This window comes from Micromonospora sp. CA-240977 (genome assembly GCF_050942285.1).
GTDB lineage: Bacteria > Actinomycetota > Actinomycetes > Mycobacteriales > Micromonosporaceae > Micromonospora.
This window is the reverse complement of sequence record NZ_CP192055.1, coordinates 279,706-335,252: the sequence shown is the minus strand read 5'-3', so window position 1 is coordinate 335,252 and position 55,547 is coordinate 279,706. Positions and strand designations below refer to the sequence as shown.

At 72.0% G+C, this 55,547-nt stretch carries 54 protein-coding genes (2 of these 54 only partly in view); 22 read left to right on the top strand and 32 right to left on the bottom strand.

The window, feature by feature from the left end; all coding sequences use genetic code 11:
- The 3 genes from ACQPWW_RS01670 to ACQPWW_RS01660 form a co-directional block, all read left to right on the top strand.
- Window positions 1-1,579: the 3' portion of a hypothetical protein gene (locus ACQPWW_RS01670; RefSeq protein ID WP_433128425.1), read on the top strand. The gene continues 167 nt to the left of window position 1, outside the view; 1,579 of the gene's 1,746 nt are visible here — the last part of the coding sequence; its start codon lies off the left edge, out of view; the stop codon is at window positions 1,577-1,579.
- A gap of 196 nt (window positions 1,580-1,775) precedes the next feature.
- Entirely contained in the window at window positions 1,776-3,791 is a 2,016-nt protein-coding gene (locus ACQPWW_RS01665) for a DEAD/DEAH box helicase (RefSeq protein ID WP_433128423.1), read from the top strand.
- 106 nt (window positions 3,792-3,897) lie between these two features.
- Window positions 3,898-4,518, top strand: a complete 621-nt coding sequence (locus tag ACQPWW_RS01660) for a putative glycolipid-binding domain-containing protein (RefSeq protein WP_433134068.1) — start codon at window positions 3,898-3,900, stop codon at window positions 4,516-4,518.
- Window positions 4,519-4,528: 10 nt separating this feature from the next.
- Here the strand turns inward: ACQPWW_RS01660 and ACQPWW_RS01655 are convergent, their stop codons facing one another.
- From ACQPWW_RS01655 to ACQPWW_RS01645, 3 genes are read right to left on the bottom strand one after another with little or no spacing between them, the layout of a single operon-like run.
- Window positions 4,529-5,620 carry a PLP-dependent cysteine synthase family protein gene (locus tag ACQPWW_RS01655; RefSeq protein WP_433128421.1) on the bottom strand — a complete coding sequence of 364 codons (1,092 nt, stop codon included), beginning with the start codon at window positions 5,618-5,620 and terminating at the stop codon, window positions 4,529-4,531.
- A gap of 32 nt (window positions 5,621-5,652) precedes the next feature.
- Window positions 5,653-6,483, bottom strand: a complete 831-nt coding sequence (locus tag ACQPWW_RS01650; RefSeq protein WP_433128419.1) for an SDR family oxidoreductase — start codon at window positions 6,481-6,483, stop codon at window positions 5,653-5,655.
- Window positions 6,484-6,533: 50 nt separating this feature from the next.
- Window positions 6,534-6,992: an Lrp/AsnC family transcriptional regulator gene (locus tag ACQPWW_RS01645; RefSeq protein ID WP_433128417.1), complete on the bottom strand. Its 459-nt coding sequence runs from the start codon at window positions 6,990-6,992 to the stop codon at window positions 6,534-6,536.
- Window positions 6,993-7,261: 269 nt separating this feature from the next.
- Here ACQPWW_RS01645 and ACQPWW_RS01640 point away from each other — a divergent pair, with 269 nt between their 5' ends.
- The gene (locus tag ACQPWW_RS01640; RefSeq protein WP_007454516.1) at window positions 7,262-7,528 is read left to right on the top strand and encodes a BldC family transcriptional regulator; all 267 of its coding nucleotides are present in this window, start codon (window positions 7,262-7,264) and stop codon (window positions 7,526-7,528) included.
- A 103-nt stretch (window positions 7,529-7,631) separates the two neighbouring features.
- On the opposite strand, the gene ACQPWW_RS01635 is transcribed toward ACQPWW_RS01640, so the two are convergent.
- Complete coding sequence (locus tag ACQPWW_RS01635; RefSeq protein ID WP_433128415.1) at window positions 7,632-8,261, bottom strand: UbiX family flavin prenyltransferase; 630 nt, start codon at window positions 8,259-8,261, stop codon at window positions 7,632-7,634.
- A 150-nt stretch (window positions 8,262-8,411) separates the two neighbouring features.
- Between ACQPWW_RS01635 and ACQPWW_RS01630 the strand changes: the two genes are divergently transcribed.
- On the top strand, window positions 8,412-9,395 hold the full coding sequence (locus ACQPWW_RS01630) for a terpene synthase family protein (protein WP_433128413.1): 984 nt from the start codon (window positions 8,412-8,414) through the stop codon (window positions 9,393-9,395).
- Here ACQPWW_RS01630 and mqnP read toward each other — a convergent pair.
- Both mqnP and ACQPWW_RS01620 read right to left on the bottom strand, forming a co-directional pair.
- On the bottom strand, window positions 9,384-10,295 hold the full coding sequence (mqnP, locus tag ACQPWW_RS01625; RefSeq protein ID WP_433128411.1) for a menaquinone biosynthesis prenyltransferase MqnP: 912 nt from the start codon (window positions 10,293-10,295) through the stop codon (window positions 9,384-9,386). The two genes, ACQPWW_RS01630 and mqnP, sit on opposite strands and share 12 nt — an antisense overlap.
- The gene (locus ACQPWW_RS01620; RefSeq protein WP_433128409.1) at window positions 10,295-11,755 is read right to left on the bottom strand and encodes a menaquinone biosynthesis decarboxylase; all 1,461 of its coding nucleotides are present in this window, start codon (window positions 11,753-11,755) and stop codon (window positions 10,295-10,297) included. The genes mqnP and ACQPWW_RS01620 overlap by 1 nt, the downstream gene beginning before the upstream one ends.
- A gap of 287 nt (window positions 11,756-12,042) precedes the next feature.
- Between ACQPWW_RS01620 and ACQPWW_RS01615 the strand changes: the two genes are divergently transcribed.
- Complete coding sequence (locus ACQPWW_RS01615; protein ID WP_433128407.1) at window positions 12,043-12,918, top strand: alpha/beta fold hydrolase; 876 nt, start codon at window positions 12,043-12,045, stop codon at window positions 12,916-12,918.
- A gap of 34 nt (window positions 12,919-12,952) precedes the next feature.
- Here the strand turns inward: ACQPWW_RS01615 and ACQPWW_RS01610 are convergent, their stop codons facing one another.
- Window positions 12,953-13,507 carry a carboxymuconolactone decarboxylase family protein gene (locus tag ACQPWW_RS01610; protein ID WP_433128405.1) on the bottom strand — a complete coding sequence of 185 codons (555 nt, stop codon included), beginning with the start codon at window positions 13,505-13,507 and terminating at the stop codon, window positions 12,953-12,955.
- Between the two features lie 103 nt (window positions 13,508-13,610).
- On the opposite strand from ACQPWW_RS01610, the gene ACQPWW_RS01605 reads away from it, so the two are divergent.
- Both ACQPWW_RS01605 and ACQPWW_RS01600 read left to right on the top strand, forming a co-directional pair.
- Complete coding sequence (locus tag ACQPWW_RS01605; RefSeq protein ID WP_433128403.1) at window positions 13,611-14,087, top strand: MarR family winged helix-turn-helix transcriptional regulator; 477 nt, start codon at window positions 13,611-13,613, stop codon at window positions 14,085-14,087.
- A gap of 165 nt (window positions 14,088-14,252) precedes the next feature.
- Complete coding sequence (locus ACQPWW_RS01600; RefSeq protein WP_433128401.1) at window positions 14,253-14,468, top strand: hypothetical protein; 216 nt, start codon at window positions 14,253-14,255, stop codon at window positions 14,466-14,468.
- 29 nt (window positions 14,469-14,497) lie between these two features.
- Here ACQPWW_RS01600 and ccsB read toward each other — a convergent pair whose 3' ends face one another.
- The 6 genes from ccsB to hemL are packed head-to-tail and all read right to left on the bottom strand — an operon-like array spanning window position 14,498 to window position 20,481.
- A complete protein-coding gene (gene ccsB, locus ACQPWW_RS01595; protein ID WP_433128399.1) occupies window positions 14,498-15,469 on the bottom strand; it encodes a c-type cytochrome biogenesis protein CcsB in 972 nt (323 codons plus the stop codon).
- The gene (gene resB, locus ACQPWW_RS01590; RefSeq protein WP_433128397.1) at window positions 15,469-17,106 is read right to left on the bottom strand and encodes a cytochrome c biogenesis protein ResB; all 1,638 of its coding nucleotides are present in this window, start codon (window positions 17,104-17,106) and stop codon (window positions 15,469-15,471) included. Before resB ends, ccsB begins: the two co-directional genes overlap by 1 nt.
- Window positions 17,106-17,924 carry a cytochrome c biogenesis CcdA family protein gene (locus ACQPWW_RS01585; RefSeq protein ID WP_433128395.1) on the bottom strand — a complete coding sequence of 273 codons (819 nt, stop codon included), beginning with the start codon at window positions 17,922-17,924 and terminating at the stop codon, window positions 17,106-17,108. The genes resB and ACQPWW_RS01585 overlap by 1 nt, the downstream gene beginning before the upstream one ends.
- On the bottom strand, window positions 17,924-18,490 hold the full coding sequence (locus tag ACQPWW_RS01580) for a TlpA family protein disulfide reductase (protein ID WP_433128393.1): 567 nt from the start codon (window positions 18,488-18,490) through the stop codon (window positions 17,924-17,926). The genes ACQPWW_RS01585 and ACQPWW_RS01580 overlap by 1 nt, the downstream gene beginning before the upstream one ends.
- Entirely contained in the window at window positions 18,490-19,137 is a 648-nt protein-coding gene (locus tag ACQPWW_RS01575) for a histidine phosphatase family protein (RefSeq protein WP_433128391.1), read from the bottom strand. The genes ACQPWW_RS01580 and ACQPWW_RS01575 overlap by 1 nt, the downstream gene beginning before the upstream one ends.
- 6 nt (window positions 19,138-19,143) lie before the next feature.
- A complete protein-coding gene (gene hemL / locus ACQPWW_RS01570) occupies window positions 19,144-20,481 on the bottom strand; it encodes a glutamate-1-semialdehyde 2,1-aminomutase (protein WP_433128389.1) in 1,338 nt (445 codons plus the stop codon).
- Window positions 20,482-20,670: 189 nt separating this feature from the next.
- Here hemL and ACQPWW_RS01565 point away from each other — a divergent pair, with 189 nt between their 5' ends.
- On the top strand, window positions 20,671-21,006 hold the full coding sequence (locus tag ACQPWW_RS01565; RefSeq protein ID WP_007454492.1) for an STAS domain-containing protein: 336 nt from the start codon (window positions 20,671-20,673) through the stop codon (window positions 21,004-21,006).
- Window positions 21,007-21,108: 102 nt separating this feature from the next.
- On the opposite strand, the gene ACQPWW_RS01560 is transcribed toward ACQPWW_RS01565, so the two are convergent.
- Window positions 21,109-22,722, bottom strand: a complete 1,614-nt coding sequence (locus tag ACQPWW_RS01560) for an ABC transporter permease (protein ID WP_433128386.1) — start codon at window positions 22,720-22,722, stop codon at window positions 21,109-21,111.
- The gene (locus tag ACQPWW_RS01555) at window positions 22,719-23,615 is read right to left on the bottom strand and encodes an ABC transporter ATP-binding protein (protein WP_433128384.1); all 897 of its coding nucleotides are present in this window, start codon (window positions 23,613-23,615) and stop codon (window positions 22,719-22,721) included. The genes ACQPWW_RS01560 and ACQPWW_RS01555 overlap by 4 nt, the downstream gene beginning before the upstream one ends.
- A gap of 92 nt (window positions 23,616-23,707) precedes the next feature.
- Between ACQPWW_RS01555 and ACQPWW_RS01550 the strand changes: the two genes are divergently transcribed.
- A complete protein-coding gene (locus ACQPWW_RS01550; RefSeq protein ID WP_433128382.1) occupies window positions 23,708-24,205 on the top strand; it encodes a GbsR/MarR family transcriptional regulator in 498 nt (165 codons plus the stop codon).
- A gap of 3 nt (window positions 24,206-24,208) precedes the next feature.
- On the opposite strand, the gene ACQPWW_RS01545 is transcribed toward ACQPWW_RS01550, so the two are convergent.
- Window positions 24,209-24,763, bottom strand: a complete 555-nt coding sequence (locus ACQPWW_RS01545) for a response regulator (RefSeq protein ID WP_433128380.1) — start codon at window positions 24,761-24,763, stop codon at window positions 24,209-24,211.
- Window positions 24,760-29,127 carry a HAMP domain-containing protein gene (locus ACQPWW_RS01540; protein WP_433128378.1) on the bottom strand — a complete coding sequence of 1,456 codons (4,368 nt, stop codon included), beginning with the start codon at window positions 29,125-29,127 and terminating at the stop codon, window positions 24,760-24,762. The genes ACQPWW_RS01545 and ACQPWW_RS01540 overlap by 4 nt, the downstream gene beginning before the upstream one ends.
- Before the next feature lie 298 nt (window positions 29,128-29,425).
- Here ACQPWW_RS01540 and ACQPWW_RS01535 point away from each other — a divergent pair, with 298 nt between their 5' ends.
- Window positions 29,426-31,480 carry a SpoIIE family protein phosphatase gene (locus ACQPWW_RS01535; RefSeq protein WP_433128376.1) on the top strand — a complete coding sequence of 685 codons (2,055 nt, stop codon included), beginning with the start codon at window positions 29,426-29,428 and terminating at the stop codon, window positions 31,478-31,480.
- Between the two features lie 90 nt (window positions 31,481-31,570).
- Here ACQPWW_RS01535 and ACQPWW_RS01530 read toward each other — a convergent pair whose 3' ends face one another.
- Window positions 31,571-32,929 (bottom strand): FAD-binding oxidoreductase, encoded by a 1,359-nt coding sequence (locus tag ACQPWW_RS01530; RefSeq protein WP_433128374.1) that lies wholly within the window; start codon window positions 32,927-32,929, stop codon window positions 31,571-31,573.
- A 96-nt stretch (window positions 32,930-33,025) separates the two neighbouring features.
- Between ACQPWW_RS01530 and ACQPWW_RS01525 the strand changes: the two genes are divergently transcribed.
- Together ACQPWW_RS01525 and ACQPWW_RS01520 are read left to right on the top strand one after the other, a co-directional pair.
- Window positions 33,026-35,122, top strand: coding sequence for a S9 family peptidase (locus ACQPWW_RS01525; protein ID WP_433128372.1), 2,097 nt, complete (start codon window positions 33,026-33,028; stop codon window positions 35,120-35,122).
- 17 nt (window positions 35,123-35,139) lie between these two features.
- The gene (locus ACQPWW_RS01520) at window positions 35,140-35,295 is read left to right on the top strand and encodes a hypothetical protein (protein WP_433128370.1); all 156 of its coding nucleotides are present in this window, start codon (window positions 35,140-35,142) and stop codon (window positions 35,293-35,295) included.
- Between the two features lie 28 nt (window positions 35,296-35,323).
- Here ACQPWW_RS01520 and ACQPWW_RS01515 read toward each other — a convergent pair whose 3' ends face one another.
- The 6 genes from ACQPWW_RS01515 to ACQPWW_RS01490 all read right to left on the bottom strand — a co-directional run bounded on the left by ACQPWW_RS01515 (window position 35,324) and on the right by ACQPWW_RS01490 (window position 41,449).
- Window positions 35,324-37,441, bottom strand: coding sequence for a bifunctional polysaccharide deacetylase/glycosyltransferase family 2 protein (locus ACQPWW_RS01515; protein WP_433134065.1), 2,118 nt, complete (start codon window positions 37,439-37,441; stop codon window positions 35,324-35,326).
- Window positions 37,442-37,443: 2 nt separating this feature from the next.
- Entirely contained in the window at window positions 37,444-37,872 is a 429-nt protein-coding gene (locus ACQPWW_RS01510; RefSeq protein ID WP_433128368.1) for a hypothetical protein, read from the bottom strand.
- A gap of 113 nt (window positions 37,873-37,985) precedes the next feature.
- A complete protein-coding gene (locus ACQPWW_RS01505; RefSeq protein WP_433128366.1) occupies window positions 37,986-39,518 on the bottom strand; it encodes an FtsX-like permease family protein in 1,533 nt (510 codons plus the stop codon).
- Window positions 39,515-40,216 carry an ABC transporter ATP-binding protein gene (locus tag ACQPWW_RS01500; protein ID WP_433128364.1) on the bottom strand — a complete coding sequence of 234 codons (702 nt, stop codon included), beginning with the start codon at window positions 40,214-40,216 and terminating at the stop codon, window positions 39,515-39,517. Before ACQPWW_RS01500 ends, ACQPWW_RS01505 begins: the two co-directional genes overlap by 4 nt.
- Window positions 40,213-40,749: a PadR family transcriptional regulator gene (locus ACQPWW_RS01495; RefSeq protein ID WP_433128362.1), complete on the bottom strand. Its 537-nt coding sequence runs from the start codon at window positions 40,747-40,749 to the stop codon at window positions 40,213-40,215. The genes ACQPWW_RS01500 and ACQPWW_RS01495 overlap by 4 nt, the downstream gene beginning before the upstream one ends.
- Window positions 40,750-40,867: 118 nt before the next feature.
- Window positions 40,868-41,449, bottom strand: coding sequence for a TIGR03086 family metal-binding protein (locus ACQPWW_RS01490; RefSeq protein ID WP_433128360.1), 582 nt, complete (start codon window positions 41,447-41,449; stop codon window positions 40,868-40,870).
- A gap of 31 nt (window positions 41,450-41,480) precedes the next feature.
- Here ACQPWW_RS01490 and ACQPWW_RS01485 point away from each other — a divergent pair, with 31 nt between their 5' ends.
- Window positions 41,481-42,278, top strand: a complete 798-nt coding sequence (locus ACQPWW_RS01485) for an AraC family transcriptional regulator (RefSeq protein ID WP_433128358.1) — start codon at window positions 41,481-41,483, stop codon at window positions 42,276-42,278.
- Between the two features lie 12 nt (window positions 42,279-42,290).
- Here ACQPWW_RS01485 and ACQPWW_RS01480 read toward each other — a convergent pair whose 3' ends face one another.
- The 6 genes from ACQPWW_RS01480 to ACQPWW_RS01455 are packed head-to-tail and all read right to left on the bottom strand — an operon-like array spanning window position 42,291 to window position 47,888.
- Window positions 42,291-43,829, bottom strand: coding sequence for a SpoIIE family protein phosphatase (locus ACQPWW_RS01480; protein WP_433128356.1), 1,539 nt, complete (start codon window positions 43,827-43,829; stop codon window positions 42,291-42,293).
- Between the two features lie 4 nt (window positions 43,830-43,833).
- The gene (locus tag ACQPWW_RS01475) at window positions 43,834-45,159 is read right to left on the bottom strand and encodes an ATP-binding protein (RefSeq protein WP_433134063.1); all 1,326 of its coding nucleotides are present in this window, start codon (window positions 45,157-45,159) and stop codon (window positions 43,834-43,836) included.
- Between the two features lie 32 nt (window positions 45,160-45,191).
- On the bottom strand, window positions 45,192-46,205 hold the full coding sequence (locus ACQPWW_RS01470) for a SpoIIE family protein phosphatase (protein WP_433128354.1): 1,014 nt from the start codon (window positions 46,203-46,205) through the stop codon (window positions 45,192-45,194).
- Window positions 46,202-46,621: an anti-sigma regulatory factor gene (locus tag ACQPWW_RS01465; protein WP_433128352.1), complete on the bottom strand. Its 420-nt coding sequence runs from the start codon at window positions 46,619-46,621 to the stop codon at window positions 46,202-46,204. The genes ACQPWW_RS01470 and ACQPWW_RS01465 overlap by 4 nt, the downstream gene beginning before the upstream one ends.
- Entirely contained in the window at window positions 46,618-47,028 is a 411-nt protein-coding gene (locus tag ACQPWW_RS01460; RefSeq protein WP_433128350.1) for an STAS domain-containing protein, read from the bottom strand. The genes ACQPWW_RS01465 and ACQPWW_RS01460 overlap by 4 nt, the downstream gene beginning before the upstream one ends.
- Window positions 47,028-47,888: an STAS domain-containing protein gene (locus ACQPWW_RS01455; protein ID WP_433128348.1), complete on the bottom strand. Its 861-nt coding sequence runs from the start codon at window positions 47,886-47,888 to the stop codon at window positions 47,028-47,030. The genes ACQPWW_RS01460 and ACQPWW_RS01455 overlap by 1 nt, the downstream gene beginning before the upstream one ends.
- Before the next feature lie 163 nt (window positions 47,889-48,051).
- Between ACQPWW_RS01455 and ACQPWW_RS01450 the strand changes: the two genes are divergently transcribed.
- Window positions 48,052-48,408 (top strand): STAS domain-containing protein, encoded by a 357-nt coding sequence (locus ACQPWW_RS01450; protein WP_281585526.1) that lies wholly within the window; start codon window positions 48,052-48,054, stop codon window positions 48,406-48,408.
- A gap of 13 nt (window positions 48,409-48,421) precedes the next feature.
- On the opposite strand, the gene ACQPWW_RS01445 is transcribed toward ACQPWW_RS01450, so the two are convergent.
- Window positions 48,422-49,702 (bottom strand): MFS transporter, encoded by a 1,281-nt coding sequence (locus ACQPWW_RS01445; protein WP_433128346.1) that lies wholly within the window; start codon window positions 49,700-49,702, stop codon window positions 48,422-48,424.
- Between the two features lie 50 nt (window positions 49,703-49,752).
- On the opposite strand from ACQPWW_RS01445, the gene ACQPWW_RS01440 reads away from it, so the two are divergent.
- From ACQPWW_RS01440 to ACQPWW_RS01425, 4 genes are all read left to right on the top strand, one after another.
- Window positions 49,753-50,445: a FadR/GntR family transcriptional regulator gene (locus ACQPWW_RS01440; RefSeq protein WP_433128344.1), complete on the top strand. Its 693-nt coding sequence runs from the start codon at window positions 49,753-49,755 to the stop codon at window positions 50,443-50,445.
- Between the two features lie 39 nt (window positions 50,446-50,484).
- On the top strand, window positions 50,485-50,943 hold the full coding sequence (mscL, locus tag ACQPWW_RS01435) for a large conductance mechanosensitive channel protein MscL (protein WP_433128342.1): 459 nt from the start codon (window positions 50,485-50,487) through the stop codon (window positions 50,941-50,943).
- Between the two features lie 82 nt (window positions 50,944-51,025).
- Window positions 51,026-51,277, top strand: coding sequence for a hypothetical protein (locus ACQPWW_RS01430; protein ID WP_238678688.1), 252 nt, complete (start codon window positions 51,026-51,028; stop codon window positions 51,275-51,277).
- Between the two features lie 58 nt (window positions 51,278-51,335).
- Entirely contained in the window at window positions 51,336-51,695 is a 360-nt protein-coding gene (locus ACQPWW_RS01425; protein ID WP_433128340.1) for a hypothetical protein, read from the top strand.
- Window positions 51,696-51,720: 25 nt separating this feature from the next.
- On the opposite strand, the gene ACQPWW_RS01420 is transcribed toward ACQPWW_RS01425, so the two are convergent.
- Entirely contained in the window at window positions 51,721-52,953 is a 1,233-nt protein-coding gene (locus ACQPWW_RS01420; RefSeq protein ID WP_433128338.1) for a benzoate/H(+) symporter BenE family transporter, read from the bottom strand.
- Window positions 52,954-53,014: 61 nt separating this feature from the next.
- Here ACQPWW_RS01420 and ACQPWW_RS01415 point away from each other — a divergent pair, with 61 nt between their 5' ends.
- The 3 genes from ACQPWW_RS01415 to ACQPWW_RS01405 all read left to right on the top strand — a co-directional run.
- Entirely contained in the window at window positions 53,015-53,575 is a 561-nt protein-coding gene (locus ACQPWW_RS01415) for a helix-turn-helix domain-containing protein (RefSeq protein WP_433128336.1), read from the top strand.
- 115 nt (window positions 53,576-53,690) lie between these two features.
- A complete protein-coding gene (locus ACQPWW_RS01410) occupies window positions 53,691-54,410 on the top strand; it encodes a PP2C family protein-serine/threonine phosphatase (protein WP_433128334.1) in 720 nt (239 codons plus the stop codon).
- A gap of 88 nt (window positions 54,411-54,498) precedes the next feature.
- Window positions 54,499-55,547: the 5' portion of a GNAT family N-acetyltransferase gene (locus tag ACQPWW_RS01405; protein ID WP_433128332.1), read on the top strand. Its footprint extends 142 nt past the window's final position; only the first 1,049 of its 1,191 coding nucleotides appear in the window; its start codon is at window positions 54,499-54,501; the stop codon falls past the right edge of the window.

Below are 55,547 nucleotides of genomic sequence, written 5' to 3'. Positions count from 1 at the left end.
GGCCACCGACACCGACCGGGCCACCGACACCGGCCCGGCCACCACCACGAGCCCGGCGGCCTCTGACAACGACCGGGCCACCGACACCGGCCCGGCCGCCACCGCCAGCCCGGCGGCGTCTGACATCGGCCCGGTTTCCGGCGTCGCCGGTGACGACGCCTCCGTCGACGCCGACCCCTCCGTCGACGCCGACGCTGCTCCCGGCGGGAGCGGCGTCGCCGCGGACGTTCCCGACCCGGACGGCGGGCCGCCGGCAGTCGCCCACGCCGGCGCCGACCAGCCCGCGCCCGCCGACGATCAGCCGGACCAGGCCGCCGCACCGGTGCGAGCCCGCGCCAGCGTCGCGACCGCCGGGGCTCTCCGCGGTGACCTGCCGGCCAGCGCCCCGGTCACCGCAACCACCTACCGCGCGACCGGTTCAGCCGGCGTCGCCGACGTCTCGCTGCCGGGGCAACGAAGCGGCTCTTCCGCGCCGGCTCGCGCGAGCGCCACGGTTCCCGGCAGCAGTCGGGCCACGCCCGGCGCCCTCGGCACTCCGGACGCCCGCGGCAGCGCGCCCGCCGTGTACCGGTCCGGGCCGGCGGGTCCCGAGCCAGCCGACCCGGAGCAGGCACCCGAGCCCGCCCAACCGTCGGCACCGGAGCCGGAGCCGACCCCCACGCCACCCGGCCCCGGGCCGACCCACCCGTCGCCAGCGGAACCGGAGCCCGCGCCAACCCCGGTGCCGTACCCTCCCGACCCGTCGCCGACGCCCCGACCCACGCCGCCACCCAGTCCGGTTCCACCCGTTCCGGGTCCACCCATCCCGCCGCCCCCGCCGATGCCGCCCATTCCGGGTCCGCCGGCACCGCCCATTCCGAGCCCGCCCGTGCCGCCACCCGCGCCGCCAGTGCCCGCGCCGCCAGGTCCGCCCGGACCGATGCCGGCGCCGCCGTTCCCGCCGCCGCCGGCGATGATCGACACGCCCGGCGTACGGGCCAGCGCGGCGGATTCCGCACCGCCAGCCGGGTGGTCGTCCGCCGCCGGAACGGCACGCTCGGCATCCGCCGACGGGTGGGCCGGTGCACCCGTCTCCGCGCCGCCGGTGGTGCCCGCGCCCGCCTTGCCGAGTTGGCCGCCGTCCACCGCCGGCGCTTCCCGATCGACCGGAAATGGCAGCGAGAGTTCGCGCGGGACCGCCGGCGCTTCCCGGTCGGCCAGGGATGGCAGCGGAAACTCGCGCGGGGCCGCGTCGACGGGCAAGCCTTCGGGTGGCTCGGCCGCCCAGGGCGCGGCCGGTGCCGGCGGAGGTCGGCAGGACGGCGGCTCTGACCTGGCCGGCACCGTCTACGGCAGCGGCGACGGGCCGGGCTTCACCACGATCGCGATCCGTGCCAACGCGGTGGAGAATTCCGGGTCGCTGACCGGGCACATCCTGGCCCAGGGCTGGTCGGACACGCCGGCCGAACGATCCCGGAACACCCGGGTGATGATCGTCCTGGCCGCCGCTCTGGGGCTGCTGGTGGCGATCAGCGTCATGGTCGTACTCCTCGCCGGTGACGCGCTGGACGGCCTGGTCGGCAACGTACTGAACGGGTGAGCCGCCGAGCGGGACGAGGGTGAGTCCGCCCACTACCGTCCGGCAACCGGCTGGCGGCTTCGCCGGATCGCCGTACACTGGCTGAGATCACTGACCCGGCGCGCGTGGTGTGCGCCCCTGGGCGATCTTGCGGGCGATCCGGCGGCACAGCCGCGGCAGGCCATCGCGAAGATGCGCCCCGCTCGAAAGGTTTTTGTTGACCACCTCTGCTGACCCCAGCACTGTTTCGTCCGTTTCCAACACCGCTCCGACCACCGACACCGCCCGGGAGCAGCTCGACGCCTCCCCGAGCGAGGTCGGCACCGCGCCGGCCGAGCCCGCCGCGACGGCGACCGCCGAACCGATCAGCTTCGCCTCCCTCGGCCTGCCCGAGCCGCTGGTGCGCGCGCTGGCCCAGCAGGGCATCACCAGCCCGTTCGAGATCCAGCGGGCCACCGTTCCGGACGCCCTGGCCGGCCGTGACGTGCTGGGCCGCGGGCAGACCGGTTCGGGCAAGACGCTGGCCTTCGGTCTGCCGATGATCGCCCGGCTGGCCAACCGCAACCGGGCCCGGCCGATGCGCCCGCGCGCCCTGGTCCTGGTCCCCACCCGCGAGCTGGCCATGCAGGTCAACGACGCGCTGGTGCCGCTGGGCAAGTCCGTCGGCATCTTCCTCAAGACCGCCGTCGGTGGTGTCCCGTACGACCGTCAGATCGACGCGCTGCGGCGCGGCGTGGAGATCATCGTGGCCACCCCGGGCCGGCTCGGCGACCTGATCGAGCGGGGCATCTGCCAGCTCGACGACGTCGAGGTCACGGTGCTCGACGAGGCCGACCAGATGGCCGACATGGGCTTCCTGCCCGAGGTGACCGACCTGCTGTCGAAGACGCCCGCGAACGGTCAGCGGCTGCTCTTCTCGGCCACTCTCGACGGTGACGTCGACGCGCTCGTCAAGCGGTTCATGACCGATCCGGTGACGCACTCCACGGCGCCGTCCACCGCGTCGGTATCCACAATGGATCACCACATGCTGTTGATTCCGCCGCACGAGAAGTTCCCGGTGGCGGCCTCGATCGCCGCCCGCGACGGCCGGACGATGGTCTTCGCCCGCACCCAGCTCGGTGTGGACCGGCTGGTCGAGCAACTCGCGGCGGTCGGCGTACGCGCCGGTGGGCTGCACGGCGGCAAGACCCAGCGGATGCGTACCAAGACGTTGGCCGAGTTCCGTGAGGGCCGGATGAACGTGCTGGTCGCCACGGATGTGGCGGCTCGGGGCATCCACGTCGACGGTGTCACCCTGGTGCTGCACGTCGATCCGCCGAAGGACCCCAAGGACTACCTGCACCGCGCGGGACGCACGGCCCGGGCGGGCGAGTCGGGCGCGGTCGCCACCCTGGTGCTGCCCAAGCAGCGCCGCACCACGCTGGCGATGATGGAGAAGGCCGGCGTCGCGCCGGCCGAGACCCGGGTGCGGGTCGGCGACGCGGCACTGGCCGAGCTGGTCGGCGCCCGCGAGCCCAGCGGGGTCCCGGTGCGCGTCGAGGCGGAGCCCCGGGGTTACGGCGACCGCTCCGGCGGCCCGCGCCGCTTCGACGACCGCTCCGGCGGCCCGCGTCGGTTCGGTGACCGCACGGGCGGCGAGCGCCGCTACGGCGACCGACCCACCGGCGAGCGCCGCTACGGCGACCGTCCGCAGGGCGACCGGCCGACCGGTGAGCGTCGCTTCGGCGACCGTCCGCAGGGTGACCGCCAGTACAGCGACCGGCCCACCGGCGAGCGCCGCTACGGCGACCGCTCGCAGGGTGACCGCCAGTACGGCGACCGGCAGCACAGCGACCGCCCGCAGGGCGAGCGGCGTTACGGCGACCGGCCCACCGGCGAGCGGGGTTTCGGCGACCGGCCGACCGGTGAACGGCGCTACGCCGATCGGGACGCCCGGGGTTACGGCGACCGGCCGCAGGGCGAGCGCCGCTTCGGTGACCGGCCGCAGTTCGGCGACCGCGACGGTCGTCCGACCGGTGAGCGGCGCTACGGCGACCGGCCGCAGGGTGACCGCCAGTACGGCGACCGGCCCACCGGTGAGCGTCGCTTCGGTGACCGCGACACTCGGGGTGGCTTCCGCCCCGAGAGCCGGGTTCGGGACGATCGTCCCCGCGACGACCGGCCGCGCGACGACCGCCCGCGTGACGACCGGCGCGGTTTCGGCGGGCGACCGCCGGCGCGTACCCACTGATCTGACTGTCCATCGAACGCCGCCGCGAAGCCCAGCCTTCGCGGCGGCGTTCGCGCATGCCCTGCCGATGTCGGCGCTGTCGCGTAACGTCCGGCTCATGCCGACCATGCCGAAGTCGATCTTCTGGTCCCGGACGGACACCGCCGGCAGCGAGCAGGTGCTGCTCGACGACGGTCGCGGGTTGACGGCCCGGGGCACCCTGCTCGCCGTGGACCCGATCCCCTGGACCGCCCGTTACCAGCTGACCACCGCACCGGACTGGACCACCACCCGGGTCGAGGTCGAGGCCGAAGGGTTGGGCTGGCTGCGCAGGGTGACCCTGGATCGGACCACGGACCGGTGGCGGGTGACCACCGCCGAGCAGGGCGATCTGGACAGGGCGCTTGTCGCGGCCGGTCACCCCCGGGCCGGTCTGCCGGGCACTGATGACCCCGATCGGCTGGCCGACGCGCTCGACGTCGACCTGAGTGGCTCGCCGCTGTTCAACACCCTGCCGGTTCACCGGCTCGGGTTGGCCAACGAGCCGGCCGACCGGGCACACCGGATCACCGTCGCGTGGGTGTTGCTGCCCGGCCTGGAGGTGGTGTCTGCCGAGCAGATCTACACCGGGCTCGGGCCGGGTCGGGTGCGCTTCGCCAGCGGCACCTTCACCGCCGAGATCGATCTGGACGACAGCGGCTACGTGGTGCGGTACCCGGGACTGGCCGAACGGATCGACCCGCGCTGACCGGCCCGGCTCAGACGGGCCAGGTGCCGCCGGTCAGGAAGTGTTCGATGGTGGCCAGGTGCGGCGTCAGGTCGAGGCCCTGGGCGGTCACCCAGTCGTCGGAGTAGTAGGTGTCGGCGTACCGGTCGCCCGGATCGCAGATCAGGGTGACCACCGAGCCGGTCCGGCCCTCGGCGAGCATGCCGGCGATCAGCCCGAACGCGCCCCACAGGTTGGTGCCGGTGGAGCCGCCCACCCGGCGGCCGAGGAGCGCCGATCCGGCGCGCATCGCGGCCAGCGACGCCGCGTCCGGCACCTGGACCATCCGGTCCACCACCGAGGGCAGGAAGGACGCCTCCACCGTGGGGCGGCCGATCCCCTCGATCCGGGAGCCCTTTCCGGTCCGTACCGACCAGTCGGCGGCCAACCACGCCGGGTAGAACGCCGAGTTCTCCGGGTCGACAACGCAGAGTTTGGTGGCGAGCCGGCGGTACCGGGCGTACCGGCCGATTGTCGCGCTGGTGCCCCCGGTGCCCGCGCCCACCACCACCCAGGTGGGGATCGGGTGCCGCTCCAGCTCCAACTGCGCGTAGATCGACTCGGCGATGTTGTTGTTGCCCCGCCAGTCGGTCGCCCGCTCGGCGTAGGTGAACTGGTCCATGAAGTGCCCGCCGGAGTCCTCGGCGAGCCAGCGTGCCTCGACCACCACTGTCGCGGGGTCGTCCACCAGGTGACACCGGCCGCCCTGGAACTCGATCTGCGCGATCTTCTCGGGTGAGGTGGAGGCGGGCATCACCGCGATGAACGGCAGACCCAACATCCGGGCGAAGTACGCCTCGGAGACCGCCGTGGAGCCCGACGACGCTTCGACGATCGTGGTGCGCGGCCCGATCCAGCCGTTGCAGAGGCCGTAGAGGAACAGCGAGCGGGCCAGTCGGTGCTTCAGTGAGCCGGTGGGGTGGGACGACTCATCCTTGAGATAGAGGTCGATCCCCCAGGCCCGGGGCAGGGGGAACGGCAGCAGGTGGGTGTCGGCCGAGCGGTTCGCGTCGGCCTCGACGGTGGCGATCGCCTCCGTCACCCAGGTCCGGCTGGCCTCGTCGCACCGGTCGAGATGAGTCACGCTCGGAAACGTAGCAAGCAGGCCAGGGGTGGTCAGCGCCGGTCCGGGGAGGCGGTCCGGCGGCGTTGCCGACGTTGACCGGCCCGGCCGGCGGCCTGGACGAGCGGGGTGAGCGCGACGGCCAGCCGGGGCAGCGCGTCCAGCAGGCGCACCTGTGCTCCCCGCCAGCGGGGCAGGCTGACCACCGGGCGTGGCCGGCGGGCCAGCCGGACCGCCCGGGCGGCCACCCGCTGCGCGGTAAGCATCGACCCGGTGAACGAGGCCACCGCCCCCGGGTCGTCCAGCCGGTCGTGCAGCATCGGGGTCCAGATGCCGTCCGGGCAGAGACAGGAGACGTGTATCCGCCGGTAGCCGGCCATCCGCAGGTCGGACAGCGTGCCGAGGCTGAACGCCAGCAGGGCGTGCTTGCTGGCCGCGTACACCGTCTCGCCGGGCGCGGCGACCAGCCCGGCCAGCGAGACGACATTGATCACGTGGCCGTGGCCCTGCCCGCGCATGATCGCCAGCGCGGCGAGGGTGCCGTTCATGGCGCCGTGGGCGTTCACGTCGAGCACCCGGCGGCGGGTCGCGCCGTCGTGCTCCCACGACGGCCCGGTGCGCAGGATGCCGGCGTTGTTGACCCAGAGAGCGAGGTCGCCTTGGCCGGCCGCGGTGGCGGCGATGCCGGCGCAGGCGTCCTCGTCCCGGACGTCCAGGACGGCCGACCACCCGCCGAGCGGCGCCGCGGCGGCATCCACCGCCCGGGCGTCGAGGTCGGTGAGCAGCACCGACCAGCCGTCGGCGTGCAAGGCGGCGGCGATCGCGCGGCCCAGACCGCCGGCCGCGCCGGTCACCACTGCCACTCGGCGTCCCTGCGGGGTCATCGGCGCACGCTACCGCCGGCCGATCCGGCGATACCAGGGGTACGCGACGGTCAGGCCGGGGACGGGCCGACCGGCTGGGGGCGGTTCTCCCACTTGGTGGAGAGCGCGATGGCGGTGCGGGTGGAGGCGACCCCGGGGGTCCGGTTCAACCGCACGATCAACTGCTCCAACTCGGCGATCGTGCCGACCCGCGCCTTCAGCAGGAACGACTCCACCCCGGCCATGAAGTAGCAGGACTCGATCTCGGGCAGCACCCGCAGCGACTCGAGCATGTCGTCGCTGTCGGCGCCGGAGTCCTCGACGATGCCGATCAGCGCGGTGACTCCCAGCCCGATCGCCTCCGGGGCCACGTCGGCGCGGTAGGCGCGGAGCACGCCGCTGCTCTCCAGCTTGCCGACCCGCTCGTGCACGGCCGGGGCCGAGAGGCCCACCTGCCGGGCCAACTCGGCGTACGACAGGCGGGCGTTGCCGCGCAGCAGGTCGACGAGGCTCAGGTCGATGGCGTCCACGGAGAGTGACCTTAGCCGGTTACGCGTAACGCGACGCCTTCAGCATCCGTTGGACCAAACAGTGAGTAACTGTTCACGAACCGACAGTCAAGGCAGGGGTTGCGCCAGTACCATTTACTAACTTCCCACTCAGTGCATTTTTCGCGTTTGGCGGACAGGCCAGGTCCCTGGTGCTGTAATTGCCATACGTCCCTCATGACGGCTCTGGGCTCGCACCAGCCGGGGGCAGTGTGTTCAGCCAGGGGCTTCGTCGACGCGAGGAGGGGGCTGTGGACACTGGAGATCGCCTGCTGACACCGGGTGAGGTCGCCGCGCTGTTTCGGGTGGACCCGAAGACTGTGACGAGATGGGCGGCGGCCGGCCGGATAGGAAGCATCCGGACTCCAGGCGGGCATCGCCGGTTTCGGGAATCCGAGGTGCGAGCCCTGCTTGAGGGGGAGGGCATGCTGGACGAAGTGGACGAGGTCGGTAAGCCACGCAATGTGGGACCGGCCGCATCCACGGGGCCGGGTCCGGCCAACGCCGGCATGTACTGAACTGGTGCGGACAACGCCACGCGGACCGGACGCCAGTCCGGTCCGCGTACCGCTTCGACCGAATCGGGCCGGGCGGCACGACGACCCGCGCTGAGCCGACAGCTCAGCCCCGGGCCGCGCCGAGCTGGCCGGACCACCTCCGGAACAGGGTGTGCGGGACGCCGAGCGCGTCGAGCACCTTGCCGGCCACGAAGTCGACCAACTGCTGGGCGCTGGCCGCCGCGCCGGCCCCGTAGAAGCCAGGGCTGGCCGGCAGCACCACCGCGCCGGCGTCGTGCAGCGCGATCAGGTGCTCCAGGTGGCTGCGGGTCACCGGTGTCTCCCGGGGGACCACCACCACGGGCCGCCGTTCCTTGAGGTTGACCTCGGCGGCGCGCTGCAACAGATCCTTTGACAGCCCTATCGCGATGCCCGCGCAGGCCGCCGTGCTGGCCGGGACCACGGCCATGCCGCGTACCCGGTAGGAGCCGCTGCTCGGCCCGGCGGCGAGGTCACCGGCCGGCCAGTACCGCACGTCCGCTCCGGTCAGGTCCCGGTCGAGCCAACCGGCGAGGTCCTCGGCCCAGTGCCCGTCACGGAACGGTCGGCCGGTCTCGTCGAGCACTGTGAGTCGGGCCGCCCGGGACACGATCAGGTCCACCGGCTCGCCCGCGTCGAGCAGTCCGCCGATGACGGCCGCCGCGTACGGCGTGCCGGAGGCCCCGGAGACCCCGACCACCCATGGTTCCCGCATGCCCCCAGCCTGCCTGGTCCGGCTGGTCCGCTGGTGCGCACCCCCTGGGATCCCGCGTCCGACATGTCCGACGGGTGGTTGGGCATCCCGCCGACCTGACATGCTGCCGCTGGCGATTCGCACCGGACCCATCTCGCACAGGAGGCATCGGTGACGACCGGCGAGATCCTCTGGGCGCTACGCGCCGACTGTCCGATCCCCTCGCGGCTCTCCCCCCACGCCGACCAGGTGCAGGAGTGGCTGCTCGGCCTGCTGCCCACGCTCGACCTCCCGCTGGACGACACCGCGCTGCGCCGACTGTCCCGGGGAGCTTTCGCCAGGTACGCGGGGCGGCTCTACCCGGCGGCGACCGAAGCCGACCTGCGGGTGCTGACCGCCCTGTTCACCTGGTTCTTCCTCGTCGATGACGCCTGCGACGGGCCGGACCGACTCACGCCGGAGCAGATCCGGGCACTGCGCGACGGCACGCTGGCGCTGCTGCACGACGGGCCGCGGTCGCGGCACGCCGGGCTGACCGGCCCGCTACGCCAACTGCTGGTGCTGGCCTGGCGGGAGCCGCACCAGCGGATGCCGGCCCGGTGGCGGCTGCGCTTCGCCGACGCGGTGGCCCGGCATCTCGACGGCACCTGGCAGGAGGCGGTCAACAAGGAGACCGGCCACCGACCCGGCGTCAGCGAGTACGTCGAACTGCGGCGGGCGACGTCGGCGGCGGAGGTGTCGTACCCGCTCGTGGAGTTCGCCGGCGGCCGACCGTTGCCCGACCCGGTCTACCAGAACCCGCTGCTGCGGGAGATCGCCCACGTCGGCAACGACCTGCTCTCCTGGTACAACGACCTGGCCTCGCTGGAGCGGGACCGGGCCACCGCGGGCGGGCACAACCTGGTCCTGGCCATCGAGGACGAGTTTGCCGTGTCGTCGGCGGAGGCGGTCGAGCGGGCGGCCGGGCGCTGGCGGGAGTCGATGCGGCGCTTCGTCGCGCTGCGGGCCGGGGTGCCGTCGTTCGGCCCGGCGTTGGACGAGGCGGTCACCAACCATCTCGACGGGGTCGCGTACGCCGTCCGGGGCACGATCGACTGGACCGTGGAGAGCGCCCGCTACCCCGCCGCCACCGTCCAGCGCGCCTCAGGGCCGTAGGTCGAGCCGGATCACCAGGTCGAGCAGGGCGAAGACGAACAGCGCGATGCCGACGAACCCGTTGGCGGTGAAGAACGCGCGGTTGACCTTGCTGAGGTCGGTAGGGGTCACCACCAGGTGCTGGTAGCCGAACGCCACAGCGGTCAGGGCGAGCCCGATCCACCAGAGCCAGCCCAGGCCGATCAGCCCGCCGAACCAGATGAACAGCGCGAAGGTCACAACGTGCGCGACCGTGGAGGCGTGCAGCGCGAAGCGTCGACCGTAGCGGGCCGGCACGCTGTGCACGCCGATCTCGTTGTCGATCTCGGAATCCTGGCAGGCGTAGATCAGGTCGAAGCCGCCGATCCACAGCCCGACCGCGGCGCCGAGCAGCCAGGCCGGCCCGGAGCCGTCCAGGGTGCCGGTGACCGCCAGCCACGCGCCGACCGGGCCGACCGCCTGGGCGATCCCGAGGATGGCGTGCGGCCAGTTGGTGAACCGCTTGGCGTAGGGGTAGACGACAAGCGGCACCACGGCGAGCGGCGCGAGCACCAGGCAGAGCGGGTTGAGCAGGGCCGCGGCGGCGAGGAAGACCACAAGCGCGACGGCCGCGCCGGTCCAGGCCGTCCGCACGCTCACCGCGCCGGTGACCAGTTCCCGGCCGGCGGTACGCGGGTTCCGCGCGTCGATCCGCCGGTCGAGGATCCGGTTGGCGGCCATCGCGAACGTCCGCGCGCCGACCATCGCCACGGTGATCAGCAGCAGGTCGAGCCAGCGCACGTGCCCGCCGTTGACCTGCATGGCGGTCAGCGCCGACAGGTACGCGAACGGCAGCGCGAACACCGAGTGCTCGATCGCGACGAGCTTGAGGAAGGACTTGACCCGGCCCGGCTTCTCGGCCGGTGCGTCGAGGACGACCATCAGATCCCGTACTCCTTCCAGCGCTTGTCGACAAGGGCCGTGACTTCCGGGGCCATGGTCATCTCCTCCGGCCAGCCGCGGGTGTAGCCCTCGGTGGGTAGTTTGCGGGTCGCGTCGACGCCCGCCTTGCCGCCCCAGAACTGCTGGTACGACGAGTGGTCGAGGTGGTCCACCGGGCCCTCGGTGAGCAGCAGGTCGCGCGCGTAGTCGACGTTGCCGAAGGCACGGAAGGCGACCTCGTTGTAGTCGTGCACGTCGCAGTCCTCGTCGACGATCACGATCAGCTTGGTCAGCGACATCAGGTGGGCGCCCCAGATCGCGTTCATCACCTTCTGCGCGTGCTTCGGGTAGCGCTTGCGGATCGAGACGATCGCGCAGTTGTGGAAGACGCCGGCGGCCGGCAGGTCGTAGTCGACGATGTCCGGGATCATGAGCTTGAGCAGCGGCTGGAAGATCCGCTCGGTGGCCTTACCGAGGCCGTGGTCCTCCTGCGGCGGCTTCGAGGTGACGATCGAGTGGTAGACCGGCTTGCGCTGCATGGTCATGGCCTCGATGTGCAGCACCGGGAACGGCTCGACCGGGGTGTAGTAGCCGGTGTGGTCGCCGAACGGGCCCTCGGGCAGCCGCTCACCGGGCTCCAGGTAGCCCTCCAGCACGATCTGCGCGTGCGCCGGCACCTGCAACGGCACGGTGAGGCAGTCGACCATCTCCACCCGTTCGCCGCGCAGGAACCCGGCGAACAGGTATTCGTCGATGTCGCCGGGCAGCGGGGCGCTCGCCGCGTACGAGACGACCGGGTCGCAACCGATCGCGACCGCGACCGGCAGGCGCTGCCCGAGCCGCTCGGCGACCGCGTGGTGGGCGGTCGAGTCCTTGTGGATCTGCCAGTGCATGCCGAGGGTGTTGCGGCCGTGCTGCTGGAGTCGGTACAGGCCCAGGTTGCGCTTGCCGGTCTCCGGGTGCTTGGTGTGGGTCAGCCCGTAGTTGTGGAAGATCCCGCCGTCACCGGGCCACACCTGGAGCCCCGGCAGCCGGTTCAGGTCGACGTCCTCACCCCGGTAGACGACTTCCTGGCAGGGCGCGGTCTTGACCTTGCGCGGCGGCACCGACTTGAGCTGCATGACCTTGCCGAGGCCCTCCCGGATGCCGGACCAGCCGACCGGCAGCTCCGGCTTGACCAGCGCGCCGATCCGGGCGCCGATCTCGTCCAGCGACTCGACGCCGAGCGCCATCGCCATCCGCTTCTCGGTGCCGAACAGGTTGATCGCCAACGGCATCTCGCCCCGGGTCGGGCGCTCGAAGAGCAGCGCCGGGCCGCCGGCCCGCACCGTGCGGGTGACCACCTCGCTGATCTCCAGGGTGGGGTCGACCGGGACGTCGACCCGGCGCAGCTCCCCCGCGCGCTCAAGCGCCGCGAGGAAGTCCTTGAGATCGGTGTACGGGAAGCCACGAGCCGCCATGTCGCCCAGTCTCCCGCACCGAGTGCCGCACGGCCCACGCCGGGTGCTGTGACGCTCCCGATGGCCCAACCAACCCGCACGCCCAGCGCCCAGCGGCCAGCGCGCGGCCCAGCGGTTGATCAACTCGGGTTTCATGAAGTCGGCTTGTCCTGGGCCCCGAGACACCGCGATTTCATGAAACCCGAGTCGATCCGCGGCTGGGCGGCCGGCCTCGCGGCATGGCGGGCGGTTGAGCGGGTAGCCGGGCAGGCAGCGGGCGGCAGGCAGGCGGCAGGGTGGAGGCGGCGATGGGTGGGGACCGGGTTCCGGCGGGGTTCACCGAGCAGCGGGCGCGGGTCGGCCAGATCACCATGAACTACGTCCGTGGCGGTACCGGCCCGCCACTGGTGCTGCTGCACGGGTACCCGCAGTGCTGGTACATGTGGCGGCACCTGCTGCCCGAGTTGGGGCGTTCCTTCGACGTGGTCGCGCCCGACCTGCGCGGCTTCGGGGACAGCGACGCCCCGGCCGGCGGGTACGACAAGAAGACCGTCGCCGCCGACCTGCACGGGCTGCTCGACCAACTCGGCCTGACCAGCGATCTCCGGCTGGTCGGGCACGACCTGGGCACCATGGTGGCGTACGCGTACACCGCCGCCCACCCACAGCGGGTGAGTCGGCTGGTGCTCAGCGAGGCGCCGGTCCCCGACGAGAGCATCTACACGTTTCCCGCGCTCACCTCGGCCGGGCCGGGGGTGTGGAACTTCGGCTTCTTCTCCCTCGGCAACGGACTTCCGGAGGCGTTGGTAAGCGGGCGGGAGTCACTCTGGGTGGACCGGTTCACCGACGCGCTGATGGTGCGCAAGGGCAGCATCAGCGCGCCGGACATCGAGGAGTTCGCGAGTCACCTGCGCGACCCGGCGAAGCTGCGGGCCAGCTTCGCCTACTTCCGGGCGTTCGAGCAGGACATCGCGGACAACGCGACGTACCGGGCCACGAAGCTGACAATGCCGGTGCTTGCCGTCGGCGCGGCGGCCAGCCTCGGTGGGCAGGTCGCCGAGCAGGTTCGCCGGTACGCCGACACGGTCCGCGGCGAGGTGATCGAGGACTGCGGGCACTGGCTGTACGAGGAGCACCCGGACGAGATGCTCGCCCTGCTGCGCGACTTCCTCGAAGCGTCCTGAGCAGCAACCCACCACCGCCCGCGCCCGGCACCGGTCAGACCGCGGGCGTCCAGGCGTGGGCGGCCAGGGGCGGGTCGAGCGGGGCGCGGACGAGCCGGTTGGCGACTGTCGAGATGGTGTACGCGCCGATGCCGAGCACCACGTCCAGCGCGTGTCGGGGCTGGTAGCCGGCGGCCAGGAAGTCGTCCAGCTCGCTGTCGGGCACCGCGCCCCGGTGTGCCAACACCGCCAGCGTGAACCGGCGGAGCGCCTCCAGCCGTGGCTCGGGCAGCGGGGTGCCGGCGCGTAGCGCGGTGATCAGCTCGGGGCTCGCATCGAGTCGGCCGAGGGTGGCGGTGTGCAGAGCGACGGTGACGTGACACTCGTTCGTGGTGGCCACGGCGAAGGCGACCACCTCCCGTTGCAGCGGCGTGAGATCGGTCTGCTCGAACCCCGCGTTGGCGGTCAGGAAGCCGTCGAGCAGTTGTGGCGACTCGGCCATCAGCGCGACCGGAGTCGGCAGCCAGCCGAACCGGCCCTGCACTCCCTCGATGGTCTGGCGGGCGGCGGCGGGTGCGGTTTCGGCGGTGTGCTCGGTGAAGACGGACACGGTTACGGTTACCTGCTTTCGACAGCGTCGGTCGGGAGGGTCGTCGCCGACTCCCGTAGGATGGTCAACGTGGTTGACGAAATAGTAAACGTGGTTGTCGAACATGGCAACCGCTGACCCCGCGCGGCCCGGCTTCGCGCTGCCGCTGCTGCTGCTTGCCGGCTTCCGGACGCTGATCGACGACCTGCACGCCGAGCTGGCCCGGGAGGGGCACCCCGAGCTGCGACCGCTGCACGGGTTCGTGCTCCAGGCCGTCGGTGCGGACGGCACCACCGCGACCGAGCTGGGCCAACGGCTGGGCATCTCCAAACAGGCCGCCGGCAAGACTGTCGACCGGCTGGTCGCCGTCGGCTACCTGGAGCGGGCCGACGATCCCTCCGACGCCCGACGCCGGCTGGTCCGGGTGACACCGCGCGGCGCCGACGGGTTACGTCGCTCGGCCGAGATCTTCGATCGGCTGCGCGAGCGGTGGGTCGACACCCTCGGCCCGGACCGGGTCGACGCCATGGAGGACGACCTGCGCACGATGGCCTCGGCAAACTGGTTCCGGCTCGACGTGCCCGGCTGGTTCGGCGGCTGAACCGACAGCAGCACGGCAAGCCCACGCGGAACGGCACGACCGCCCAGAAGGCAGAGGCCGCGACAGGTGACGCTAACGGGGGGCGCGTCTGGTTCGGGTCAAGTCCGGCGGAGACATCTCACCGTTCCTGGCGGATCGGCGGTACACGGGGGCAGGGTGGAGGCCATGTCGGACGCCTTCGTCGTCGGCGACCCGGACGGGTTGTCTCCCCTGCTTGTCACGATTCGCGACGCCATCGCCCGGGAGCTGCACGCCCAACTGGCGCTGCGTGGCGAACAGATCGAGCTGGCCGACCTGCCGGAGGTGTCCTACCAGGTCACGCTGCGCGTGGACGAGACCCTGCGCGGCAGGGCCGCGCTGTCACAGCGCCACCGGAGGTAGGAACTACGCCCACAAGAAAGTGCTGTGCTTCAGTCCAGCCCGCCGTACGAGTGCAGGCCGGTGAAGAAGATGTTCACGCCGAACAGGTTCATCAGCATGGTGAGGAAGCCGAGCACCGCCAGCCAGGTGGCCACGTTGCGCTTGACGCTGGGCGTGGCCCGGGCGTGCAGGTAACCGGCGTACACGACCCAGGAGATGAAGGCCCAGGTCTCCTTCGGGTCCCAGCCCCACGGCCGACCCCACGCCGCCTCGGCCCAGATAGCCCCGGCGATCACCGCGAAGGTGAAGATCGGGAAGGCGAAGGCGTGCAGCGCGAAGGTCAACCGCTCCAGGCCCACCGCGCTGGGCAGGCGCTTGGCCAGGGTGTACGGGAAGCTCCGCTTGCCCCGCTCGTAGCCGTTGCGCATCAGGAAGCCGACCGCCGGCACCACACCGAGCAGGAAGATGCCCGACGCGAAGACGATTGTCGAGACGTGGATGACGAACCAGTACGAGTTGAGGGCCGGCACCAGCGGAACGATCGGCACGTACAGCACCAGCTCGGCGGTGGCGACCAGCAGCACCATCACCAGGGTCAGGAACAGCCCGAGTTTGCGCAGCGACGGCCGCTGCCAGAGCACCACCAGCCAGGCGGTGACACCGATGAACGTCACGGTGAGCACGAACTCGTACATGTTGCCCCACGGCATCCGGTCCGCGGCGAGGCCGCGCGTGACCAGCGCCGCGAGGTGCAGCGCGGCGGCGACCGCGGTGGCGCCCACCGCGATCAGGCCGGCGAGGCGGGCACGTCGCGCCGACCGGTCGGCGGGGGCCGCCGACGGGACCGGCGCGGGCGGCGGTGGCAGGGCGCCGCCGCCGGCACCCACCAGCTCGCGGACCGGAGCCGCCGCCGCGATTCGGGTACGCGCGTTGCCCAGCGCGTACTCCACGGCGTGGCCGATCATCGCGACCAGGTACGCGAGGATCGCGAAGGTCACCAGATTGTCGGAGAGTGCGGACATCACTCGGCTCCTTCTCGCACGCCGGCCCGGTCGGTGGCGTCAGCCTCGGGCCGATCGGCACCGTTGACCGCGGCGACGAGCTGGGTGAACTCGTCGGCGAATCCTGGGTAGTCGGTACGCGGCAACCCACCGACCTCCATCAAGCTACTACCGCCCGTCGGAGATCCTTCCCCCGGGTCGGCCGGCACCACCCGGAAGAACACCCGGCGACGCCGCCCGAACAGCGAGCCCATCAACCCGACGAGCAGCACACCGCAGCTGATCAGCAGCGGCGTCGCGCCGGGATCGTGCCGGACGGAGAGGGTGACGTACCGCTCGGTGTCCAGGAACTCGACAGTTGAGCCGTCGTCCAACGTCCAGGTCTCGCCCTTGCGGAGCAGTTTGGTGCCGACCTCCTTGACCTTGCCGGTCCGCACCTGCCGCTGGTCGAGTTGGTAGATCGAACCGGGGATGCCGGCGTCCTGGCCGAGGTTGCCCCGGTAGGCGACCAGGTTCAGCACCGGGTTGCGTTCGTCCGGGTACTGCGAGCGCACGAACGGCCCCTGCTCGGGTGCCGTGGGCAGGTAGATGCCGGTGAACGCCATCTGCTGATCCGGTACGCGCTGACCGGTGGCCGGGTCGACGTTCGCGTCCGGGAAGGCCGCCAGCCCCTCGCTGGTCAGGCCCATGTCGCCGGTGGTGAGGAACGGGTCGTCACTGAGCTGGCTGTTGCCGAACCGGTCGGTGTAGCGGATCACCGGGGCGTACCCGTGGCCGAGCAGGTAGACGCTCGCGTCCTTCAACCGCAGCGGCGAGTTCACCGAGAAGTCCGCGCTGCGGGTGGGCTCGTCCGGGCCGTCGACGGTGACAGTGGCGTTGAAGAACTCCGGCTGGCCGGACGGCAGGAAGCGGGCCTGGAAGTTGTCCAGTCGCAGGCAGAAGCGGGGCAGGTCCCCGCTGTCCACCCGGGGGCCGAGCTTGGCCTCGGCGAACTGCTGGCGGGTGTTGCAGAACGTGTTGTCCGCGCCGGCCACCAGCAGCCGGTTGCCGCTCCAGCCGTACCACGAGCCGAGCGCGACGCCGATCAATACCGCGATCAGGGACATGTGGAACAGCAGGTTGCCGGTCTCCTTGAGGTAGCCCTTCTCGGCGGAGACCTCGTCGCCGCGCACCTCGACGCGCCAGCGGCGCTTGCGTAGCACCTCGGCGATGGCCGCGGTGCCACCGGCCGGTGCGGGCAGCACCGTGTGCTGCGGCAGCCGGGACATCCGCTTCGGCGCGGCCGGCGGCCGGGCCCGCAACGCCCGGAAGTGGTCACGCAACCGGGGCGTGATGCAGCCGATCAGGGAGGTGAACAGCAGCAGGTAGATCGCGGAGAACCAGACCGACCCGAAGACCTCGAACGCGCCGATCCGATCCAGTCGGGGCGCCCAGTCCGGGTGGTCGACGAAGTACTCGTTGACCTTCTCCGGGCTGATCCCGCGCTGCGGCAGCACCGAGCCGGGGATGGCCGCGATCGCGAGCAGGAAGAGCAGGATCAGCGCCGTACGCATGCTGGTGAGCTGCCGCCACGAGTTGCGCAGCAGGGCCAGCAGCCGGTTGGGCCGACGCCGTGGCGCCGGGGCCACGGTCTCCGGCCGGTCGTCGACGACCGTCATCAGATGCTCACCTCGCCCACCCCGACGGTGGTCTGCAACCAGATCACGAAGCTCTGCCATCCGCCGGTGACAAGCGCCAGGCCGATCAGGATGAGCAGAGCGCCGCCGACCCGGGTGACCCAGCGGCTGTTGCGCCGGACGGCGCGGAATACCCCGAGCAGGCGTTCGAAGCCCAGCCCGAAGACGACGAACGGTATCCCCAACCCGAGGCAGTACGCCACGGCGAGCACCACGGCGCGGTCGCTCTGGCCGCTGGCGGTGGCCATGCCCATCACCGCGCCGAGCGTGGGGCCGGTGCAGGGCACCCAACTGAGCGCGAAGACCGCCCCGAAGACCGGTGCACCGAGCAGCCCGGCCGACGGCAACCGGGAGATCCGGAACTCCCGTTGCAGGGCCGGGATCATCCCGAGGTAGCTCAACCCCGCCACGATGATCAGCACGCCGACGCCGACCTGCAACTCGCGCTTGTAGTCGAAGAACACCCGGCCGATGCTGGCGAAGAGGATCGCGGTGGCCACGAAGACGACAGTGAAGCCGCCGATGAAGAGCAGCGTCCCGGCGAGCACCCGGCCCTTGACCGCGCCGACCCGCGCGACCCGCTCCTTGACCGCGACACCCCCGCTGGCCGGCGTGGGATCGGCCTCCGGCCGCCGGCCCTCCAGGTCGGCACCGGCCAGACCTGTCACGTACGACAGGTAACCGGGGACGAGTGGAAGCACGCACGGGGAGAGGAAGCTGACCAGGCCGGCGAGCGCCGCCGCGCCGATGGCGAGCAGCAGCGGCCCACTGAGGGCCAGTTGCCGGAAGGTCTCGCCCATCAGGTCGACGCCGGCTTCTCGGCGGCGACCCGTTCGACGATCGGCCGTAGCTCGTCCTTTGTCACGGCGCGACGGATCACCACGGCGATCCGGCCGTCACGGTCGAGGACCACTGTCGCCGGTGTGGAATTGGGCGGGATGTCGAAGTTCAGCGCCTGGCGGCTGGAGGGGTCGAAGATGCTCGGGTAGGTGGCCCGCCCCTGCTCGAAGGCGATCGCCTTGTCCTTGCTGTCCTGCACGTTGACCCCGAGGAAGGTCACCCCGGACGCCTTGGTGGCCTGGTAGGTGTCCTCCAGGTCGTCGGCCTCCGCACGGCAGGGCGCGCACCAGGAACCCCAGAAGTTGACGACCACCACCTGGCCGCGCGCCTGGGAGACGTCGTACTGGCCGCCGGTGAGCAGTTCGCCGATCACCTTGGGGGTCTTCGACCGCTGGTCGGGCGCACAGGTGATCGTGAGGCCATCGCTTGTGCAGTCGTTCTCCCCGCCGCCCCCGGACGTGCAGCCGACAAGCGCCACCGCGGCGACGGCGGCGAGCAGGCCGGCGGTCCACCTCCGGGCGTTCATCAGGCCCCCTTGGCCGTCCGGGCTGTCGCGGAGAGAGCGATCAGGTGCGCGGCCGGCTCGCTGTAGCCGATGCCCGTCACCTTCGCCCCGTCGAAGTGGAACGAGGTGAGGCTCGCCAGCCCGCACTGCCGCTTACGGGGGTCGTGCCAGAGCCGCTTGCGCTCGACGTGGCGGCGCAGCGTCCAGATCGGGAGCTGGTGCGACACGAGCACCGCCTCGCGCCCCTCGGCGGCGACCCGGGCGGCGTGCACGGCGGCGAACATCCGCTCGGCGATCACCCGGTACGCCTCGCCCCAGGACGGAGTCACCGGGTCGCGCAGCACCCACCAGTTACGCGGGTCGCGGAACGACCCGTCACCCGGGGACACCTTCTTGCCCTCGAACCAGTTGGCGCTCTCGATCAGCCGCTCGTCCACGCCGACCGGCAGCCCGAACTGGGCGGCGATCGGCTCGGCGGTCTGCTGGGCGCGCTCCAGCGGGCTGGCCACCACGTGCACGATCTCCCGCTCGGCCAGGCCCTGCGCGGCGGCCTTGGCCATCTGCACACCCAGCTCGGAGAGGCGGAAACCGGGCAGCCGGCCGTAGAGGATCTGGTCGGGGTTGTGCACCTCGCCGTGCCGGAGCACGTGGACCACCGTCTTGCTCAAGGTTTTCTACCCCCCGTGACCAGCCGCTGCCGCCGCGTTCGCCGCCGTGGGCAGCGCTGCGGCGATGTGCTCCAGAGCGGCGTCGTCGATCGCCGCCGACACGAACCACGACTCGAACGCGCTCGGCGGCAGGTAGACGCCGGCGGCGAGCATCGCGTGGAAGAACGCCTTGAACGCCGGCACCTGCTGGGTGCGGGCGCTGTCGTAGTCGACAACGTCGGCGTCGGTGAAGAAGATCGAGAACATGCTGCCCGCGTACGAGAGTCGGTGCGGGACCCCGGCGGCGGCCAGCGCGTCGGACGCCAGCTTGCCCACGACGGCGGCCCTGTCGTCGAGGCGGCGGTAGAGCGCGTCGTCGGCGAGACGCAGCGTGGCCAGGCCGGCGGCGCAGGCCAGCGGGTTACCGGAGAGCGTGCCGGCCTGGTAGACCGGGCCGGCCGGCGCGAGTCGCGCCATGATGTCCGCCCGCCCGCCGAAGGCGGCGGCGGGCAGGCCACCACCCATGACCTTGCCGTACGTCCACAGGTCGGCATCGGAGGCGTCGAGGCCGTGCCAGCCGGCGCGGGAGACCCGGAACCCGGTCATCACCTCGTCCACCACCAGCAGGGCGCCGTGCGCGTGCGCGATCCGGGCGAGCTGCTGGTTGAAGCCGTCGCGGGGGGCGACCACGCCCATGTTGCCGGCGGCGGCCTCGGTGATCACCGCGGCGATGTGCGGGCCCTCGGCGGCGAAGGCCTCCTCGACGGCCCGGATGTCGTTGTACGGGAGAACGATCGTCTCGCTGGCCGCCGCGCCGGTCACGCCGGGCGAGTCGGGCAGGCCCAGGGTGGCCACGCCGGACCCGGCGGCGGCGAGCAGCGCGTCCACGTGCCCGTGGTAGCAGCCCGCGAACTTGATGATCTTGGAGCGGCCGGTGAAGCCACGCGCCAGCCGGATCGCCGACATGGTGGCCTCGGTGCCCGAGTTGACAAGGCGGACCTGCTCCATCGGGGTCCGGTCGACAAGCTCGGTGGCCAACTCCACCTCACCCGGGGTGGGGGTGCCGAAGCTGGTGCCCCGGGCGGCGGCGGCCTGCACGGCGTCCACCACCTCGGGGTGAGCGTGCCCGAGGATCAGCGGTCCCCACGAGCAGACCAGGTCGACGTAGCGGCGGCCGTCGGCGTCGTACAGCCACGGACCCTCGCCACGGACCATGAAACGCGGGGTGCCGCCGACCGCCTGGAAGGCGCGCACAGGGGAGTTCACCCCGCCCGGCACGATGGCGCGGGCGCGGTCGAACAGGGCCTCGGAGGCCGGCGCAACGGCTGGGTAGCGGCCGGATCCGGCGGAAAAGATGTCGGTCACGATGCCGCCATTGTGTCAGCGCCGCACTGTCAACAAGCAGCCACCCCGCGGTGGGGTTACCGGGCTCACCCCTGGCCGGCGGTGGGCAGCGGCGGCAGCGCGGGGCCGAGACGACGGCTCGTGACCTCGGTCGGCGGCGGCTCGCGGCCTCAACAGGCCGGGCCGGGCGGATCGCGCTAGGCTGACCGGGTGGATCGTGCCGAACTGTCCATCACGCTACACCGGACGGGCGACGAAGCAGTGCTGCGCCTGGCCGGTGAGATCGACATGCTCACGGCCGCCCAGCTCTCCACGGTGGTGAACGAGGTGCTGGCGGACCCACCCCCGCGGATCGTGCTCGACCTGGGCGGTGTCACCTTCTGTGACTCGCAGGGCCTGGGCACCCTTGTCGTGCTCAGCCGCAAGGCCAGCCACGCGCAGAGCCTGCTGATGCTGACCCACGTGGGCGACTTCCTGATCCGCGTCCTGGACATCACGGGCCTGCGCAGCGCCCTGATGATCCGCAACGACCAACCGACCGGCTGACCCCGCTTCCCCGGGCCTTCCCGCCCGCCCTCCTCAGTTGATCATGAGGTTGACGGGCGAGCTGGCGTCCGTACCACCCGCCAACCTCATGATCAACGCGGGTCAGAGGGTGGGGATGTCGCGGGAGCGGAAGGTTTTCAGGGCCAGGGTCAGGAGGGCTGCCGCGATCGCCGTGAGGACGGCCAGGGGCGTCGCCGTCCAGTTGCCGCTCAGGACCTGCGGGGTGTGGGTGAACGGGGAGACATCCAGGGCCCACTGGTCCAGCCCCAGCACCGCACCGAGCTGACCGAGCAGCAGACAACCGGCGAGCACCGCCCAGGCGCCCCCGGAGAAGCGGGGCAGCGCGCCGACCAGCAGCGCCGCCAGCCCGGCGAGCACCCACGCCGCCGGCACCTGGGCCAACCCCACGCCGAGCAGCCGGGGCACTTCGCCGCCGACATCGCCCACGCTGAGACCGTACGACAGCCCCGTCGCGACTCCCGTCACGGCCAGCACCACCGCCGGGCCGAGGAGCGCGAAGAGCAGGTGCGCCGCCAGCCAGCGGGTCCGGCTCACCGGCGTCGCGAGCAGCGGTTCGGCCCGTCCGGCGGTCTCCTCCGCGCGGGCCCGCAGCGCGGCCTGGATGCCGTACCCGGCGGCGGCCAGCGCGGTCAGGCTCAACGTCCCACCGAGGTACGCCTCGGCGAGCGCCGAGCTGCCACCGAACCGGGACAGGATCTCGGCCACCTGCTGGTTGCCCCGCACCGCGTCGCCGGCAGCGTCCGCCGCGCCGCCGAGCACCAGCCCGAGCAGCCCGAAGCCGACGGTCCAGCCGAACAGTTGGGTCCGGTGCAGCCGCCACGCCAGGCCGAACGGACCAGCCAGGCGGGCACCGGCGGTGGCCGGGCCGAGCCGGGACGGCAACACCCCCGCGCCGAGGTCCCGGCGGACCGAGACGGGGTACGCGACGAGCGCGACCACCGCACTGAACAGCGCCGGCAGCAGCAGCACCCACCAGCGCTCACCGGCGTAGGCCTGGCTCCGTGCCGACCAGCCCAGCGGCGAGAGCCAGCTCAGCCACTCGGCGTCCCCGCCGGTGCCACCGGAGCCACCGGCGTCGCCGGCCAGCCGCAGCACGAAAGCCAGCCCGAGCGCGCCCAGGCCGATCCCGCGCGCCCCACCCGCGCCCTCGGTGAGCTGCGCGGCGAGCCCACCGACGGTGGCGAAGACGACGCCGGTGAGCGCCACGCCAGCGCCGAAGAGCACCGAACCCGCGCCGGGCAGGCCCACCGCGACCAGGCCGCCGGCGATGAGCAGGCCGAGCAGTACATTCGCGGCGTACGTCACAAGCAGCGCGGCGGTCAGCCCGGCGTACCGGCCCAGCACTGTCGCGCCGAGCAACTCCCGCCGCCCGGCCTCCTCCTCGGTCCGGGTGTGCCGGACGACGGTGAGCACGCTGATCAGCCCGGCAATCAACGCCAGCAGACCAGCGCGCTGGACGGTGAGCGCGCCGATGCTGTCCCCGTACACCGGGCCGAGCAGGGCGACGATCGACGGGTTGCTCGCCGTTCCGATGAGGTACGCGGTCCGCTCGGCGGCGGTCGTGAACAGCTCGTCGTACGCGCTGGCGTAGCTGGCCGGCAGCACCGCCAGCAGCAGGATCCAGATCGGCAGCAACACCCGGTCCCGGCGGAGGATGAGGCGCACCAGATGCCGCGTCCCGGTGAGGGCCGTCATGACCGCACCTGCTCGGCCTGGTAGTGCCGCAGGAACAGCTCCTCCAGTGTCGGCGGCTGACTGACCAGACTCCGTACGCCGATCTCGGTGAGCTGGCGCAGCGCGCTGTCCAGCGCGGCGCTCTCCACGTCGAAGCGCACCCGTTGCCCGTCCACCCGCAGGCCGTGGATGCCGGTGAGCTGGCCCAGCCCGTCCACCGGTCCGGTCAACTCGGCCTCGATCGAGGTGCGGCGCAGGTGGCGCAGCTCGGTCAGGGTGCCGGTCTCCACGTCCCGTCCGTTGCGGATGATCGTCACCCGGTCGCAGAGCGCCTCCACCTCGGCCAGGATGTGGCTGGAGAGCAGCACGGTGCGGCCGTCGGCCTTGGCCCGACGGACCCAGTGTTGGAACACCTCCTCCATCAGCGGGTCCAGCCCGGAGGTCGGCTCGTCCAGGATGAGCAGTTCGGCGTCCGAGGCGAGGGCCGCCACCAGGCCGACCTTCTGTCGGTTGCCCTTGGAGTAGGCCCGTCCCTTCTTGCGCGGGTCCAGCTCGAAGGAGTCCAGCAGCTCGGCCCGGCGGGCCGGGTCCAGCCCGCCGCGCATCCGGCCGAGCAGGTCGATGACCTCGCCGCCGGAGAGGTTGGGCCAGAGCGTCACGTCGCCCGGCACGTACGCCAGCCGGCGGTGCAGGGCCACCGCGTCGCGCCACGGGTCACCGCCGAGCAGGCGGACGGCCCCCGCGTCCGTCCGCAGCAGGCCGAGCAGTGCCCGGATGGCTGTCGACTTGCCGGCGCCGTTCGGGCCGAGGAAGCCGTGCACCTCGCCGGTGCGGACGGTCAGGTCCAGACCGTCGAGTGCCCGGGTCCGGCCGAACGTCTTGACCAGGCCGGACACCGCAATGGGAGTTTCCATGTATCGGAAGCTACACTCGTTTCACAAAGTTGTGAAGACTGTGCGATCTGGGCAGCATCGAGGGCCACACCAGCACGCGGGAGGGGACCACCATGGCAGCCGGCGACAGCCACGACCCGGTGCACCTCTTCGTCGAGCGGATGGCCCTGACCTTCGCCGAGGTCGGCTTCCCGCGGATGGCCGCCCGGGTGCTGTTCACGGTGATGAGCGCGGACGACCCGCTCACCGCCGCCGAGATCGGCGATCGGCTCGGGGTGAGCGCGGCGGCGGTCAGCGGCGCGGTCCGCTACCTCACCCAGTTCGGCATACTGATCCGCGAGCCGGTCCCCCGGTCCCGGCGGGATCGCTACCGGATGCCGGACAACCCCTGGTACGAGGCGACCATCACCAAGACCGGGATCTACAAGACGTTCATCGACGCGTCCGAGGGCGGTGTGATCGCCCTCGGCGGCCCGGACACGCCGGCCGGCGAGCGGGTGGCCGAGATGCGCGACTTCTTCATCTTCGTTCAGGAGGAGATCGACTCGCTGGGCGAGCGGTGGCGGACCCGCCGGGCCGCCACCGGCCACACCCGACCCGGCGAGGCCTGAACGTCAGGCCGTGTTACCCCAGCGGGCCTGCTCCAGCAGGCGTACCGCCCGGTCGCGGGCCTCCGCGTCGTCGGAGCGCAGCAGTGTCGTCGCCTCGTCGACAGCGTCGGTGAGCCGCCGCCACTGCGTGTCGCGCTCCCGGACCAGATCCGACTGGGTGGCCAACTGCCGGGTCTTCACCCACAGCTCGACGAAGACCGACACCTTGGCCCGCAGCACCCACGGGTCGAACGGCTTGGTCAGGTAGTCCACCGCGCCCACCTGGTAGCCCCGGAGCGCGAGCTGGGCGTCCCGGTCAGCGGCGGTGAGGAAGATGATCGGCACGTGCCGGGTCCGCTCCCGGCGCTTGATGTGGCTCGCCGTCTCGAACCCGTCCATGTCCGGCATCTGCGCGTCGAGCAGGATCACCGCGAAGTCGTCAACGAGGAGCTGCTTGAGCGCCGCCTCACCGCTCTCCACCGCCACGGACTGAACCGGCAGGCCCTGGAGGATCGCCTCCAGGGCCGTCAGATTCTGCCGCCGGTCGTCCACGAGCAGTGCCTTGGCGATCTGGGTCACGAAGTCTCCTCGGTCCGGCTGCCGTTGATCCAGGACGACATCAACTCGATCAGGTCATCCAGGTCGACCGGCTTGGTGATGTAGTCGCTGCCGCCTGCCGCGAGCGCCGACTCCCGGTCACCCGGCATGGCCTTCGCGGTCAGGAAGACCACCGGCAGATCAGCGAACCGGTGGTTGCGGCGAATCTGGCGGGTGGTCTCGTAGCCGTCCTGGTCCGGCATCATGGCGTCCATCAGCACGATGTCCACCTCCGGATGCTCGGCCAACAGGCGGACGCCGTCCGCCCCGTTGTCCGAGTACAGCACGGTCATCCCGTGCAGCTCCAACGCGCTGGTCAAGGCGAAGACGTTGCGGACGTCGTCATCCACGATCAGCACCGTGGCGCCATCCAGCTGACGGGTGACCGGTGCCTCCGGCCGCTCCGACAGCAGTTCCAGCGGCGGCATCAGCAGCGACGACGGCAGGCCGGCGCGCTGCGGAGACGGAAGCTGAGGCGCGACCACGGCATCCGGGGCCAGCACCTGCGGCACGAACAGGGTGAAGGTCGAGCCCTGACCGGGAGCGGACGACACGGTGATCGTGCCGCCGATCAGCCGGGCCAGATCGCGGCTGATCGACAGGCCCAGCCCGGTGCCGCCGTAGCGGCGGCTGGTCGTGCCGTCGGCCTGCTGGAACGCCTCGAAGATGATCGACAACTTGTCGTCGGAGATGCCGATCCCGGTGTCGATCACGGTGAACGCGATCACCTGCTGGGCGTTTGTCAACGCCGGCACGTCGAAGACCGCGTTCTCCGCGGCCGGGGCGATCCGCAACGTCACAGCGCCGTTGTCGGTGAACTTCACCGCGTTGGACAGCAGGTTGCGCAGGATCTGCTGCAACCGCTGCGCGTCGGTCACCAGCGCCGGCGGCAGATCCTTGCTCACCCGTACCTGGAAGTCCAGGTTCTTCTCCTCGGCCTGCGGCGCGAACGCCTGCTCGACGTAGCCGCGCAGCTCGGCGAAGCGGATCTCGGTCGGCTCGACGTCCATCCGACCCGCCTCGATCTTGGACAGGTCGAGGATGTCGTCGATCAGGCGCAGCAGGTCGGAGCCGGACCCGTGGATGGTCTTGGCGAACTCGATCTGCTTCGGGCTGAGGTTCTGCTCCGAGTTCTCCGCCAGCAGGCGGGCCAGCAGCAGCAACGAGTTCAACGGCGTACGCAGCTCGTGGCTCATGTTGGCCAGGAACTCCGACTTGTACGCCGAGGCCCGGGTCAGCTGCTGTGCCTTCTCCTCCAGGCCCAGCCGCGCCAGCTCGATCTCCCGGTTCTTCGTCTCGATGTTGCCCTTCTGCTCGGAGAGCAGGGTCGCCTTCTCCTCCAACTCGGCGTTGGTGCGCTGCAACTCCGCCGACTGCTCCTGCATCTCGTGCGCGAGCCGCTGCGACTGGGCCAGCAGCTCCTCCGTACGCCGGTTGGCCTGGATGGTGTTGACAGCGATGCCGATGGTGAGCACCAGCCGCTCCAGGAACGCGAGGTGCAACTCGGAGAAGGCCGACACGCTTGCGAACTCGATCACGCCGAGCAGCTCACCCTCGAACAGCACGGGGAGCACCACCAGGTCGGACGGGGGTGTCGCGGCCAGACCGGACCGCAGGGTGAGCCGGCTGTCCGGAGAGGCGCTGACCCGGATCGTGCGACGGGACAGGGCGGTCTGCCCGACCAGCCCCTCACCCGGCCCGAAGGTGACGTCGTTGCCCCGCGCCACGTACCCGTACGACGAGGTCAACCGCAGCCGCATGCTGCCGTCGGTGTCGTCGGCCAGGAAGAAGGCGCCGAGCTGGGCGTCGACGAGCGGGGTCACCTCCATCATGATCATGCGGCAGACCTCGCCGAGATCGCGCTGGCCCTGCAACAGGCCGCCGATCCGCGCCAGGTTGGAGTCCAACCAGCCCTGCTCGGCGTTCTTCTTTGTCGTCTCCCGGAGGGTGACGATCATCTGGTTGATGTTGTCCTTCAGCTCGGCGACCTCGCCCTGCGCCTTGACGGCGATCCGCTGGGTCAGGTCGCCCCTGGTCACCGAGGTGGACACCTGGGCGATGGCCCGCAGCTGCGTGGTCAGCGTCGAGGCGAGCTGGTTGACGTTCTCGGTCAGGTCGCGCCAGGTGCCGGACACGCCCTTCACCTGCGCCTGACCGCCCAGCTTGCCCTCGATGCCGACCTCGCGGGCCACCCGGGTCACCTCGTCGGCGAACGACGAGAGCTGGTCGACCATCGTGTTGACAGTCGACTTCAGCTCCAGGATCTCGCCCTGGGCGTCCACGGTGATCTTCTGGCTCAGGTCGCCCTTCGCCACCGCCGTGGTCACCGAGGCGATGTTGCGGACCTGGCTGGTCAGGTTCGACGCCATCGAGTTCACGTTGTCGGTCAGGTCCCGCCACGTACCGCTGACGCCCTTGACCTGGGCCTGACCGCCCAGCTTGCCCTCGGTGCCCACCTCACGGGCCACCCGGGTCACCTCGTCGGCGAACGACGAGAGCTGGTCCACCATCGTGTTGACAGTCGACTTCAGCTCCAGGATCTCGCCCCGCGCGTCCACAGTGATCTTCTGCGACAGGTCACCCTTCGCCACCGCCGTGGAGACCTGGGCGATGTTGCGGACCTGGGCGGTCAGGTTCGACGCCATCGAGTTCACGTTGTCGGTCAGGTCCCGCCAGGTGCCGGCGACGCCGCGCACCTGGGCCTGACCGCCGAGCTTGCCCTCGGTGCCCACCTCACGGGCCACCCGGGTCACCTCGTCGGCGAACGACGAGAGCTGGTCCACCATCGTGTTGACAGTCGACTTCAGCTCCAGGATCTCGCCCCGCGCATCCACAGTGATCTTCTGCGACAGGTCACCCTTCGCCACCGCCGTGGTCACCGAAGCGATGTTGCGGACCTGACTGGTCAGGTTCGACGCCATCGAGTTCACGTTGTCGGTCAGGTCCCGCCACGTACCGCTGACGCCCTTGACCTGCGCCTGACCACCCAGGTTGCCCTCGGTGCCCACCTCACGGGCCACCCGGGTCACCTCGTCGGCGAACGACGACAACTGGTCGACCATGGTGTTGACGGTGTTCTTCAGCTCCAGGATCTCGCCCTGGGCGTCCACAGTGATCTTCTGGCTCAGGTCGCCCTTCGCCACCGCTGTGGAGACCTGGGAGATGTTCCGCACCTGACTGGTCAGGTTGCCGGCCAACTGGTTGACGTTCTCGGTGAGGTCGCGCCAGGTGCCGGAGACCCCGCGCACCTGCGCCTGACCACCGAGCTTGCCCTCGATGCCCACCTCACGGGCCACCCGGGTCACCTCGTCGGCGAACGACGACAACTGGTCCACCATCGTGTTGACGGTGTCCTTCAGCTCCAGGATCTCGCCCTGCGCCGCGACCGTGATCTTCTGCGACAGGTCACCGCGCGCCACCGCCGTCGAGACCTGGGCGATGTTGCGGACCTGGGCGGTCAGGTTGGACGCCATCGAGTTGACGCTGTCGGTCAGGTCCTTCCAGGTGCCCGCCACGTTCGGCACCTCGGCCTGACCGCCCAACTTGCCCTCGGTGCCCACCTCGCGGGCCACCCGGGTCACCTGCTCGGCGAAGAGCCGCAGCGTGTCGGTGAGGTAGTTCATCGTCGCGGCCAACTCGGCGACCTCACCGCGCGCGCCGACCGTGATCTTCTGCGACAGGTCGCCCTTGGCCACCGCCGTCGCCACCTGGGAGATCGACCGCACCTGGCCGGTCAGGTTCGACGCCATGGTGTTCACCGAGTCGGTGAGGTCCTTCCAGGTGCCGGCGACGCCCCGCACGTCGGCCTGGCCACCCAGCTTGCCCTCGGTGCCCACCTCGCGGGCCACCCGGGTCACCTCGTTCGAGAACGAGGAGAGCTGATCCACCATCGTGTTCACGGTGCGCCCGATGCGCAGGTACTCACCGCGCAGCGGCCGGCCGTCGATCTCCAGCGCCATGTGCTGGGACAGGTCGCCGTCCGCCACCGCCACGATGACCCGGGCGATCTCGGTGGTCGGTCGACCCAGGTCGTCGATCAGCGAGTTGATCGCCCGCTGCCCCTCCGCCCAGGAGCCGTCCAGCCCCTCGTCGTCGAGCCGTTCGGTGAGCCGGCCGTCGCGACCGACGATCCGACTGATCCGCCGCAGGTCCAGGTACTGCCGCTCCTGAAGCGAGACCACCTCGTTGAAGGCGTCCGCCACCTCACCGGCCGCGCCAGCGCGGCGGGGAAGCCGGACCTTCAGGTCGCCGCGACCGATCCGTCGCAGTGCCTCGGTCAACTCACCGAGGAGCGCCTCGTGGTCGGGCGCGGACGGATCCGCCACCGACTGCTTCGCCGTGGTCATCATTCCTCGCTCCACTCGGGGGCTGCCGGTCCGTACGGACACACCGGCACCCCATATTGTGCCCGCGCGCGCCGTAGTGCCAGGGTGCGCGACCCGCCAGGTTGCCCCGATCGCCGTCCGATCCGCCCAATCGAGTCGAGGCCGGCCCGGGGCTCCGCACACCTCGCAGAGCGGCCCAACCCGCCGCACCGACGCGGGGCGGGGCAGCGTGGGCGATCAGCCCCCCATGGTGAGGAAAGAGGACGCGTTACTGATGATCGGCTTGGCACCCGGTGGGCGGACGGTGGAGGATACGAGGGTGTCAGCCGAGGCGGGGCCCGCGACGGCCGGGGCCCGGGACGGGGCCACCCGGCGCGTCCGCCTGCCCGCCGACCGTCGTACGCCGGCCGCCGCCCGCGCCGTGGTCCGCTCGGTGTTGACCGAGTCACACCTGGACGAACTGGTCAACGAGGCCCTGCTGCTCACCACCGAGCTGACCACCAACGCCGTCGAGCACGCCCGCACCGAGTTGGACATCGAGGTCGTGGCCGACCACATCGGCCTGACCGTCACCGTCTCCGACTTCGCCCCCGGCTCCGGCGACGAACTGACCGTCGGCGCCCGCAACGACTCCACCGAGATCGACGAGGTCTCCGAACGGGGCCGAGGTCTGCTGCTTGTCGACCACTTCGCCAGCCGCTGGGGCACGACATACCTGCCCACCGGCAAGGGCGTCTGGTTCCGGCTGGACCGCCCCGGCGCCGACCCGCCGACCGAGGACGCCACCGGTGGAGACCCCCTGGTGAGCACCGACAAATCCGCGCCGAGCGCCAGCGCGATGAGCGAACTCATGCAAACCGCCCCCGACCTGCACGCCGACGATCCGCTGCCCGACTTCGCCACCAACCTGCTCAGTCGGGTCGCCGAGATGGTGGGAGCGGCCGGCGGCACGATCCGCCTGGACCGGGGCGACGGGCAGGGGCGTCAGGTGTTGGCCCGCTTCGGTCGGCCACCCCGCGCCGGCAGCGAGCTGCTCCGGGTGCCGCTGACGGTGCACCGCCCGTACGCCGGGGAGCTGGAGTTGGACGCCGCTCCGTCGGCGTACGCCCGGCCGTTGGCGGTGCTCACCGCCGAGCGGCTGTCGCTGCACCTGGAGAACGACCGGCTGCGCCGGGCCGACGTCCGCCGGCAGGTGTGGTTGACGTTCCTGGCCGAGGCGAGCGAGCTGCTCGCCCAGTCGTTGGACGTCGACCTGACGATGGCCCTGGTCCCGCAGTTGGTGGTGCCCCGACTCGGCCAGTGGTGCGCTGTGCACACCGCCGACGAGTGGGGCCGGCTCCGGCTGGCGGCGGCCAGCCACGCCGACGAGTCGATGCTGCCGCAGCTGCACAAGGTGCTCGCCGAGACCGGGCCGGATTCCATCCAGGCTCGGCTGCGCGAGGCGTCCCGCAGCGCCGCGCAGATCCCCCTGGGCGGTCCGATGGAGGGTTTCGCGGTCCCGCTGATCGCCCGGGGGCAGCGGCTCGGGACTCTGGCGGTGGGCCGGCACCAGCGGCACCGGCACGACCCGGACGAGGTGGCCGTACTGGAGGACGTGGCCCGGCGGGCCGCGCTGGCCATCGAGAACGCCCGGATCCACGCCGAGCGTCGCCGCGTGGCGCAGACGCTTCAGCAGTCCCTGCTGCCGCCGGTGCTTCCGCTGGTGGAGGGGATCGGCTTCGCCGCCGAGTACGTCCCGACCGGCGACGACGCCGAGGTGGGGGGCGACTTCTACGATGTGGTGCCGCTGCCCGACGGGCGTTGGCTGGTGGTGATCGGTGACGTCTCGGGCAAGGGCGTCCAGGCCGCCGCGGTGACCGGGCTGGTCCGGGACGTGATCCGGGTGCTGGTGGGCGACGGCAAACCGCTCCCCGAGGCGTTGGCGCGGCTCAACGAGACGCTCGTGGAGCGGGGTAGCGGACGGTACTGCACGCTGGCGCTGGCGGCAGTCGGGCCGGGCCAGGGCGACACGTTGGACGTGTCGCTGCACCTGGCCGGGCACGACCAGCCGGTGCTGCTGGCCGGTGCGGGTGGCGCGACTTTCGTCGGCACCAGCGGCACCGCGCTCGGCCTGCTCGACACGATCACGTCACCAACGGCGAAGATCACGCTCGCGCCGGGCGACTCGCTGATCTTCTACACCGACGGCGTCACCGAACGACGGCGCGGCCGGGAACTGTTCGGCACCGACCGACTGCGGGACGCGGCCGCGCCCCTGGCCGGCTACTCGGCCGACGTGGTGGCCGCCAGGCTGCGCTCCGCCGCGATCAACTTCTCGGTGGAGCCGCCCCGGGACGACATCGCCATCCTGGTGCTCCGCAACGACGCGACCTGACCGTCGTAGCTGGTCGGGCAGCGGCCCAGGCACGCAGGGGCGCTCCGGCGCCCGGGTCCAGCAGGCCGCAGTGGAAGCGGCGCTCCGGTCTCAGAGGCCACCGGGGAGGCGTCCGGGGGCGAGCCGGTGGTCCGGATCGAGGTGCTCCTTGGCCGCCCGCAGTTGGGCCAGGCCGGCCAACTCGCCCCAGAGGTCGACCGCCTGACGGACCGCCGGCGGAGCGGAGACCACCACGCACCGGCCCTGCCGGGCCAGCAGCACCCCCCGGACGGCGGCCAGAATGGACGCCACCCGATCGGGCGCCAGCGCTCCGGGCAGTGCCGCGTGCACCACACCCAGCCCGGCGGACCCGCGCACCGGCACCGGCCCGCCGGCCGCGTCGCGTAGCGCGTAGACGGCGGCGTGCAGATCGCCGATCGGCACCTCCAGGCGCAGCGCCGTGTCGCCGGGCGCGAACGGGTAGCGACGCCACCACGTCGGCGCGGAGTGGGCGATGGTCGCCTCCCCGTGCAGCAGGCCGACCAGTTGCTCGGCGCGCTCGGTGACGTCGGCCGGGCCACCCTCCAGCAGCACCACCAGGCTGCCCGCCCGGGACGGGGCCCCGGCCCGTCCGGACATCGACGGGTGGCGCTCCCGGGCCGTCGCCGACGGGTGGCCGGGCGGGTACGGCGTCCGGGGTCGGGGGGTGCCTCCCGGCAGGTCCAGCTCGATGGCCGCCGGCTCCAGTCGGGCGGCGAGGATCGTCCGGATCAGGTCGTGCACCTCCAGCGGCGTCCACACCGGGCGGGACACCCAGAGCCGGCTCGCCGGCGTCGGTTGGACCCGCAGGCTCGCCGAGACCAGCACACCGAGCGCGCCCTGGGAGCCGCAGAGCAGCCGGGCCAGGTCGAGACCGGGCGCGCCGCCCCCGGCGCTGACCAACTCGCCGTCGGCGGAGAGGTAACGGAGACCGAGCAGTTGGTCGCAGGGGCTGCCGTGGCGGTGGCGCAGCGGACCGGCCTCACCGGCGGCGAGCACCCCGCCCAGGGTCGCGCCGGGTGACGGGGCGTCCATCGCCAGCCGCAGCCCGGTGCGCTCCAGCGTGGTCTGCACCGCTCGCAACGGGGTGCCGGCGCCCACCTCGGCCACCGGCGCGCCAACCGGCTCGTGACCGATGCCGGCCAGCCGGCCGGTGTCGAGCATGATGTCGACCTGCACGGGTGTGGCACCCCAATCGATCTTCGTGCCGGCACCTCGGGGAACCACCGCCAGGTCGTGCGCGGCAGCCAGCCGCAGCACCTCGGCGGCGGCGTGCGGACCGCCCGGCACCGCCACCCAACGCGCCCGCCGCCCCGCCACCTCGTCGGCCGCGCCGCCGAGCCGGGAGAACGGCGGACCACAGATCGCCGCCAATCGTCGGGTGATCTCAAGAGCGCCGGACCGGCCGAGGGAACTCGCTGCTGCCGCCATGCCGGCTATCGTACATGTGTTCTAAAGCCGAGGTGATGCTGATCGGGATGCCGCTGGTACGGCTCACCGAAGGCGTCGGCCGGTAACGTGGCCGCCGTGACCACCGAGACTGCCCCGCCCGCGGCGAAGCGGGTGCCCAGCGAGCGCAGGCACCACGGCGACACCGTCGTCGACGAGTACGCATGGCTCGCCGCCAAGGACGACCCCGAGACGATCGCCTACCTGACCGCCGAGAACGAATACACCGACGCGCGGACGGCGCACCTGGCCGCGCTCCGCGAGGAGTTGTTCGAGGAGACCCGCCGACGCACCCGGGAGACCGACCTGTCGGTGCCCACCCGCAAGGGCGGGCACTGGTACTACACCCGGACCGTCGAGGGACAGCAGTACGGAGTGCAGTGCCGGCGCGCGGTACGCGACGGCGAGATCGAACCGCCGGTCAGCGCCGACGGCGCCCCGCTCGACGGTGAGGAGGTGCTGCTGGACGGCAACCTGCTCGCCGAAGGGCACGACTTCTTCTCGCTCGGCGCGTTCGACGTCAGCCCGGATGGCCGCTGGTTGGCCTACTCCACCGACTTCTCCGGCGACGAGCGGTTCACCCTGCGGGTGAAGGACCTGGCCACCGGCGAGTTGCTGCCCGACGAGGTGCCGGACACGTTCTACGGCACCGCCTGGTCGGCCGACGCCTCGGTGCTCTTCTACGTGACGGTGGACGACGCCTGGCGGCCCAACCGGGTCTGGCGGCACACCGTCGGCTCCGCCGCCGCCGACGACGTGGTGGTCCACCAGGAGGACGACGAGCGGTTCTGGGTGGGCGTGGAGCTGACCCGGTCGGAGAAGTTCATCCTGATCGACATCCACAGCAAGGTGACGAGCGAGGTCCTGGTGATCCCCGCCGGCAACCCGATCGGCGCGCCGGCCGTCATCGCCCCCCGCAGGCAGGGCGTCGAATACGCTGTGGAGCACCACGGTCACCGTTTCCTGATCCTGCACAACGACGGCGCGGAGGACTTCGCGCTGGCGTTCACCTCGGCGGACACGCCGGGCGACTGGGTGCCGGTGATCGAACACACCCCCGGCACCCGGCTGGAAGCCGTCGACGCCTTCGCCAACCACCTGGTCGTGTCACTGCGCACCGACGGGCTCACCGGGCTGCGGGTGTTGCCGGTGGGCAGCGACGACTCGTACGACATCGACTTCCCCGAGCCGCTGTACAGCGTCGGTCTGGACGCCAACCCGGAGTACCGAACCGGGCAGGTCCGGCTGCGCTACTCCTCGCTTGTCACACCCGACTCGGTGTACGACTACGACCTGGTCACCCGGCAGATGGTGCTGCGCAAGCAGAAGCCGGTGCTGCCCGGTCCGGACGGACGGCCGTACGACCCGGCCGAGTACGAGCAGCACCGTGACTGGGCGCTCGCCGACGACGGCACCCGGGTGCCGATCTCGCTGGTCTGCCGGGTCGGCACCCCTCGGGACGGCTCGGCACCCTGCGAGCTGTACGGGTACGGCTCGTACGAGGCGAGCATGGATCCGTGGTTCTCGGTGGCCCGGTTGTCGCTGCTGGACCGGGGCGTGGTCTTCGCGGTGGCGCACACCCGGGGTGGCGGGGAACTGGGCCGACGCTGGTACGACCAGGGCAAGATGCTGGCCAAGAAGAACACCTTCACCGACTTCGTCGCCTGCGCCCGGCACCTGGTCAAGGCCGGCTGGACGGGCAGCGACCGGCTGGTCGCCCGCGGGGCTTCGGCCGGCGGCCTGTTGATGGGCGCGGTGGCCAACCTGGCGCCGGACGCGTTCACCGGCATCGTCGCGCAGGTGCCGTTCGTGGACGCGCTCACGTCGATCCTCGACCCGTCGTTGCCGCTCACCGTCACCGAGTGGGAGGAGTGGGGCAACCCGCTCGAGGACCCCGAGGTGTACGCGTACATGAAGTCCTACACGCCGTACGAGAACGTGGCAGCTGTGGACTACCCGGCCATCCTCGCGGTGACCAGCCTCAACGACACCCGCGTGCTCTACTCGGAGCCGGCGAAGTGGATCGCCCGGCTGCGGGCTGTCGCCCCGGGCGGCGACTACCTGCTCAAGACCGAGATGGGCGCCGGGCACGGCGGTCCGAGCGGTCGCTACGACGCCTGGCGTGAGGAGGCGTTCATCAACGCCTGGATCCTGGACCGCATCGGCCGCGCCTGACGACGGGGGCGGCGGCGATGACCGACGAGGACGGGCAGGGGTCGGCGCCCCGCCGTGCCTCCGCGTGGATGATCCTCGCCGTGGTCGCCGCCGCCCTGCTCGTCTGCTGCTGCTCCGCCGCCGTGGGCCTGGCGATCTCCTGGTCGGCCGGGCTCTTCCACACGGCAGCCTGACCGGCCCGCGGCTGACGCCGAGGAGGCTTCAGCCGCGCCCGGCGCCGATCAGCGCTGCCGCCTCGCCGGTCCGCACCATCCGCTGCCAGCGCAGCCGGTTGCCGATCAGCGCGGTGACCACCGACTGCACCACCACCAGGTACATGAGCTGCCGGTAGACCAGTTGCTGGAACGGCAACGTCCACAGTGGCCCGTACCGCTCCCGGTCCAGTCGCAGCGCGTACCCGGCGGTGGCCGCCTGGAGCAGCAGCAGCCCCGCCCAGGCCAGGGCGAGGGTCGACCAGGGCAGGAAGAGCAGGCCGTACACGGCGAACACGTCGACCGCCGGCGCGGTGAGCGGCAACACGATCTGGAACACCGTGAGGTACGGCAGCCCGCGTCGGCCCAGCTTGCCGCCGGCACCCGACTCACGCAGCGCGTGTCGGTGCTTCCACATCGCCTGCATCGTGCCGTAGCACCAGCGGTAGCGCTGTCGCCAGAGTTGGCGCAACGACGACGGGGCTTCGGTCCAGGCGATGGCCGACTCCTCGTAGACGACCCGCCAGCCGGCCCGGAGCACCTTCATGGTCAGGTCGGTGTCCTCGGCCAGCGTGTCCGACGGCACCCCACCCACCCTCAGCAGCACCTCGCGGCGAAACGCGCCGATCGCGCCGGGGATGGTCGGCATGCACTCCAGCACGTCGTACATCCGTCGGTCGAGGTTGAAGCCGATCACGTACTCCAGGTGCTGCCACCGGCCGAGCAGCCGACGCCGGTTGGCGACCTTGGTGTTGCCGCTGATCGCACCCACCGACGGGTCGGCGAAGCCCTGCACCAGGCGGTGCACCGTGTCCGGCTGGAAGACGGTGTCACCGTCGACAAGTACCAGCAGGTTCGCCCGGGCGGCCCGGATGCCGGTGTTCAGCGCCGCCGGCTTGCCGGCGTTGGCCTGCCGGATCACGCGTACCCCGCGCAGTCGCATCCGCTCGACGATGTCGGCGGTGCCGTCGTCCGACCCGTCGTCGACCACGATCACCTCCAACGCCGGGTACGCGCTGGCCAGCAGGGACCGAACCGTGGCGGCGATGTTCGCCGCCTCGTTGTACGCGGGCACGATCACCGAGACGGGTGCCCGCACCTCCGGTCGGTCCCGGCGGGGACGGCGGACCCGGCGCACGTGCAGCTGGGCGCAGCACACCTGCACCAGGAGACGGGCGACTCCGAGCACGAGTGCGGTGGCGAGCAGGACGTTCATCACGTTGGTCGACCAGCGGGCGCCGGTCTGGGTCCAGCGCAGCGCGGTGCCGCTCAGCCGGGCGCCGACCCCGGCCGGGACCATCGACGGCGAGGCGGCGATGCCGGCGGAGACGGTGGTGAAGTGGTAGCCCTGATCGCCCAGCGCGGGCAGCAGGCGATCCAGCGCGGCGAGGGTCTGCGCCCGGTCACCGCCGCCGTCGTGCATCAGCACCACCGCGCCCCGCCCGCGCTTGGGGGTGGCCGCCCGCACGATCTGGTCGGCCCCGGGGCGCTGCCAGTCCTTGGTGTCCAGGTCGGCGAGGACCGCGACGTGCCCGGTGCCGGCGGCGGCGCGCAACGCGGCGTACTCGGACCCGGTCAGCGCCGTCGGCACCGAGGAGAACGGTGGCCGCAGCAGGGTCATCTCCCGGCCGGTGGCCGAGGCGACCGCCTTGCGGGTCAGCGACAGTTCGAGATCACGCCGCCACGGCGACACGTCGGCGAGGTTGGCGTGGGTGAACGTGTGCGACCCGATCTCGTGCCCCTCGGCGAGGATCCGCCGGACCAGTTCGGGATGCTCATTGACCCGGGCGCCCACCACGAAGAAGGTGGCGTGCGCGCCGTGCCGGCGCAGCACGTCGAGGACCTGCGGCGTCCAGCGTGGGTCCGGCCCGTCGTCGAAGGTCAGCGCGATGGTGCGGTCCGGCAGCGCCCGGCTGGCCGGTTCGGCGCGATCCAGCCGCAGCACCGGGCCGCCCGAGGTGACGGCGGCCGGGACGTCCGGCGCGGCCCGCGCGGTGGCGTTCCCCGAGCCGCCGGCGAGGCCACTCACCAGGCCGTTGACGGTGAGCGCCGCGAGTAGCAGGAGCAGCCCGAGCAGGAGCAGCAGCCAGTGGGCCCGAGGGTCACGCCGGGCCACGTGTCTCGCCATCGTCACTGCGGCTTACCTGGTGACTTGCTCGGTTTGGCGGTGTTGCGGTGCTCGTCGCCACGACCCGGTTGATCGGTGGCGGACGGCGCGCCGGTGGCCGTGGCGGTCGTGGTGGGGGGTCGGTTTCCGGTGGTCGGGGTGGCGCGCGGCAGCGGCGCCGACGTGCTGGAGGCCGACGACGGCGACGGCGACCTGGTTACCCGGGGCTGGTTGACCCCGTCCACGCCGGCCTCCACCGGGCGCGTCCCCCGGGAGTCGTCCGACCAGCCGGGCAGCGGCACCGAGGTGTCCAGGAAGAGGCCCGCGGCGATCAGGGCGAGGCTGGTGAGCAGGCCAAGGCCCATGGCGGTGCCCGCGATGACGGTCAGCCGCCGACGACGCCCGGTGCCGTCGACGAACACCGGCGGGGCGGAGCCCGGTTGGTTGTGCATCTGGCGAACTCCCACGGTTGCCGTGCCGGGACCGTCCGGTCCGACACCGGAGACCCGACCGTCCGGGCCTCTGGTGCACACAGCGGCACCGCCACCAGCAGTGTTACATCGGCTCAGGCCGTGCGCAGCTCGTCCAGCGCCGTGCTGGCGCGCAGGAAGAGCAGGCCGACACCGACCGTCACCAGCACCGCGCCCAACGCGCCGGCGCCGAGCCAGGCCAACTGCTCCAGTGGTACGGCAACGGCTCGCTGGACCTCGGGGGTGTACACGATCCGGGTGTACTGCTCGCGGGTGGCCGGGTCGGCACAGAGCGCTGTCGTGGCCTCGCAGATCTCCGTCGACGAGACGCCCGTCGACACCTCCGAGACGAGCCCTCGGCCGAGCAGGGTGCCCACGGTGAGCGCGAGCAGGATCGCCGGCACCGCCGGGGCCAGCGCCTGCCAGGCCACCGACCGACTCAGGGTCGCTCGGGGCACTCCGGTGGCGACCAACGCGGCGTAGGCGCGTCGACGGGCGACGATCCCCTCGACCAGCGCGACGATCAGCCCACCCGTCGCGATCAGGATGGCCACCGCGACCGCGGCGTCGACCAGATTCATCGTGGACAGATAGAAGGTGTCAGCGCCACCGTCCGCACCGACGAGCTGGCCCTGGTCTCGATCGAGCTGCTCCCTGGCGGCGAAGTAGGCGCGTTGGGCGGCGGCCCCCCCGCCGAAGATCAGGGCGGCGAGCAGCGCCGCGAACGTGCGGCTGCCCGCCCACGGGTCGGCCATCAACCGGCCCGCCGCCAGCAGCGCCGCGGGCCGGCGGGCGTGCCGACGCAACAGCCGCCCGCAGTGGTACGAGATCCAGCCGGTGCCGATCACCACCCCGATCATCGCCGCGAGCGCACCCACAGCGAACAGCAGCGGCACTAGCCAGCCGAGCACCTCGGCGTTGCCGTCGAGCTGGTACATGGCCGGACGGACCGCGAGGAACGAGGTCAGGCCCAGCCCGATCAGGAGCCCAGCCCACGGGCCCGGACCACGCTCGCGGGCGGCCTTACGGCTCACCCCGAGCGGGCTCATGGTGACCGTACGCAGCATCAGTGCGGTGGTCAGCGCCGCGACGACCGGCAGGCCGAGCACCACCGCGGCCATCGCTGCGGGCGACGGCAGCACATCGGTCGGCAGGGCCAGTCGACCTTGCGCGTCCGGTCGGTGCAACAGATCGCGGCCGACCAGGTAGGCACCCAGCCCGACGAGCGTGCCGAGCAGCGCGGCCACGCCGGTCTCCAGCACGGCCAACCCGGTGACCTGGCCGGGCGTGGCGCCGGCGAGCCGGATGGCCGCCAGCCGGCGATCCCGTGCCGGCGCGCCGAGCCGCGCGCACTGGCCGGCCAGCGCCAGCACCGGGATCATCAGCATGAGCAGCGCGAACGCGGTCCCGCCGCGCAACCCGGGCTCCACGAGCAGCGCGTTGTGGTACTGCTCCGACCATCTGTTCCGGTTCTCGTCCGTCGCCAGCGGCGTGGGGATGGCCAACACGGTGAGCGCCGCGAGCCCGGCCAGTGTCGCCAGCAGGGCACTGAGGGCGGTGAGCACCACCCGGGCGGTGTCGGTGCGGCTGCCGGCGAGCGCGAGCCGGACCAGCGTCGCCGGTCTCACCGGGAGCCGCCGACCAGCGGCACGTCGAGCCCCAGGCCCGTGTGGTCCACCAGGCCGTCGCGCAACATGATCTCCCGATCGGCGTACGCGGCGATTCGCGGCTCGTGGGTGACAAGCACGACGGCGGTGCGCTGCTCACGGGCGAGCCGGACCAGATGGGTCAGCACCTGCTCGCCCGTGAGCGTGTCCAGCGAACCGGTCGGCTCGTCGGCGAAGAGCACCCGCGGCTCGGTCACCAACGCCCGGGCGGTGGCGCAACGCTGCTGCTGACCACCGGACATCTCACCCGGCCGCAGGTCGGCCAACTCCCCCACACCGAACCGGTCCAGCCAGGTGAGCGCCGCCGTCCGTGCCTCTCGCCGCCCCGTGCCGGCGAGGAGCAGGGGCAGTGCGACGTTCTCCGCCGCGGTCAACTCGGCGACCAGTTGGCCGAACTGGAACAGCACCCCGAACTCGGTGCGTCGCAACCGGGAACGGGCCGCCTCCGACCAGGTGTCGATGCGCTGCCCCCGCCAGGTGACCTCGCCGGCGTCGGGCCGGAGGATCCCGGCCAGGCAGTGCAGCAGCGTCGACTTGCCGCAGCCGCTCGGGCCGGTGACGGCGACGATCTCACCTTCGGCCACGTCGAGCGTCACGCCGCGCAGCGCGGGTGTCGGGCCATACGCCCGAACCACGCCGCGAGCCTGGAGTTGCGTCACGGATGCACCTCCCGGTGCCAGTCGGAGACCCGGCCCAGAGTGGCGTGCAGCCACCGCAGGTCCGCGTCAAGGTGGGTGATCGCGTAGTCGGCCGCTACCACGTCGCTGAGAGTGGCGGTCGGATCGACCTTGACCGCTGTCAGCTCACGCAGTCGTGCGGTGTGCGCGGCGCGCTGGGCGATCAGGTAGGACCGGGCCCGGTCGACGTCGGCGACCAGGAGCGCCACCACGACCTTGGCGAAGAGCGTGCTGGCCACGTACGGCATTGGTGGTTCGACAGTGGTGAGCCACTGGTCGAGCGTGGCCCGCCCCTGGTCGGTCAGCGCGTACGCCGTGCGATCCGGCCCGGCCGCGCGGTCCTGCCCGGCGGTGGCCACCAGGCCGTCACGTTCCAGTCGGCCAAGGGTGGCGTAGACCTGCCCGAAGGCCAGCGGACGAGCCCGGGGCAGTCGCTCGTCGTGTGCACGCTTCAGCTCGTAGCCGTGCCGGCTGCCGGCAGCCAACAACCCGAGCAGAACATGCGGCGTGGACACGCCCGCAACTATTCACCGAGCGAATACCCAAGTCAACAACCCCACCCCGGTCCCCTCCACCCCAGTTGGTTGGAGTGTGGGAGACCGGGTTGGCGTGTGGCAGGAACGCGGGGTGGGGTCAGGCGGTGGTGGGCCAGGTGGGAGTGCGGCCGGTCTGGGTCAGCAGGTGGGCCAGGTCGGGAGTCGCGGTCGGGGTAGCGGGGCTCGGCACCGGCTCGGCGAAGACGCCCATCTTGCGGGCGGTCGGGCCCAACTGCTCGACCAGCCCGTGCAGCTCGGCCACCGCCTCCGGGGCCGGCTGGTACGCCTGGCCGGTGGCGACGGCGAGGTCCCAACCGTGCACTGTCAGGTCCAGCAGGGCCATCCCGCCGATGACGGCCTGCGGCATGCCCATGCCCGGCGACACGCCCTCCAGGGTGGACGGGTCCGACCAGGCGGCGACCAACCGGGCGGTCTCCGCCTCGAACCGGTCCCGCCAGCCGTCGCCCAGGTGGTCGGGCTTGTCGGCCCACTCCACCGGCCGCTTGACGGCCAGGTCCTGGAAGTTGACCACCACCTCGAACAGGTGGTTGAGCAGATCACGGACCAGGTAGTCGCGGCACGGGGTGGGCAGATCGAACTGGTCGTCGGCGATGCCGCGCACCACGTCGACGGTTCGCGGCGCGGCAGCGGCCAGCAGGTCGCTAGTCTGAGTGGTCATAGGGCCAGCGTATGAGGGTGGTCTTGAACAAATGCGACAGCGACCGCGCGGCGACAGCCGGGGGATCCTCGACCCCGGGCGGATGCTGCGCGAGGTGCGCTTCCGTCGGCACCTGCCGGTGGAGTCGCTACGCCCCTGGGTGGAGCACTACTGGCTGATCGACTGGGCGTTGCGCACACCGTTCGAGCAGCGCGTCGTGCCGCATCCGGCGGTGAACGTGGTGTTCCGGCGGGACGGCGACGGACCGGAGTCCGGCGAGGTGGCCGGGGTGGGCAACGACCTGTTCCGGATCACGCTCACCGGCACCGGCCGGGTCTGCGGAGTGCAGTTCCGCCCCGGTGGGTTCCACTCGTTCTGGCGTCGGCCCGTCGCCGAACTGACCGGTCGCCGGGTGCCGCTGCCCACCGGTCGGCTGGTACGCCCCGACTTCCCGGTGTGCGGGGCCACCGACGACGAGCGCTGCCGCGCGTTGGACGCCCTGCTCACCGCGTGGACCCCGGAGCCGGACCCGATGGCCGAGGAGGCCGTCCGGCTGGCCGAGGCGATCCGCACCGACCGGACGGTGCTGCGGGTCGGCGACTTCGCCGCGCGGCACGACCTTCCGGTTCGCCGGTTGCAGCGGCTCTTCCTGGAGTACGTGGGGGTCGGGCCGAAGTGGGTGATCCGCCGCTACCGACTCCAGGAGGCCGTCGAACAGGCCGCCGGTGGCCCGTTGAGCTGGGCGGATCTCGCCGCCGACCTGGGCTACAGCGATCAGGCCCACCTGGTTCGCGACTTCACCGCAGTGGCCGGGGTGTCACCCGCCGCGTACGCCCGCTCGGTGCACTGAGGCCGCACCGGCTCAACGGCGGCGCAGGACGACCACTGCGACGTCGTCCTGGATCTCCGGTGGGGCCAGCTCCACGAGCAGCCGGGCACAGAACCGGTCCAGGTCGTCGTCGACAGTGGCGCAGACCGCGGCCAGCGCGGCCAGTCCCTCGTCGATCGTGGCGTCCCGTCGCTCGATCAGCCCGTCGGTGTAGAACACCAGCGTGGCACCGGCCGGCAGCACGAATTCCAGGTCGGCCGGGCGCGGCGCGCGGACGCCGAGCAGCGGCGCGGAGTGCTGCACGAACTCGACAGTGCCACCCATGTTGAGCACCGGGGGAAGATGCCCGGCGCTGGCCAGCCGGACCCGCCCGGTCGGCGGGTGCAGCAGCAGTACGCAGAGCGTCGCCAGCTCGTTCGGCAACAGCGTCCGCATCAGCTCGTTGACCCGGTGCAGGATCTCGCCGGGCTGGTGCCCCTCCACGGCGTACGCCCGCACCGCGTGTCGCAACTCAGCCATCACTGTCGCCGCGTGGAGCGAGTGGCCCGCCACGTCGCCGATCGCCAGCAGCAGGTGCCCGTCGAGCATCACCAGCTCGTAGAAGTCGCCACCCACCTCGGTCTGCGCGCTGGCCGGCTCGTAGCGCACCGCGAAATCGAGTCCGGCGACAGTGGGCAGCCCGCGCGGGAGCAGGCTGCGCTGGAGGGTAACCGCGATCCGGTGCTCCTCGTCGAAGGAGCGCTGCCCCTCCACGGCCGCCGCCACCGCCTGGGCCAGCTGCTTGAGCACCGGGGTCCGGGCGGTCTGGGTGGCGGTCGGGACCACCACGTACAGCGGGGCCCGATCCTCCCGCAGCCGGGCGGCGGCGATCGTCACCGTGTCGTCCGCCGGCCAGTCGACAAGGGCCCAGCTCGCCGGGGTCTCCACCCGTACGGTGGCGCCGGTCGGCACTCCGGTGTCGTCGACGACCCACGGCACCACCACTGCCGAAGCGTCGGGACCGGCGCAGATCCCGGCGAGACAGTCACCGTCGAACGTCTCGGCGATCACCGCCGCCGGGCTCTTGAAGATCTGGGCGGCCCCCTCCGCGGCCGCCTCCAGCAGGCGTGCGAAGGTCGGCGCGGCGTGCACCGCCACTGTCGTGTCGGCCAGCCCGAGCAGGCGCTCGGCGAGCAGTTCGGCGCGCTGCCGGGCCTGGTAGTAGCGCAGCACCGCCCGCGTGGTGGCGATCAGCTCTTCCGGCTCGATCGGCTCGGTCAGGTACGCGTCCGCGCCCCGGGTCAGCCCCTGGGCGCGGTCGGCCACGTCGACGGCGTGCGCCGACACGTGGATCACCGGCATCGCCGGGTGCCGGGCCTTGATCTGTTCGCAGACCTCGTACCCACTCAGGTCGGGCAGCCGGACGTCGAGGACCACCAGGTCGATCCGGTCCACCTCGACCCGCGCCAACGCCTCGGCGCCGTTCTCGGCTTCGAGCACCGTGAACCCGGCCCGGGTCAGCCAGCTGACCAGCAGGTAACGCTTGGTACGACTGTCATCGACCACCAGGATGGTCGTCGTCGCGCCGTCCACGCCGTCACGCCTCGCCGACGGGCAGGGAGACGGTGAATGTGCTGCCCCGGCCCGGCGCGCTGGTCAGCTCCAGCGTCCCACCGAGCAGTGTCACCAACCGCCGGGCGTAGGGCAGGCCGAGGCCGGTGCCGCCGACCCGGGTGGCGCCCGGCACCTGGTAGAACTCCTCGAAGATCCGGTCGTGCAGCGCGGGAGCGATGCCGGCGCCGGTGTCACTGACCTCGAAGTGCCACCGGTCGCCGTGCCGGCGGGCCCGCAGTCGCACCTCGCCGCGCTCGGTGAACTTCAGCCCGTTGTGCAGCAGGTTACGCAGCACCTGGCCGAGCAGCACCTCGTCGGTGCGCAGCGTGGCCGGCGCGGTCGGCTCCTCCACCACCAGCTCCACCTGCGGGCGGGTGGCCAGGGCGCGCAGTGTGCCGCGCAGTTGGCCGAAGACCGGACGCAGGTCGACGTCCGCCCAGTCCGGCTCGATCCGGCCGGACTCCGCCTTGGCGAGGTCCAGCAACTCGTTCACCAGGTTGAGCAGGTCCGCCGCCGACGAGCGGATCAGATCGACCTGGCGGCCCTGCTCCTCGGTGAGCGGGTCGGAGGCGGAGTCGGTGAGCAGCCGCCCCAACCCGATGATCGCGGTGACCGGGGCGCGCAGCTCGTGGCTGACGTTGGCCAGGAACCGGCTCTTCGACTCGCTCGCCGCACGCAGTTGCGCCGACTTCTCGTCCAGCTCGGCGTAGAGGGCCACGACGCCCCGGTTGGTCTCCTCCAACTCCTCGGTGAGCTGGTTGTAGAGCGCCAGCACACCCCGGTTGGTCTCGGCCAGTTCCTCGTTCAGCACGGCCAGTTCGTCGCGCTGGCTGCGCACCTCGTCGAGGGCGGCGATGAGCTGCCCGTTCTGCACCGTCAACTCGTCCAGCGCGCTGGCCGGCGCGGTCCGGCCGAGTTCGGTACGGAACTCGGCGAGCCGCTCCGGGGTCGGTGTCGGCGCGCTGGCCGGAAGTCGTCGGGACATCCGTACGACCGTAACCCCCTCGACGGTCGACACGCTCAGTGTGTCGACCAGTCGGGACACCGCGCCGGACTGCGGCTGGTAGTCGCCGTTGGGGAGCGCGGTCACCGGGGCGAGGTCGGCGCGCAGGTGGAACCGGCCGTCGACGGCCGCGTCGACGTGGAAGGAGACGTCCGCGCCGCCGGTCGTGTGCAGCAGGTCCCTGGCGACCTCGCTGAGCGCGGTGGCGATCCGCACCTGGTCCTGGCGTTCGAGACCGACCACCGTGGCCACCTCGCGGCCCCGTTGACGGATCACGAAGATGTCCTGCTCGACCCGCAGCGCCATCTGCAGCAGCGGCAGCGCGGCCGGCTCGCCGGTCACGCCCAGGACCTCGCGACCAGTACGCAGGCGTCGTCACGTCGCACACCCGCGTCGCGCAGGAGTGTCGCTGCCATCACCAGCGGGGATCGCTCCGCCAGACCTGGGTAGTCGGCCAACCGCCAACGGTCGACCACCCCGTCGCTGTGCATCACCAGCCGAGCCCCCGGACCGAGCGGGTAGTCGTACTCCCGGATCGTCGGCCGCTGGTGGCCGGCGATGCCGGGCAGGGACACCAGCCCGCGGCGCTGACCGTCCCCCTCGACGACCACGCCGGAGATGTTACCCAGGCCGGAGTAGCGCAGCACACCTGCCGCCGGCGCCAGTTCGGCGACCGCGAGTGCGGCGCCCCGGGTGTGCGACATGCTCCGGTGCAGGTGGCCCACCACCGCCGCCGGTGGCCCGGCGGGGGCGTCCCGGAACGCGGCGAGCGCCGCGTCGGTGGCGGCGGCGGCCAGCGGGCCGTGCCCCAACCCGTCGCTGACCAGCACCTGGTGCCGCCCGTCGGCGACCCGGACGGCGTACCCGTCGCCGCTTACCGATTCGCCTGTCAACGGTCGGGTGAGGGCAGCCGCCCAGGACGGCTGTGCCGGCTCCCTCGGCCAGACCTGCACGGCGAGCACTGTGCCCCGGCCGGTCAGCGAGTATCCGTCGAACCAGCTCGCCTGCCGCACGATGGCGCCCAGACCGATGCCGAGCGTGCCGGTGGTGGAGTGCCCGTCCCGGGACGAGACGGTCAGGTCGGCCATGCCGGGCCCGGAGTCGATGGCGATCAACTCCACGCCCGCCTCCCCGCCTCGGCGTACCGGCCGGAGCAGCAGGACGCCGTCGTCGGCGTGCTTGACCAGGTTGCTTGTCAGCTCGGCGGCGACGATGGCCAGGTCGGCGATACGCAACGCGCCCATCTCCACCTGCGCGCCGAGGCGTTCCGCGGCACGCCGGACGGCGCTCGCCGCGCTGCTGGCCTCCACCCGGAACCAGATGCCACTGTCGGTGACCGCGTCGGCGTTCATCGGGACCACTTGGTGACCGTTATCCGCGTGCCGGCTTCGGGGGATGTCTCGATCTCGAATTCGTCGACGAGTCGGCGGGACCCGCTGAGCCCGAGGCCGAGCCCGCCGCCGCTGGTGTAGCCGTCGGTCATCGCCAGGTCGAGGTCGGCGATGCCCGGCCCGGAGTCGGCGAACACGATCCGCACGCCCTTGCGTCGACCGTTGTCCACGATCGTCACCTCGACCGCTCCTCCACCGCCGTACACCAGGGTGTTGCGGGCCAGCTCGCTCGCCGCGGTGACCACCTTGGTCTGGTCGACGAGGGACAGCTTGACGGCCACCGCCACGGCGCGGACCAGCTGCCGGACCCGTACCACGTCCTCGTCGCTGCGGACCGACTGTGCCTGTGGCTGGCCCAGGTCGATGCCCGCGGTCACGGCGTGGCCGTCTCGGCGTCCGGATCGTCGTCGAGCTGGTAGTAGAGATCGTCGGCGTGGGCCGCCGCGATCAGCTCCATGCCGCGCTCGACGTTCAGCGCGGTACGGATGCCGTTCAGCGACAGACCGAGCTCGACGAGGGTGATGGCGACGGCCGGACGCATCCCGACCACCACCGTCTCCGCGTCGAGCACCTTGGAGATCGACGCGATGGTGGAGAGCATCCGCCCGACGAAGGAGTCGACGATGTCCAGCGCGGTGATGTCGATGATGACGCCGTGGCAGCCGGTGTCGACGATCCGCTCGGCCAGGTCTTCCTGTAGCTGGACGGCCGTCTGGTCGGACATGTCCAGCTGGATCGAGACGAGCAGGATGTCCCCGATCTTGAGGATCGGCACCCGTTCCATCAGACGTCCCGGCGTGGCTGACGGCGGGCGGTCTCCACGCCGGTGAGGCGCAGCACGTGGCGCAGCGCGTCGGCGAGGCTCGCCTTGGTGGCGATGTCGCCGAACTCGATGCCGAGCGCCACGATGGTCTGCGCGATCTGCGGGCGGATGCCGGAGATGATGCAGTCGGCGCCCATCAGCCGGGCGGCCACCACGGTCTTCAGGATGTGCTGGGCGACCTGGGTGTCCACCGCCGGGACACCGGTGATGTCGATGATCGCGTACGGGGAGCCGGTGTCGACGAGGGTCTGCAACAGCCGCTCCATGACGACCTGGGCCCGGGCCGAGTCCAGGGTGCCGACCAGCGGGACGGCCACCACGCCCTCCCACAGCTTGACCACCGGCGTGGAGAGTTCGAGCAGCTGCTCGGCCTGATCGGCGATCAGGCTCTCCCGGGTGCGGACGTAGCTCTCGAAGGTGAACAGGCCCATCTCGTCGACCAGCTTCGAGAAGGCGACGTAGTCGTGCAGCGCGTTCGGGCCGCCGGCCTCCTGCACCAACTCGGCCAGCACGTCCTTGAGCGCGAAGACGCTGATCGTGGTCTCTGTGGCGGAGAAGCCCTGCCGGGCCCGGCCACGGGACAACTCGGCGAGCGCGGCGCGCAACTCGGCGGCGGTGTCGGCGGACAGGTCGATGTTGCCGTGCTCGCTGGTGGCGACGATCGCGCGGTGCAGGTCCTGGACCTGTCGGCGCAGCTCGGCCTGGCTCAATCGCCCCCGCAACGAACTGGTGACGATCTCGGTCCACCGAGACGTGACCCGCTCGTCCTGCCCCCCGAGCAGCGCGGCGAGCCGACCACTTTCTTCGGTGCTCAACGCCATTTCGAACCCCCTTGACCTGGACCGGGCGGACTCTATCACCGGGGCCTGACCAACTACTTGCCCCGTAGCAATGAAATGATGACGGCCACCGGATCACGGCTCCCGTTCTGCATCCGACCCCGGTCGTGGGATACCGTTCCCCCGATAACAGGAGGTCTGGCGAATGTCGTTGACGGTGCACACGGAACAACGCGGCGACGTGGTCGTCGTGTCGGTCGCGGGCGAGCTGGACATGGCCACCGCACCGCAACTGCAGGACCAGATCACCGACCTGCTCGACAAGGGTCGCAACCGGCTGGTGTTCGACCTGGCCGAGGTCTCGTTCTGCGACTCGACGGGTCTGTCGGTCTTCGTCCGCGCCAAGAACAGCTGCGACGAGGCCGGCGGCGTGGTGCGGCTGGCCGCACCGCAGCGGGGCGTGCTGCGCATCCTCGAGGTGAGCGGGCTGGTCGAGGTGCTGCACACCTACCCGACGGTGGACGAGGCAGTCGCCGGCGAACCGACGCCGGCCTCCTCCTGAGTTCTGCCGTTCCTCACTCGTCCTCGACGTAGCGGGGACGAGCGATCGCCATGCCCGCCGCCGTCTGCACGGCGAGCGCCCCCAGCAGGAACCCGAGCGGCGCGGTCCAGCCGCCGGTGACCTCGTAGAGGATGCCGACAAGCAGCGGGCCGAGAGCGGCGATCACGTACCCGGTGCTCTGCGCGAACGCGGAGAGCGCGACAGTCCCCTCGGCGGTGCGGGCGCGCAGACCGATGGCGGTCAGGATCATCGGGAACGCGCCCTGGCCGATCGCCAGCAGGGCGACCCAGAGCAGCGCGGCACCCCGCGGGGCGAACGCCAGGCCCAGGTAGGCCAGCGTCGACGCGGTGGTCAGCCCGAGCACCAACGGGCGCAGGCTGGTCAGCCGGCCGGCCACGGTGGGCATCAGCAGCGCGATCGGCACGCCGAGCGCTGTCACTCCGGCGAGCAGCAGTCCGGCCGACTCCGGCTGGTAGCCGGCGTCCCGGAACAGCTGGGCCAGCCAGCCCATGATCGCGTACCCGCTGAGTGACTGCGCCCCGAAGTAGACGGCCATCGCCCAGCCGAGCCGGGTCCGCGCCGGCCGGACGCGCACCGGCGCGGCGGCGACCGCCGTCGGGGTCGAGCGCCGCGCGCCCGCCCGGGTCCGCAGCGCGAGTGGCACCCACGGGAGTACGGCCACCGCGGCCATCGCGGCCCAGACGCCCAGCCCCGCCCGCCACGAGCCGAAGGCGTGCGCGATCGGCACCGCCGAGGCCGCGGCGACCGTCGTGCCGAGGGTCAACGCCATCGTGTACGCCCCGGTGACCAGCCCGGTCCGGTGCGGGAAGTGTTGCTTGACAAGCATCGGCAGCAGGATGTTGGCGACCGCGATGCCGGCCAGTGCCAGGGCGCTGGTGAGCACGAAGATCCAGGCCGAGTCGGTGGTGGCCCGGAGCACCTGGCCGGCGGCGAGGGCGACCATGGCGACCACCAGCACCCGGGCCGGCGCCACCCGGCGGACCAGCCACGGGGTGAGCGCGCCGAGGCCGGCGAACGCGATGGTCGGCAGGGTGGTGACCAGACCGGCCATCGCGCCGGAGAGTCCCAGCCCGTCGCGGACCTCGTCGAGCAGGGCGCCCAGGCTGGTCACCACCGCGCGCAGGTTGAGCGCGACAAGCAGCATCCCGACCAGCACGAGCGCGCCACCGGTCGCCGGGTGCGTCCGTCGGCCGGCACCGGGGTCGCGCGTCGAGGGTGGGTCGACGAGGACGGGAGCGGGCGGCGCCGGAGCGGCGGTGGGTGGCGGGGTCATGACCGTTAACCTACAATCATGGGATGAATTTCAGGCCGGTGATGTAACGAGTGCCACCGTCGGTCGATTCCCCCTCCCCGCCGCTGGTGCCGCCCCGCGGCCACCGGGTCCGGCAGACCATCGAGCAGCTCCGCGCCCGGATCCTCGGCGGCGAGTGGCCGGTCGGCGGGCGCATCCCCACCGAGCCGCAGCTCGTCGCCGCGCTGGGCGTGGGGCGCAACACCGTCCGGGAGGCCGTCCGCGCCCTGGTGCACGCCGGGGTGCTGGAGTGCCGGCAGGGCTCCGGCACGTACGTGGTGTCCACCGACGAGCTGGCGCCGGTGGTCGCCCGCCGGCTCAGCGACGACCGGATGACCGAGGTCATCGAGGTGCGGCGCGCCTTCGAGGTGGAGGCCGCCCGGCTCGCCGCGCTGCGGCGTACCCCGGAGGACCTGGCGGTGCTCGACGGCGTGCTCGCCGAACGCGAGGCCGCCTGGCGCGGCGGCCGGGTCGACGCGTTCGTCGAGGCCGACGCGGCCCTGCACGTCGCGGTGGTCGCCGCCGCGCACAACGCCATGCTCGCCGAGCTGTACGCCTCGGTCGGCACCGCCCTGCGCAGCACTGTCGCGCAGGCGATGGGGGGTGCGCTCACGCCCGAGCGCTACGTCGACCACACCCGGTTGGTCGAGGCGATCCGGGCTGGCGATCCGGGCCGGGCGGCGCTCGAAGCCGGCGCTTTTCTGGAACCCGCCCAACGGGCATAGGTTGTGCCCGACAGAAAAGCGGACACCTCGGGAGTACGAATGCTCAAGGGCTTCAAAGACTTCATCATGCGCGGCAACGTCGTCGACCTGGCGGTCGGCATCGTGATCGGCGCCGCGTTCACCGGCGTCGTCACCCAGCTCACCAAGTCCTTCCTCGAACCGCTGATCAAGATGATGGGCGGAGGCAGCGGCCTCTCAGCCGGAAGGTGGACGATCGGGGGCCAGACCTTCGAATGGGCCGCGTTCATCAACGCCCTGATCACGTTCCTGCTCACCGCGGCGGTGCTCTACTTCTTCGTGGTCTACCCGATGAACAAGCTGGCCGAGCGGCGGCGTCGGGGCGAGGAGCCGCCGCCGGCGGCGCCGAGCGAGGAGATCAAGCTGCTCACCGAGATCCGGGACGCGCTCGTCTCCGCCGGTCACGCCACCCCCGGCCAGCAGCGCGGGGCGCTCGACGACGTACTGGGCCGGCGCACCGAACCCCCGGCGCCGCGCTGACACCGAACGGATGCACATCGGCCCCTGTGGGATTCCCGCAGGGGCCGCACCTTCTCGTACGTGTGTTCGATAGAGTCCCGCCATGGAGCAGCGGAAGCACTGGTGGAACGGGAAATGGGGGCGGCTGGCCCGACGGGACGTCTTCCTGCGGGTGGACGCCGACCGGTGGCACGTCGAGCAGCGGGCCGGCGGCGCCGAGGGCATCTCCCGGTTCTACGAGTACGGCAGTGCGGACGAGGCCGAGGACACCGTCCGGGCGCTCCTCGACGGCCCGGACACCTGGCGGGAGCTGTCCCCCCGCCCGCCCGGCGGCTGGACCCTCCCGAACGGTTGAGGAGCTGGCCGGTCGGCATTGGCGTTTAGCGGCGCGGCGCCCAGGGAACCGCAGCGGGATGGACCAGCAGGAGACCATCTCGCGGATCACCACCGGGATGCCGGTGATCGACTCAGCCGGCACCGAGGTCGGGACCGTGGACCTCGTCCAGCGGGGCGACCCCAACGCGGTGACCGTCCAGACGTCGACCGCCGACCCGGGCAGCAGCCTGGACGAGCTGATCGAGGCCACCGCCGTGGAGGAGCCGGATGTCCCGGCCGACCTGGCGGCGCGGCTGCTGCACAGCGGCTACCTGAAGGTCTCCACGGAGCTGACCCGCACGGGCGCGGTCTACGTACCGGCCGACCGGATCGGCTCGGTGGCCGACGGCCGGGTCCTCCTCGCCGTGGGCGTGGCCGACCTGCCGCCCGAGGAGTAGCTTCGCCGCCCTGATCACCTCGGGTTCAGTGATGTTGGGGTATCCGGTCGGCCTGGACACCCCGACTTCCTTGAACTGGTGTGGATCTTTCCGGCCCGTCGGCGGGTGGGCGGCGGTGGAAGAGCAGCACCATCAGACAGCCCGCGACCAGACCCCAGAACGCCCCGCCCACGCCGATCAGGGTCACCCCGGAGGCGGTCACCACGAAGGTGACAACGGCGGCCTCCCGGGTCGCCGGGTCGCTCACCGCCGCGGCGAGCGCGGTGGCGAGGGCGCCCAGCAGGGCCAGCCCGGCGACCGCCTCGATGAGGATCGGCGGGGCGACCGCGACCAGCGTGGTCGCCACGCCGGCGCCGAGACCGAGCAGGGCCAGCCCGATGCCGGCGGTGACCGAGGCGACCCATCGGCGCTCCGGGTCCGGATGCGCGTCGGGGCCGGCGGCCAGCGCGGCGGTGATCGCCGCGAGGTTCACCGCGTGCCCGCCGGCCGGGGCGGCGAGCAGGCTGGCCAGGCCGGTGGCCCGTAGCGCGGCGCCGAACGGCGGCCGGTAGCCGTAGCCGGCCAGCACCGCCATGCCGGGCACGTTCTGTGCGGCCATGGTGACCAGGAACAGCGGTAGGGCGAGGCCGATCAGCGCGGACGCGTTCCAGGCCGGCGCCGTCACGGTGATCGACGGGGCCAGCGCGGCACCGGTCAAGCCGGCCGGCGGGGCGGTCAGCGCGATCGCGACCACCGCCACCAGCAACGCGCCGGGCACCGCCCAGCGGCGGGCGAACCGGTGCAGCAGCAGCCAGCCGATCACCACCGGGCCCGCCACCACTGGCAACTCCACAAGGGCGCGGACCGGGGCGGTGCACAGCGGGAGCAGCACCCCGGCGAGCATCGCGCCGGCCACCGGCTTGGGGATGGCGGCCACCGCACGGCCGAGCGGCGGGAACAGCCCGGCCGCCACGATCAGCACACCGGAGACGAGGAAGGCCCCCACCGCGACCGGCCAACCGCCCGGCGGTGGTCCGGTGGCCACCAGCAGCGCCGCGCCCGGCGTGGACCAGGCCACGCTCATCGGTATCCGGTGCCGCCAGCCCAGCCAGGCCGCGGCGAGCCCGCACGCCACGCAGAGGGCGAGCAGGCCGGAGGCGGCCTGCGCGTCCGACGCGCCGGCCGCGCGGAGCCCGGCCAGCACGACCGTGAACGAGCTGGCGAAGCCGACAAGGGCGGTGACCACGCCGGCCAACACCGGTTGGACGCGTCCCGCCATGCCACCCTCCCGGGGTGTTCCGTTCCGTTTACGGAACGACAGTGTGTAGCACGATAGCCTGGTGCCGCACCCACCACCAGCCCGCCGCCCGGGCCTCGACGTGGACCCCGCCGTCGTCGGCCGCCGGGTCCGCGCCCTGCGCGAGGAGCGGGGAATCTCGCTGTCCACCCTGGCCCGGCTCGCCGGCGTCGGGAAGGCCACCCTCTCCGGCCTGGAGCACGGCACCCGCAACCCGACCCTGGAGACGCTCTGGGCGGTCACCGCGCAACTCGGCGTACCGTTCACCGCCCTGCTGGCCGAGCCGACCGCCGGGCCCACCGCGCACGGCACAGCGGTCACCGCCACCCTGCTGGAGGTGTTCACCGACACCGACGCGACCTACGAGCTGTACCGCATGCGGGTCGCGCCCGGCCCGGTGCAGCTCTCTCCCGCCCACCAGCCGGGGGTCACCGAGCATGTCACCGTCTTTGCCGGGGTGCTGCGCGCCGGCCCGGCCGACGCACCGCTGACCGCGCCGGCCGGCGGTCACCTCCGCTGGGTGTCCGACGTGCCGCACAGCTACGCGGCGGTGGGTGACGAGGAGGTCGCCGCCAGCCTCCTGCTGCGCTATCCGCGGCGCTGAGGCCCGGCCGATCGGTCACGCGCCGTCGGGCCCGCCGACGAAAATCGCAATCATTTCTCGACGCACGCAGGAGGCGTAGAGACGAAGGCGGGGTGTTCTTGGCAAGCTTGACCCCATGACGCTGATCCTCCGCTCGGTCATCCTCAACGACATCGGCCTGGTTCGCACCAACAACGAGGACTCCGCCCTCGCCGGTGACCGCCTGATCGCCGTCGCCGACGGCATGGGTGGGCTGCCCGCGGGCGAGGTGGCGAGCGAGATCGTGATCCGGATCCTGGACGAGCTGGCCCCGCCCACCGAGCCCGACGGCGCCGCCGACGCCCTGCGTGCCGTGGTCAGCACCGCCAACCAGCGCATCCACGCCGCCATCACCGTCGACCCGAGCCGCGACGGGATGGGCACCACGCTCACCGCGGCGCTGTTGGCCGGCGAGACGCTGGTCCTGGCCCAGGTCGGCGACTCCCGCTGCTACCTGCTGCGCGACGGGGAGCTGACCCAGCTCACCAGGGACGACACGTTCGTCCAGGCCCTTGTCGACCAGGGCACCCTCGCCCCGGAGCAGGCCCGCCACCACCCGCAGCGGTCCCTGGTGACCCGGGCCGTGCAGGGCGCCGACACCCCACCGGCGATCGGCGTGCTCACCGTGGTCCCCGGCGACCGGCTGCTGCTGTGCAGCGACGGGCTCTCCGACTACGTCGAGGACGACGCCATCGCGGCGGCGCTGGGCATGTACGCCGACCGCCAGCAGTGTGGCGAGCAGTTGGTGAAGCTCGCCCACCACGCCGGCGCACCGGACAACGTCACAGTCGTGGTCTCCGACGTCGTCGCCCGCTGAGCTCAGCCGACCGGCCCACGCTGGCGTCCGGGTCGCGGATACCGTCAATCCGGTTGCTCCGGCTGGCACGGCGGGTTGAGATGGGCGGATGACCATCCGCCGGGTGACCGCCGACGAACGTCTCACCACCAGCTTCCCGTTGGCCGCGTACGCCTTCGAGTCCTCGCCGCTCGGCGCTGCCCGAACCGAGGAGTTCCGCGACTACCTGCCCTACAACCAGGGCAACCGGACGCTGATCGCCGAGGAGGCCGGTGTCACGCTGGCCGCCGTCTCGTCCATCCCGATGCGGCAGAACCTGCGCGGGACGGTGTTGCCGATGGCGGGCGTCGCCGGGGTCGCCACCCATCCGCTGGCCCGCCGGCAGGGGCACGTTCGGGCGCTGCTGCACCAACTCCTCGACGAGGTACGCGACGAGGGGCATCCGCTCAGCGCCCTCTACCCGTTCCGGCCCAGCTTCTACGCCCGGTTCGGCTACGTCGGGTTACCCAAGGCGCGCACTGTCACCTTCAAGCCGGCCCACCTGGACTCACTGCTGCGCGCGGACCTGCCCGGCGAGGTGGGCTGGGAGCGCATCGGCGCCGGCTATCCGGCGTGGCGCGCGTTCACCGAGCGGTGCCTGAAGGAGCGGCACGGCTTCGCGCTCTTCCCGGACTACCGGGCGAACGGGATGCGCGACCGGGACGAGTACTGGCTGCTCACCGCCCGCGTCGACGGCGAAGTCACCGGCGCGGTGACCTACCGGATCGACGAGCACGGCGGCACGATGCACGGCAACGAGCTGCTGGTCAACGATCCGCTCGCGCGGGCGTTGCTGTTGCAGTTCTTCGCCCGGCACGTCGACCAGATCGAGCGGGTCACCGTCCAGGTTCCACCGGACGAGCTGCCGGAGCTGTGGCTGACCGACCTGGACGTGCACGTCGAGGCCAAGGTAGCCATCCCGGGTTCGTCCGCCCCGATGGCCCGGCTGTTGTCGCTTGACGCGTTGCGCGGGCTACCGGCCGGCCCCGGTCGGGTACGGATCGAGCTGACCGGGGACCGCTGGCTGGCCGGCACCCATCTACTGGACGGCACGACCGGCGCGCTGGAGGTGGTCGCCGACACCGCCGGCCGTACGCCGACCGCCACCCTCACGGCGGC

Excerpts from the sequence above, each read along its gene's own strand:
- ACQPWW_RS01660 (WP_433134068.1), top strand. The coding sequence starts at position 3,898 with ATGCCGAAGTCGATCTTCTGGTCCCGGACGGACACCGCCGGCAGCGAG.
- ACQPWW_RS01650 (WP_433128419.1), bottom strand. The coding sequence starts at position 6,483 with ATGACCCCGCAGGGACGCCGAGTGGCAGTGGTGACCGGCGCGGCCGGC.
- ACQPWW_RS01635 (WP_433128415.1), bottom strand. The coding sequence starts at position 8,261 with ATGCGGGAACCATGGGTGGTCGGGGTCTCCGGGGCCTCCGGCACGCCG.
- mqnP (WP_433128411.1), bottom strand. The coding sequence starts at position 10,295 with ATGGTCGTCCTCGACGCACCGGCCGAGAAGCCGGGCCGGGTCAAGTCC.
- ACQPWW_RS01620 (WP_433128409.1), bottom strand. The coding sequence starts at position 11,755 with ATGGCGGCTCGTGGCTTCCCGTACACCGATCTCAAGGACTTCCTCGCG.
- ACQPWW_RS01615 (WP_433128407.1), top strand. The coding sequence starts at position 12,043 with ATGGGTGGGGACCGGGTTCCGGCGGGGTTCACCGAGCAGCGGGCGCGG.
- ACQPWW_RS01605 (WP_433128403.1), top strand. The coding sequence starts at position 13,611 with ATGGCAACCGCTGACCCCGCGCGGCCCGGCTTCGCGCTGCCGCTGCTG.
- ACQPWW_RS01600 (WP_433128401.1), top strand. The coding sequence starts at position 14,253 with ATGTCGGACGCCTTCGTCGTCGGCGACCCGGACGGGTTGTCTCCCCTG.
- ccsB (WP_433128399.1), bottom strand. The coding sequence starts at position 15,469 with ATGTCCGCACTCTCCGACAATCTGGTGACCTTCGCGATCCTCGCGTAC.
- resB (WP_433128397.1), bottom strand. The coding sequence starts at position 17,106 with ATGACGGTCGTCGACGACCGGCCGGAGACCGTGGCCCCGGCGCCACGG.
- ACQPWW_RS01585 (WP_433128395.1), bottom strand. The coding sequence starts at position 17,924 with ATGGGCGAGACCTTCCGGCAACTGGCCCTCAGTGGGCCGCTGCTGCTC.
- ACQPWW_RS01580 (WP_433128393.1), bottom strand. The coding sequence starts at position 18,490 with ATGAACGCCCGGAGGTGGACCGCCGGCCTGCTCGCCGCCGTCGCCGCG.
- ACQPWW_RS01560 (WP_433128386.1), bottom strand. The coding sequence starts at position 22,722 with ATGACGGCCCTCACCGGGACGCGGCATCTGGTGCGCCTCATCCTCCGC.
- ACQPWW_RS01555 (WP_433128384.1), bottom strand. The coding sequence starts at position 23,615 with ATGGAAACTCCCATTGCGGTGTCCGGCCTGGTCAAGACGTTCGGCCGG.
- ACQPWW_RS01550 (WP_433128382.1), top strand. The coding sequence starts at position 23,708 with ATGGCAGCCGGCGACAGCCACGACCCGGTGCACCTCTTCGTCGAGCGG.
- ACQPWW_RS01540 (WP_433128378.1), bottom strand. The coding sequence starts at position 29,127 with ATGACCACGGCGAAGCAGTCGGTGGCGGATCCGTCCGCGCCCGACCAC.
- ACQPWW_RS01530 (WP_433128374.1), bottom strand. The coding sequence starts at position 32,929 with ATGGCGGCAGCAGCGAGTTCCCTCGGCCGGTCCGGCGCTCTTGAGATC.
- ACQPWW_RS01520 (WP_433128370.1), top strand. The coding sequence starts at position 35,140 with ATGACCGACGAGGACGGGCAGGGGTCGGCGCCCCGCCGTGCCTCCGCG.
- ACQPWW_RS01515 (WP_433134065.1), bottom strand. The coding sequence starts at position 37,441 with ATGGCGAGACACGTGGCCCGGCGTGACCCTCGGGCCCACTGGCTGCTG.
- ACQPWW_RS01510 (WP_433128368.1), bottom strand. The coding sequence starts at position 37,872 with ATGCACAACCAACCGGGCTCCGCCCCGCCGGTGTTCGTCGACGGCACC.
- ACQPWW_RS01490 (WP_433128360.1), bottom strand. The coding sequence starts at position 41,449 with ATGACCACTCAGACTAGCGACCTGCTGGCCGCTGCCGCGCCGCGAACC.
- ACQPWW_RS01485 (WP_433128358.1), top strand. The coding sequence starts at position 41,481 with ATGCGACAGCGACCGCGCGGCGACAGCCGGGGGATCCTCGACCCCGGG.
- ACQPWW_RS01475 (WP_433134063.1), bottom strand. The coding sequence starts at position 45,159 with ATGGCGCTGCGGGTCGAGCAGGACATCTTCGTGATCCGTCAACGGGGC.
- ACQPWW_RS01470 (WP_433128354.1), bottom strand. The coding sequence starts at position 46,205 with ATGAACGCCGACGCGGTCACCGACAGTGGCATCTGGTTCCGGGTGGAG.
- ACQPWW_RS01460 (WP_433128350.1), bottom strand. The coding sequence starts at position 47,028 with ATGGAACGGGTGCCGATCCTCAAGATCGGGGACATCCTGCTCGTCTCG.
- ACQPWW_RS01455 (WP_433128348.1), bottom strand. The coding sequence starts at position 47,888 with ATGGCGTTGAGCACCGAAGAAAGTGGTCGGCTCGCCGCGCTGCTCGGG.
- ACQPWW_RS01450 (WP_281585526.1), top strand. The coding sequence starts at position 48,052 with ATGTCGTTGACGGTGCACACGGAACAACGCGGCGACGTGGTCGTCGTG.
- ACQPWW_RS01445 (WP_433128346.1), bottom strand. The coding sequence starts at position 49,702 with ATGACCCCGCCACCCACCGCCGCTCCGGCGCCGCCCGCTCCCGTCCTC.
- mscL (WP_433128342.1), top strand. The coding sequence starts at position 50,485 with ATGCTCAAGGGCTTCAAAGACTTCATCATGCGCGGCAACGTCGTCGAC.
- ACQPWW_RS01430 (WP_238678688.1), top strand. The coding sequence starts at position 51,026 with ATGGAGCAGCGGAAGCACTGGTGGAACGGGAAATGGGGGCGGCTGGCC.
- ACQPWW_RS01425 (WP_433128340.1), top strand. The coding sequence starts at position 51,336 with ATGGACCAGCAGGAGACCATCTCGCGGATCACCACCGGGATGCCGGTG.
- ACQPWW_RS01420 (WP_433128338.1), bottom strand. The coding sequence starts at position 52,953 with ATGGCGGGACGCGTCCAACCGGTGTTGGCCGGCGTGGTCACCGCCCTT.
- ACQPWW_RS01410 (WP_433128334.1), top strand. The coding sequence starts at position 53,691 with ATGACGCTGATCCTCCGCTCGGTCATCCTCAACGACATCGGCCTGGTT.